This window comes from Paenibacillus oryziterrae (genome assembly GCF_042610485.1).
Taxonomy (GTDB): Bacteria; Bacillota; Bacilli; order Paenibacillales; family Paenibacillaceae; genus Paenibacillus_AQ.
The window spans coordinates 1-57671 of record NZ_JBGJZO010000023.1 but is presented as its reverse complement, the minus strand read 5'-3'; the positions used below and the strand labels follow the sequence as shown (position 1 = coordinate 57671).

Here is a 57671-nt window from a genome sequence, read left to right as displayed (position 1 = left end):
CATTGGTTGGCCTATCCGGCTGTGTTACATGGGCTTTGGCTGGCAGGCTTCTTCAACGGCAGTTCGCTAAGCATTATCGCATGATGAATACCGCTATGGCTGCGGTTTTACTATGGAGTGCTTTTCACCTTCTATGGTGAGGGAATACCTGTGGTCAGCATGAGGATAACGTTCGGGAAAAGAACAAAGAAGAGCGAATCTCAGGAGGTTCCTGAAATTCGCTTGGGTTCAGTGGTACACTTTTCAAATTTTATCCGGTTCCTAAACTATGGGCGCTTACTGCCTCTTCCTCCTCCCCCTCCTTGTCGAGACTGGGTGATTTCAGTGATTTTTTCACCATTGACTGTAACATCGCCACCATGTAGTTGAGCTGTACCATCCGCGTCAAAGGCTGAAGATGCTTCTACGTTAATGGTTCCACCATTAATATAGATATCACCGTTGGCATCAAATGCATCCGTATCACCACTACCCATACTTACATCAATTGTACCGCCATCAATATAGATATTCCCAAGAGCAGCATCCTCCTCGTTCTCGCTATGCAGGGCATCCTTATCTGTATCGATCGTAATCGTTCCATCGTTGATAAGAATGGCATCATTGGCCTCTATCGCATCCCCTGAGGAATGAATGGTATATACGCCACCGGTTATTTTGAGATCATCCTTGGATATCCGCTGCTTTCACATAAATAGCAGGTGCATCTTCGTTGATAATACTTACGCCATCAAGGACGATTTGCACTTTGGTATCCTCGCCAGCATCAACCACTACCGTTACATTGTCCACCTCACCGCTTAAGACATATTCTAATGCCCATACCTTTACCCAACCTGAACCAATCTTTATTGGGGACAAAAAAAGATGACTCCTATTTAATATAGGAATCATCTTACTGCTTCAAGATTCTTCAGATCTTCCTCAGAGATCATCTGGTAAGCCCCGTCTTGCTGAGGAAAAGCCACGCTTGCGACTATGTCCGCTTTAAACCTCGAATCCATGTCTCCGTTTCCAGTCTTTTCTGACAGAGGTGAAATTTTGACCATAACCAGTCCTGTCGGATATCCCTCCTGCTCCCGAACGATGTTAATCCAAGAGGTTCCGATTTCAGTAAGATGCTTAGCAGAATCTCCGAAGAAGGGATTCCAGTAAAATCGCTCCCCAGCCTTCACTGTGGTTTCCGCCTCGCTTATGCTTTCAAGTCTTCCCTGTTTCTCCATACATAAGTAATGGGTATCACTAGATATTTCGTAGGTCACTTCTTCGCTACCCTGCAGTTCGAACGGAATACCGGGGGTAACGCTTACGGCTACCGACCATCCTTCATTCCAGGGTATTTGAATCATCTCATTCGCAGGCACATTTACAGCCACTGGTTTCAAACCCTCTTTCGATTTAAGAGTACAACCAGTGCCAAGCAAAATAAATAAAAGGCCTGCACAGATGAACCATCGACTTGGTCTGCCAACTTTGGTTTTGAGATTCAATCCGGCACCCCCTCCCAGCCTACGAACCAAGCATCCCCAACATAGTCATTCCAATCAAGAATCAGACCTTTTGCCTGTACCTTCCATTCACAGAATGTGTTATCTGAGCCGAATATTTCGTACAAATAACCGTCATTTTGTTTATAGCGATCAAATTTGAGAATCTCTAGTTCCTTAAAGTCAGTACTTTCAATGTGCCTTAAATTCTTATCTTCTAGGAAAAGAGTTGCTTCACTGGAAATTGGATGTACGAAAATCAAACTGCATTTATCAGTATTCTTAGCCACCTCGTAAGGGTTGAGTGGATGACCTGCTAATATGTTTATGGATTCTATTTCTACAACAATTTGATTTTCCATCACTTGAATTTTCTCTACTACCGCATCATGAAAATCCAAGAGATCAAAGTATTCATCAGTCGTTGAGTATTTCCATATTTTCAACATTGATTCACCACCATGGTTTTTTATTCGCACAAATCAACATCAGAATCCAACGACTTCTTCAATTCGGCTGCGACTACATTCATCAACAAATATCATGTCACTTCCCCAAAAGTACTTACCACCTAAAAACTCACCAGTTTGATGATTTTTTCTAGCGAGCGTCTGAATGTTTTTATATGTAAAAAAAGAAGCAACCCATCTCGAGCCATCTTCAAATGTGACTATTGCATCAGTATTGTCATCATGTATGTTCCATTCTCCTTCAGCCCACTGCTCCGCCTCTATCCAAATGGTATATGGACTACCTTTCAACTGAATCCCTCCTCTTTTCATTGTAAAACCATTCTACCATATGTTGGATAATCATTTCGTGTCGGTCAATTTCACTTTGATTGTTGAGGAGATATGCACTCCCCCCTATTGCCAAGAGAATCATAGGTAAACCATCCCCTATAATCCAATCGTATCCTCCGCCCGCCTCCTTATGAGGACAAAAAAACACCCTCTCACTTAAGAGAGGGCAAACCCGCATTAACTTTTATTCGCTATTTTCTGTTCTGTTCAGAGTGAATAAACTCCTGCCAAAAAACAGCCCTCAAACCCGCATTCCACCGTTGCCCGAATAAATAAACTCTTGCTACAAAACCGTGCTTTTCTCAATTTCTCACTCAACTTTTTCTATCACGACTTTATTGAAATTCGCAGGGCCCGCCTCCTCCCGTTCCAATCGCCCTAACCCCGCGTCCAGCAAGGCATCTCAGCCTTCTCTCGCATTTATCTTTTCAACGTCAAATAGCTAACAATCCGTCGTCAGAGCAGGAGAAAACATAGGTGAAGTGCCGGGTTTAGAAAGAAATTAATCAGAGTCAGCGATCGATTAAAAAAACCGAGGAAACATATGAGAAAGTCTTAAAAACTGTATGCTTTCAATATAGCTCCGTTCTGGCAAATAGCTATGCACAAATTATCCTGTATCCATCTTCATCCAGAGTAGGGAGTGGGGGCAGGCTCTCTTTGCTCTCTTTGCTCTCTTTGCTCTCTTTGCTCTTCTCAAACTACTTCCATAAATGTACACAACATTTGAAACGGAGTGCCAAATTTTCTGCGGCACTCCGTTTTGGTGTACTTAGTTATTAATCAATTTTGATTCCACCAACAGATTTTTTATTGCCTGTGCTGCTTCCGCATAGGTCAAATTTGATTTTGGCGAAATGGTCATTGCCGTAGTTCCATTAAACACGTGTGCTGCCAATACGTCTTTTACATAGATTGCTGCCCAGCCACTTACCTTTGTAAAATCCATGTAAGTCATATATCTCTCTTTGTCTGTACCAGTAAGTTTCGTGATTTTCATTGCTCTCTGATACATCACCATGGCTTCTTCTCTTGTAATCTGGTTATCTCCTCTAAATGTACCATCCACATATCCAGAAACAATTCCATATTCATTTGCTATCAGTATAGCTAAGTTTCTTGCCCCTGTAACACTTACATCCTTGAAATTATTCTCATGAGTTGATCCCTCTCTATAAAGCCCCAAAGCTCTTACAATATACTCTGCAAAGTCTGCTCTTGTTATCGTCTTGTTTGGCTCAAATGTTTCTGCATTTAAGATTACTAGTCTTGATGCCATGTCATTTACTGCATCCTTAGCCCAATGATTTTCAACTGACTTAACTGTGACTGGATTCCAGACTACTGAGTAGTTTGAGTTTGTCAAGGAGTTTAAGCTTGCATACCACTTTCCATCTTTTTGATTTAATGATGTCGGTACATGGCTATAGGTTCCATCTGGGTTAAAAACGATACCCGTTGTAATCTTGCTTGGATCTACACCTGCCGGTATTTCCATGACTCTTTCTACATAGTTTAAGAACTTACTTATTTTTACATCATCAGTTTTTCCTGTTGCATTTGTTGTCTTTGCGACCACTTCAAATGCTGTTGGTGGGAATACTAGCTGTACTCCATTTGCTTTTGCTACTTCGTTGTATTTTGCTACAACTAAATCATCTAGTTTGGTTATCTGAACTTCAACTTTGATGTCTTTTAGTGAGGTTTCAGCTACTCCAAGTTCTTTTGCTACATTTGATATAGTTAATTCTTTTGCAGGAATAATGTACTCTACTGCGCCACGCTTTACTGATACATCAAAGGTATTAGTTTCTAGCTGTTTTACTATGTCACCTGTAAGTTCAACTTTTACCATGTCTGACTTTGTATCCGTAATAGGAATCTGAATAACATTTTGCTGTCCTGTTGAGTTGTTTTTTACTGCCTCATCGATCTTGCTTTCGATTACCTTGTTGTTTACTGCTACAGTTACTGTTGATTTACCATTTTCTGTTGAATTTGTTTCTGTTCCTGCGTTTTCAGTTTTGCCGTTTACTACTACATTTACTGCTCCAGTTTGAATTGTCGGAGTAGTTATGATACCGCCGTCACTGCTACCGCTAGATGTAGTGGTTACCGTAACGTTTACTCTATAATAGTTTACCGTTGTTGTATCTTGAGCGATTACCTTAATAATAAAGAAATCCCCACTGCTAATTATCCCATTTGCATAAGCTGTATCCGTAGCAAAGTTTGCTGTGGATGTACCTGAAGCATACTTCACAACTTTTACGGTTGCGTTGGCATTGTTCTTGTCAAAAATCGTGATGAAACTGCCTGCATTACTACTGTTAGATGCCTCCGCTGCTGTAATAGTCACATTTCCTGCTGTTTCATTGCTTAATATTGCATTTGGGGTTCCAATGTTTGTCACTGTTTGCCCTTTAACCGAAGGGGATGCTTTTAGCGTTGCATCATTGCTTGGTGCTACCACTGAAACCACTACTTCTACGGTTGCCGTGTGGCTTCCTGCATTTGCATATCCTACTGGTATGGCTCCCAGTGTAGCGGTGAAGGTATAGCTTCCTGCTACTGCTGGATTGTAAGTATCTGTATCTACCCATGTGGTTACAGGCACTGTTACTGCACTTGTATTTGCTGTTGCACTAGCTGGCAATGCTGCAATTACCGCTGCTGCATTAGCATAGGTTGCACTTCCTGCCGTTCCTGCACTTATGTTTGATATGGCATCAAATCCTGTGATTTCTACATCTGCCGGTGCTGAAACCACTACTTCTACGGTTGCCGTGTGGCTTCCTGCATTTACATATCCTACTGGTATGGCTCCCAGTGTAGCGGTGAAGGTATAGCTTCCTGCTACTGCTGGATTGTAAGTATCTGTATCTACCCATGTGGTTACAGGCACTGTTACTGCACTTGTATTTGCTGTTGCACTAGCTGGCAATGCTGCAATTACCGCTGCTGCATTAGCATAGGTTGCACTTCCTGCCGTTCCTGCACTTATGTTTGATATGGCATCAAATCCTGTGATTTCTACATCTGCCGGTGCTGAAACCACTACTTCTACGGTTGCCGTGTGGCTTCCTGCATTTGCATATCCTACTGGTATGGCTCCCAGTGTAGCGGTGAAGGTATAGCTTCCTGCTACTGCTGGATTGTAAGTATCTGTATCTACCCATGTGGTTACAGGCACTGTTACTGCACTTGTATTTGCTGTTGCACTGGCTGGCAATGCTGCGATTACCGCTGCTGCATTAGCATAGGTTGCACTTCCTGCCGTTCCTGCACTTATGTTTGATATGGCATCAAATCCTGTGATCTCTACATCTGCCGGTGCTGAAACCACTACTTCTACGGTTGCCGTGTGGCTTCCTGCATTTGCATATCCTACTGGTATGGCTCCCAGTGTAGCGGTGAAGGTATAGCTTCCTGCTACTGCTGGATTGTAAGTATCTGTATCTACCCATGTGGTTACAGGCACTGTTACTGCACTTGTATTTGCTGTTGCACTGGCTGGCAATGCTGCGATTACCGCTGCTGCATTAGCATAGGTTGCACTTCCTGCCGTTCCTGCACTTATGTTTGATATGGCATCAAATCCTGTGATTTCTACATCAATAGAAGGTGGAATTGCTGCCTCGAAATTCAAATCATCTATTGCCAGAATTAGGTCTACACCTGTGAAACGAACTTCATCAATATATTGCCATTCTGTGCCTGTAAAAGTAATAGTCCCCCCATACCCTGGGTTCGATCTCAAGTAATGTATAGAACCATAATTTCCACTGTTGGTGGCATTAATCGTATTCACCCCAGTGGTTACTTTTACTCCATTTCGATAACCTTCAATGGTTACTGTGGTTGAATTTGCACCATCAAAAACCCCTAAATCTAACTCCATTGATGCAATCTTGAACTCCGAGCCATTTGTGGAGCTCATACGAAAATCCATAGTACCTTGAACAGAAATATTATTCGAAAAATTATATAGAAGACCTAGATCACCACTAGGAGTAATTATAAAATTGGTGTCAGGATAGTTAACAGACATCTCTGCATTACTAGGACTTATTATACTATAAGTAATCCCATTAAGTAAAAATGGGTCTGTGAGCGCATTTCCACCATAACTTTCTAAGTTACTGCTATCAAACGTTTCATCAGCTAGAGCCGCAGCTACTGCAATAGGTGTATGAACAAATACCAACTGTACAATCAAAGAAATTATTAACATATAGCGAAAAAAATTTCGACTAGTATTCATACGTAAATTTAACATTTGTTTATCACTCCTTTTTTTTTGATAATTACGACTTAAAAATTAACAATTCATAAAAATTAACAACCCCCTTCAGAGGTCCCATAAACATTTAACACTTGAGAATCACCCTATCATTTGTATTCATCTCAACCTAGTTATTACATTACCATATTACATATTTTAAATAATCAAAAAGTCATACAATATCGGTTAAAATAGGTAAGTCTAATTAAATTGATACTATCTCAGTTTCACTGTTTGAAGCTTTCCTTGCTATAGGCATTTCCATTAATTTCTGACAGATTCTATTTTGCTTCTTAGGCTAATACTCCAGCATATTTTTTGTTATACTTCCAACCTAATTAATTAAGTACTTTTGTAATCTTTGATGCTCCATATATTTGATGTGAGTCATAGTAAGGTTCAATTATTTTCTTTTTATTTTTACATTTTTTAGTTGCCATTTTGAAGTTTTTCTGTTTCACGAACTGTAGTATCCTGATTTTGAAACGCCTATAAGTTTGAGCACACTGTTAACGGATATTTTGTGCACTTCTGCCTTTTGGGCAAATAATGTATAAATAACATTCGTTAATCATTCAGTATGCTCAAAGCTTTTTTAGAATTTATAAAGCATCTTTTACATCTTTCAATTCCTAACGTAAACGTACATTTTCTTTGTCTGCATCACTACTTAATTACCAGACCCGCAGTGTTCAACGATGCCGTCATTATCTTTTGCAACGGAATCCAGGCACTTAATGTTGATTTGCTTATTTACAATTCCTTTGCTCCTTCTTTTCCAGTTTATCCAGATGTGTCGTAGTAATTTACAGCGTCCTGATTATACTCTTTACTGTATTGCTTTTGATTTTTTGCTCCCCATTAAATTGGTCTCTTTTTTTTCATTTGTTTTATTATACCTTTGACTGACGTAAGACTCAATTTAACTTGTCCTAATTTTATACTATGAATAAGTTGCTTAACCAATACTATTTAATAGTCGCTCTACTATCATCTGTCTGATACCTCCTCATAACCAATGTATGGTTGATTTTTTCTGATTTTCAATTTAAACTGCTATGTCATCTATATTTCCGCCCTTTTTCCGGGGTCAAAAACGTCATTTTTTCGCTGTTTTTCTGCCCCGAAATCGACTCCAAAACCACTATATGTTGTGGTCGAACTCTACTTTTTATCGCCCGAACCACTTGTTCAAAATGAATAAACTCCTGCTAAAAAACCAGCTAATACTTGTCAAGGGTTTTGTATTGGTGATTCGTGTTCTTCTTGGTATACTACTTTTAAAGCATGACAAAAGAACCCTAATTAGCGTGAAGGTTCTGGATAAATATGGTTTTTGTTGTAGCTGGTAGGGCTGGTTCTTGCTAAGGATGGCGTATACGTGATGGAGAAGCTTGTTGGCGCAGGCGATCACGACCATCTTATAGGGCTTGCCCTCTTTTCTTTTTTTGTCGTAATATTCCCGTATGTTGGAATTTGTTCCTCCGCGAATACCACACTGTACAGCTAAATATAAAGCACGACGCAGCCTCTTGGAGCCGCGCTTCGTAATTCTTGAACTACTTGCCGTGAATTTCCCTGAACTGAATATTCCAGGATCTAAACCCGCAAATGCAACAAGTTGTTTGCTTCTTTAAACTGCCGAATGTCTCCGATTTCGGCGACAATCGCCGCTGCAAGCTTATCCCCGACACCCGGTACACTTCTCACCAATTCGACCTCTGGAAGTTTCGTTGCCATTTCATTAATTTTCCTCTCTAGTTCGCTCAGTTGCTCGGAGAACGCAAGCAGTAAGTCAACCATCCCGCGTAAAATGGTGGTTTGCGAACGACTCCTTGGCTGTTCGCTCCAGTGAGACAGTGCTTCCTCGAGCTGTTACACCTTGGCTCCTACCCACTTCCGGGAATGAGATCTCCCTACGCTTCTTTGAATGATCTCACTTAGATCCTCAGTTTGACCTTCCAGGCATTGAGCCAGTACTCTCAGTGCCGTAACAGAGTACATATCCCGAAATACCTTCTCATATGCCGGAAAAACTTGATCCAGCAAGGCCCTCATGTTTAACTTTGCTTGCACATACATCCCTGTCACAAACTCATGCTGCCTGGTGACATGTTGAAGCTCCGCAAACCCCTCATCCCACGTACGATGCGGTGTAACATCTCCCCGGTAAATACATATCGGCTAAGTGCCAGGCATCTGCAGCATCTGTCTTCACCTTGCGTAATTGTGTGCCTTTCGCTCGCTTTGCTTGTAACGGATTAACAATGAAATACGTCCATCCACTGCGCTCTAAATAGCCGACAAGTCCACGATGGTAGTGGCCCGTAGCTTCAAGAATAACGATTGGTGGATGCATTGTTTTTGTCTGTAGTTCCGCTAGAATCTCCCCTAATTGCTCAAAGCCCTCTTTCTCATGAGAAATCCTTAACGCTTTACTATACGGTTCATTCCGCTTTGAAAATACTTGTACCACACTGAATCTCTTGGCTACATCGACTCCCACTACAGGTTCCATAACAACCTCCTAAATCGTATTTGCCGGCAAACCTACGATGGTTCCAATCCCATAGCTTCGCTTGTGATGCGGGGTCTATTGCCCCTACCAGCTCAAACATGGTCATTGGGGATAGTAGGAGAACAGTTTTTTTGACGGGGTACTTCCCCAAAAGAGCCCACGTTCTCCCGGCTACCGCCATCTTAAGACACCTACAAAATTAGGCCAACCAGAAGTTTCTGGCTGACCTAAATAATACGAAAGAGCCCTCAAACCCGCATTCCACCGTTGCCCGAATAAATAAACTCTTGCTACAAAACACTCATTTCTTCAATTTCTCACTCAACTTTTTCTATCACGACTTTATTATTATCTGAATAAAGTCATGCTACACACACAGAGAAAGGCTTGAAACTCGCAGGGCCCGCCTTCCCCCGTTCCAATCGCCCAACCCCCACTTCCAGCAAGGTATCTCAGCCTTCTCTCGCCTTTTCTTCTCTATTTCAAATAGCTAACCATCTGCCGTCAGAGCAAGAGAAAACATAGGTGAAGTGCCGGATTTAGGAAGAAATTAATCAGAGGAAATGAACGATTAAAAAAGCCGAAGAAACACATGAGAAAGGCTTAAAAGCTGGAGGAAAAGAGTCGAGAAAAATATGGGGAATGCAGGGGTGGCAAGGGATTCCAGAGGTTATGGAAATAAAAAGGGAGCGAGAAAAAAGGTATGAGATGGGTGAATAGGCGAGGGGGGGCTGAGTAAAAGAAAGAGAAAAAAACCGAGCGAAATGCAGGAGGAAATCCCGAAAATCGGTCGGCTCTGCGGAATAACATGGATCTGGGTTTACCCCGTGCTCCATTTAGCGATTTTATGGTTTTATCACGACTTCATTCGATTTTTAGCACGTCTTTATTTGTAATATCAGGGGTTTATTTGTTGGCTACATCACTCTTCACCAACAAAGCCACCGACTCCACATGCACCGTATGCGGGAACATATCCACTGGAGTCACCTCCACGGTGGTATACCCGCCATCCTCCAGCACCCGCAAATCCCGTGCCAGCGTGGAAGGATTACACGACACATACACAACCCGCTCCGGCTTCATCTGCAAAATAGTCTCTAATAGCCGCGGATCGCAGCCTTTACGCGGCGGGTCCACGACGATTACGTCTGCCGTGATCCCTTGCTCTTTCCAGTTAGGAATCACATCTTCCGATGCTCCTACCTCGAATACTACATTCTTCATACCATTCAGTTCGGCATTCGCGCGGGCATCCTCAATCGCCTCAGGGACAATCTCCACCCCGTACACCTTATCGGCATGCTGTGCCAGGAACAGGGAGATCGTTCCGATGCCGCAATAGGCATCTATTACTGTCTCGTTACCCGTAAGCCCAGCATACTCCACTGTCTTACCGTATAGCACTTCTGTCTGAGCCGGATTCACTTGGTAAAAGGAACGAGCCGAGATGGCGAATTGTACGTCTCCGATATAGTCATAAATGACATCTCTGCCCCATAGGACGCGGGTCTCATCGCCAAAGATCACATTAGTCTGCTTCGTATTCACGTTCTGGCAGATGCTTGCCACTTGCGGGAGCTGTTCGCGGATGCTGCCTAGCCAAGCGTCCAAATGCGGAATATCCCGTCCGTTCGTTACCAGCACCAGCATCATTTCTCCGGTGCGGAAGGCTTTCTTGACGACAACATGGCGCAGCAGTCCGCGGCCGGTTTCCTCATTGTAGGCCGAGATGCCGAGGTGGCTGCCGATGCTCTTCACAGCAGCTACAACTGCATCGTTATGCTCATGCTGGATGAGACAGGTCTCCATGTCGATGATCCGGTGGCTGCCGCGTGCGTAGAAGCCGCCTACGAGACCGCCTTCGGCAACGCCAATGGGCACCTGCGCTTTGTTACGGTAGCGCCAAGGCTCGGCCATCCCCATGGTGGGGCGAACCAGAATCCCTTCAGTGGCTCCGCGTTCATCAACAACCTCTCCAGAAGCCACCTTCAGCTTCCCTATTCGCTCCAGGTTGTCCACCACCAGCTGGCGTTTCCACGCCAACTGTGCAGTGTAATCCATATGCTGCAGCTGGCAGCCGCCGCATTGGTCATAGATCTCGCATGGCGGGCCGATGCGGTCGCTGCTGGCTTCCACGATCTTCAGCAGCTTGGCATAGCCGTACTGCTTCTTGGTCTTGAGCACCTTGGCCTGGACCTTCTCGCCCGGAAGAGCGCCCTGCACAAAAAGGGTAAAGCCCTCGACGCGGCCTACCCCTTCGCCTTCATGGGTCATGCCGATGATATCGAGCATAACCTCGTCGTTCTTATTAACGGGCAGTCCGGCAACAGGCGCTGTGCTTTCCCGGCGGCCTGCATTGCGTCTACTGCGGTGTTTACTCATGTGTATATACTCACTTCTTTCATTAGCTTTGCTGTTAGTGTTGATCATATTCCTAGCATTGGGTACCCGAGAAACTCCAAGCATATATAAGATGAACTTGAGAATGATTTGAAAGAGCTGACAAGTCCCATAACTCTGGGAACAGCCGTTCCAAATGAGCATTCTCAAGTTCACGTTCTACCGTTTGCCACTGGCCGGAGTAGTTCACATGTAGTAAACTACTCCAGCCAGCTTCCCGATCACGTATTCTGGGCAAAAATCCGCAGATGCTGCGGCAGGATGCGGAATTGGCCCGGCAAGGTGCCGCCCAGCTCACCGTCCAGATTCAGCTGGACATGGCCCGGAGAGGTTACTTCCATCGCATCCGTACGGAAATACACGACCTTCTTATTCTTCAAATGCTCACCCTTGATGGCGAGTCGGACAAGCCGCACGAACTCTGCCAGATTGCATTTCTTCAGCGCAATGACATCGAATAAGCCGTCGTCGATACGCGCGTCTGGTGCCAGCTTCTCGAAACCGCCTACCGAATTCGTGTTGGCGATCAGGAACAACATGAACTCGTCATGAATCAGCTCCTGCCCGTTCGCCCGGATGACAAGCTCGGTTGGAGACAGGCTGGCCATTTTCTCAATACCCTTCAGGTAGTAAGCAAGCTGGCCCATCATGGTCTTCAGTTTGCTTGGCACTTCATATGTCAACTCGGTCAGGCTTCCGCCACCGGCGATGTTAATGAAATATCGGTCATTGGCTTTGCCGAGGTCTATTAGGCGTGATTCCTGACGCAGGATCAGGTCACAGGATTCTTCCCAGTTCTTCGGGATTCCCATTGCTCTTGCAAAATCATTAGTAGTTCCGAGAGGCAATACGCCAAGTGGAGGCATATTCGGTTTCTCCGCCATCCCGTTAATAACCTCATTCAGCGTGCCATCGCCGCCGGCAGCAATGATGAGGTCGTATCCCCCGCGTTCTACCGCATCTGCCGCAGCAGCCGTAGCATCGCCTTCCCCGTTTGTTGCATGGCAGGAGGCTTCAATGCCGCCCTGGTCCAGCCGGTCCAAAATATCGGCGAGCCGCTTCTTCATTTCTTCCCGTCCAGAAGTGGGATTATAAATCAATCTCGCAGTTTTCATTACCGGAACGCCACCTGTTTTTTATATAATAGATAACCTAACTGATTATACCCAATTCAGTACCCCACAAGCAATGTTAGCGGAACAAGAATGGATAATTTCGGCGGCAACAAGGTGTCTCGGCTGATTTCTGCCCCAAATGCTGTAGTTACCGCATACCTTATATAAGATATTCACCATTCATATAAAATCTCCCCGGAATCCGTAGTCCGCAAAAATAATCCAGCCTAACGGTTACCTGGATCTATTTCCACTTCCCGCCGCACCTTCTCAAGCAGTAGCCCGGCCTGAGTCTCCACCCAATGCCGCAGCAGCGGATGAGGTAACAGCGTCTCGCCGGAATACCGATAGTCCAATCCTTGCAGCTTCTTCGGGATCACGACCTTGGTGAAATAACCCTCACTCAAAAATAGCGGCGCAAGCAGTACGGTATACCCTTGTCCGCCCCAGTACTCGACCTTACTCCTAAGACTATCCGGATTCAGCAGGGCATAATCCGCGAGCGCAACACCTTCCGCCTTGATTACTTCACCTGCCGGTTCTCCCGCAATCCCCTCATTAGAACTCCTTGTTCCGCTCACTTCACGCACGCGTGCCGCAAGCGAGGAGATTCCCGCCTGCCAGCGCTGGCGGAAGCCGTCGTGGACACTGCCGTGGCCGACAAGCAGGAGCACCTCCCGGGAGGGTTCCGTGGAACATCCACGGATTTTATCCCAGAGCATAAGGGCAATATCCGGGTCGTCATCGACCGGATAACCATAGTGGACTCGCGCTTTTACATTGAAAAGCTCCAAGTCCGTCTCCCGTTCGGGTTCCGGTTTGGCACCCAGTGCATATTCTATCTCATCGACATGCGTACTGCCGGAAGAAACAAACAAGGGGATCACCAGAATATCTGTGACCCCTGCATGTTCCAGCATATCAATTCCATCTTGAATCAAACGGCCTTCGACCAGCTCTAAGAAAGAGACAGCCACAGGCACTTCTTCCCGCAGCGATAAGCCGCTCACGGCTTCTTCTACATTCCGTACCCATGCATCGTCACGGGAGCCGTGGCTAATAATGAGTATTCCGGGCTTCATCTTATCGACCCAGGCGTTCAAGCGTCATTTTATATCCATCGTTGCCGTAATTCAGACAGCGTTTCACGCGCGAAATCGTCGCCGTGCTTGCGCCGGTCTCAGCTTCAATCTGGTTATATGTAGAACCCTTACCCAGCATGCGTGCAACCTCAAGCCGTTGCGACAGAGATTGAATCTCGTTCACGGTGCACAGGTCGTCAAAAAACACATAACATTCTTCCATATTTTTTAAAGTTAAAATGGCCTCGAATAATTGATCAACACTTTTATCGTTTAGCTTCTTAAGCTGCATTTGATATCATCCTCCAAAAGTTGTGCTTCGTTAGCATAATTTAAGTTTCTCCCGCAAGAGCTACTATGAACATCTTCGTATAAAACTAACTAATATTTCAAAATTTATAGTGGCTTTCTGCCTCTACTATATTGTACTGGAGCACTTTTTTCAAGCATTAACGATTTCACGCAGTAAAGTCCGAAAATCAAGGACAAGTGTCCACTCCATGCGTACACGTTTAAAGACTGATTTTTTAGAACCTTCCTCCCCGTGTCAACATTTGCCGCCTATCCTATAGTACTACAAAAGCTTGTAAAATCAAGCGTAGTCACGGTTTCTTCACTTTCGTAAGCAGACATAGGCTTCCGCCCTTTTCCGCGAATACCCGGTAAAACCGGGCGATCGTCTATACGTTATGTTCGCCCATGACATACAGTATAGTAATCCAACAATAAAGGAATGTGATATTATGGGTGATCATTACTATAATCATTCCCGCCGCAGCCAGCGCGCACTGGCTGAAACATACAGTCTATCTCCTTACCCCGGCATCCAGCCTTATGTTCAGGTACCGCCTCCCGGAGCCAGCGGTTTGTTCTCTTCTCCGGGTGCCGCCGGGGCCCCGTTCGCTGCCGGAGCAGCCGAGACGGCACTCGCGGTTCCCGCAGCTGCAGAAGCCGCTAAAGGCGGCGGACTGCTAGGTGGCCTAGGAAATCTGGGGAATCTGGCCAATATGGATCAGATTAAAGGCTTGATCGACAGAATGGGCGGTATCGACGGTATCGTGAGTTCCATGGGCAAGGTGCAGAAGGTCATGAACGGATTTCAGCAGATGGCACCTATGTTCAAACTGGTCATGAGCAACTTCGGCAAAGGCAAGGGAGGGAAGAACGGGGCACTGGCGGCAGAAGAAGATGCTGCCCTCTATACCCCCAAACGGCGTAAAAAAAGACGCCCCTCGCAGCGCCCTAAATCTCCATCTTCGAAACGCCGGCGCAATGCACCCGCCACCAGCAAAAGACGCCGCAAATAAGCGGCGTCTTTCTCTATTTGAACCACCCTCTGCTCCGAAACCATAGAATCATCCCGCTACCAAGCCCAAGCATCAGCAGCAGTACTCCGAAATACCCGTACCTCCATCCCAGCTCCGGAAGAAACTGAAAGTTCATACCGTAGATCCCGGCTATTAGTGTAAGCGGCATAAATACAGTGGTGATTACCGTTAGCGTCTTCATAATCGTGTTCATCCGGTTGGAGTTAAGCGAGATATAGCTGTCACGCAGATCAGCCGTCATCTCACGGTCCACCTCGATCATATCGGTCAGCTTCAGCAAATGATCATAAATATCGCCAAAATAATTCCGTTCTTCCCCGTTGCTCTGCACATGCTGCGAGTTCACAATCCGGTACATCAAATCACGCATTGGCACAATCGTCCGCCGCAGCTTCAACAGCCGGCCGCGCACATCAAAAACCTGGCGCATCAGCTCCTCCACGGACTCGCTGCTCCCCCGGCTCTCCAGATCTGCCAGTTCATCCTCTATCGAATACAGGCTGGGAAAATACTTATCGACCAGCTTGTCCATCACGGTGTAAGCCGCCGCCATCGGACCCCCTGACCAGCCTTTACGGTTATGAATTTCCCGTTGCACCTGCTCCCAGGCTTCATCCATTTCGGACTTCTCCTGATGATGATAGGACACGAGAAACTGCTTATGTAAGAATAAGTCCACCTCTTCGGCCGCAAGCGTCTGGTCATTCAAGGCATGCAACACGAGAAACTGCACATCCTCGTAATAATCAAGCTTCGGGCGCTGCAGCAGATGCATACAGTCCTCGATAGCCAACGGATGAAAGTGAAAATAAGTATCCAGCAGTTGTGTCTCCTCATGGGTAGGCATGGCGAAATCCGCCCAGACCCAGGCATACTCTTTCAATTGAATCTCCTGAAGCGGCAGTCCGGTCAGCACCTCGCCCTCATGTGTTACCGCAAGCGTACGTATCATATGATTGCTCCTCCGTTATCTCTTCCCATTACTAAATACTCCAAATGGTTATTGGCAACTACGTTGAGTTTTGGACTTTCGGTCGCTGTTGTCTCCAGATTTTTTTGATTATACCGCTATTCGCGGATAAAATCCGGAGACTGCATATGCTTCCGATGCGAGTTTTCCTACGGAAAACTTTCGGGCGAACGCTGACGCTCCTACAGTTCCAAACCTCCCCTTCGTTGCCCTCACCCTTTTTAGTAGATTTATACTTCCTTCGTATCCCATACCGTTCATTGTACCGCATTTTTCGGCAAAAAAATAACCGCCAGCCCGCTGTCAGCGGCTCCGGAGGTTCGTTTTACTCGCATCTAATGTTGTCTCGTTGTCTCGTTGTCTCGCCGTCTCATTGTCCCGCTGTCCCGTTGTCTCATTCTACCTGCCCGGACTCAGAAGCTTCACCCTCTATCGGGCCAAGCCCTCCTGCAGCTCTAGATACAGCACCTGAAGGAACTTCTTGATGTTCACCTTCACCTTGCCGGTCTCCTTGCCCTGCTCGATTTCTTTCATCTTCAAGCGCACTTCCTCGAAATCGAAGTATAGCGGAGCGTAATGCTCGAACTTGGGATTGCCGTAATCCGTCAGGCCAACGGAAGCCAGATTGGACAGTCCTGCCGCAATCGCACGGCGCAGACGTTGCTCAATAGCTTTGCTCTCTTTGGCGATGTCCTCGGGGCTTTGCTTAGTGGTGGCTGCAAGTTTTTCGTACAGCTCCTTCAGCGGAGGCAGATTGCCGGCATCATCACGATCCGATACAAGCTCCATCATGGCGATGAGATCACGGCTGCCGCTCTCGCCGATCATACCCATGTTCATGAGAATTGGCTGAAGAATCTCGCGGACGGTACGTTTGGCCGCGGGCATCAGCGGAGCACCGATCTGCAGCCCCTCCAGCTTCTCCAGGCTCGACTTAATCTCATCCAGATAACGGTTAATAGCATAACGCTCATGCACTTTGCGCAGCACGGCTTCGACCTCAATCCGGTTAATGGGCTTGCGGATGAAGAATTCGATTCCGCTCCGGTAGGCCCGGCTGACCATGTCACCATTCTCAATCTGTGAGATCATGACGAACTTCGACTTGCAACCCTGCTCCTGCAGCGAACGGATGGTCTCAATCCCATCCTGGTCAGGCATCAGGAGATCCATCAGCACGATGTCCGGAGATTCGCTGAGGATCAGGGTTACCCCGTCCCCGCCGCCTTCGGCCATGCCTCCGACCTCACCGAGACCGCTGTCTTCGATAATATATTGCAGCATTCGTCTGGCGCCTGCGTCATCATCCACGATACAAAAAGTAAACGGCATGCCTACTCCTCCTTCTTCAGCCGTGCTGTAGGAATTTCAATCTGAAACATGGCCCCGCCAGTATGCGGAGCGGTACGAACTTTAATCTCCCCTTCAAAGGAAGTTACGATATCGCGAACGTGAGAAAGCCCGATGCCCGTAGCCGCAACACCTTTTTCATCGAACTTCGTTGTGAAGCCAGGCTCAAAGAGCAGCTCACGGTCCCTTTCCTTCACACCGCTGCCGCTGTCAGTAACAGAGAACAGGGTCATTTCACCTTTTTCAAATACATCCAAGGTAACGGTTCCATGATTCTTAATGGCTTCTACGGCATTTGCGGTCAGGTTGTTCAGCAGCGTCAGCAGGGGTATGTAATCGGTAGTGGTATAGTCGGAGGTAATATGATGATTAAACACAATGGTTTTACCAAGCATTTCAGCGTATTTCTCGTTGCTCTTCACGGTAAACAGCAGAATGCCGGAAAGCGGCATATCACCAGTAACCTCGCGGTCCACCAGCTTCACTAGCCCCGCCAGAATCCGTTGCGAATCCTTCTTCACCTCATGGATCTGCTGGGTAATATCCAGTACCTTACGGCTCTGGACCTGTAACCCCTCATCTTTAAGATCGTTGTACAGCTCATAGCTGTTTAAGGTTACATTCTCCAGTGTGCCAATGGATTTCTCCAGATAAAACACTTCACCGTACAGGCCTGAGCCGAATCCGAGCATTTGCTCAATACGCCGTTTCTGTTCATTCTGGACAATCCGCATCTGGCTAACGGAAATACTACTGTAGATCCCTGTAGTAAAATACGTCCGCAGCATAGCGATCATCATCAGAAATGTCCATTCATTGAGGCGGAAGGTTGTTGTCCCGAGCACAATGAGGCGGGTCAAAAGCTCCATTTCATTCGACACCAGATCAATGACTGCAGCGAGGCCTCCCAGCACAAGCGGGTGAAAGGCATCCAGCCTGCGTTTGATTAGTGCCATTCCCAGTGCAAAAACAATATAGTAGACCATCGCCGAGAAATGGCCCCGCACGATCTGCTCCACAGGGATTCCTGTCCCTGCTGCAAGATCCATTCCGGTACGGAACAACAGTACCACAACTCCGGTAGCCACACCTGTTCTGATATAGGGAAGATGCCTCATTAAAAGCAAAAACAGCAGAAAAGCACTGCTGCCAAGGCCGATTCTGAAGATGTCGCCGCTGAACGGATTAATTTTGAATTCTCCGGCCACAGCCGTTCCCGCCGACACGATCAGAATCTGTATAGTTTTATGTTTGATCAGGGATTGTCCCATTCTCCACTGCTCCTGCCTAGAGATGTTGACAATTATAGTACCATACTCCCGGTTAATTTCAAACGAATTCACACACTTTGCGGGCTAGTGGGTCTTGGTCTCCAGACGTCTCGAAACCATCGACAGCATGAAATTCACAGTGAAATAGATGACTGCGACAAGCAGAAGGGTTGGAATGGTATACGTGTAACCGTGCCCGATGACGATTTGAGCATTATGCATCAGCTCCGGCAAGGAAATTACCACCGCAAGCGAGGTATCCTTCAGCAGGGAGATAAATTGGCTGACAAGTGGCGGAACCATGCGCCGCAAGCCTTGCGGAAGCACAATATGCCAGAGGGTCTGGAAGCTGCTAAGCCCGGAGGACCGTGACGCTTCAATTTGTCCTTTATCGATGGAGGTTAGGCCGCCCCGGACAATCTCGGCAATCATCGCCGCTTCAAATATCGTCAGACCGGCAATAGCCGCAGTAACGAGCCCCATGCGAATCCCGATCTCAGGAAGAGCGAAGCGGATAAAGAATATAATCAAGAGGAGCGGCAGATTACGGATGAGCTCCACAAGCACGAACATAATAGGTGACAATACGGGTACTTTAGCATATCGTATGACTCCGATCACGCATCCAAGCACAAAGCTCAGTGCAATCGCGGCAAAAGCCACAACCAGCGTAATCCATAACCCTTCCATCAGAAACTTCAAGTTCTCAGCAGAGTAAGCACCGGCAAAATCCATAGGATCCCTCCTTTCTAATATTTACGTTCCAGTCTGCGTTCCCACACTCGGATACCATAGCTGAGCGGCAGCGTCAGTACCAGATAGAACAGCGCGACGAAGATATAAGTGTCGAATGTACGGTAGGTTTCAACTGAAATCGTATCTGCGAAATACATAAGGTCAAGACCTGAGAATAGCGTCAGCACGGACGAGTTCTTAATCAAATTAATGAACTGGTTGCCGAGTGGAGGAATGACGAGCTTGATCGCCTGAGGCAAAATGATATGTACCATCGTCTGAACATAGTTCAGGCCGGATGAACGTGCCGCCTCTGTCTGACCGTTCGGAACCGCTATAATTCCTGCACGGATGGCTTCCGCGATGAAAGCCGAAGTATATACTGCAAGACCTATGGTTCCGGCAACGAATCCTTCGTTCACGATAATTCCTTCGAACGAAAACCCTAATGCTGAAGACCCATAGTAGAAAATGAATACTACCAGCAGCAGCGGAATGTTGCGTATAAATTCAACATATCCCGTCCCGAACCAGCGCAGCCCTCTCACGGAAGAGATGCGGAATACGGCGATAAGCGCCCCTATCAGGAAGCTGCCGACCAAGGCGATCACACTGCACAGTAATGTATTAAAAAATCCTTCTACATATGAGCCGAAATACCCGGTCAATATCGAAAAATCCATTCTTTTCACCTGCCCCTTGATAAGTCTACATACAAACACGAAAGGATGGCCGGCGGGTTCACCCGTTCCATCCTTTCGCGTCTACCTGATGTGATGAATTGCCTTTATGACTGTTATGATTTATTTCGCCGGAGCTTTTCCAATCCATTTTTCATAGATCGCATCATATTCGCCGTTTGCTTTCAGTTCAGCAAGCGTGTCATTCACAGCCTTAACCACATCGGTGTTGCCTTTTTGCATTGCGATGCCGTATGGCTCATCAGTAAACGGTTCACCTACTACTTCATAGCCTGGGTCTTGAGCAGCCATGCCGTAGAGAATTGCATCGTCAGTGGTAAGCGCATCGCCTTTGCCGGCTTTGAGCGCACTGAATGCATCCTGGTAGTTATCGAATTCAAGTACAGTTACGCCTTCTACTTTTTCTTTAATATTCTTGATCGAAGTTGCACCTTTGGAACCAAGAATCGTTGAGTCTTTAGTTACATCCTGAATACCTGTAATCGGGCTGCCCTTCTTCACCAGCAGCGATTGTCCAGCCTGGAAGTATACGTCCGAGAAATCAACTTCCTTCTTGCGTTCTTCCGTAATGGTCATTGTAGCCACTACCATATCAATTTCGCCATTATTCAGCATCGGAATACGTGTCTTGGAGGTCACTTCTTTCAGTTCAATCGCATTCTCGTCACCGAGGATGTGCTTAGCAATGGCTTTGGAAATGTCGATGTCGAAGCCTTCTACATTACCAGTGCCAGGGTCCTTAAGTCCGAACAGTTTCGTATCGTACTTCACACCTACAACCAGCTTGCCGTGCTCTTTAATCTTATCGATGCCGGATTTACCTGCAGCGTTATTATTGTTACCACAACCAGCGAGTGCGAACATTGCAATTACCAGCATGACACTTAACAGCTTACCCAGTTTGGACATTTTCATATTTTTCTTCCTCCCCTGATTCTATATATTTTCTTTAATGGCTTAACACGCGGCTGAGAAAAGTACGGGTACGTTCTTCACGCGGACTGGCAAAGAATTGCTCCGGCTCCGCTTCCTCTACGATTTGCCCCTGATCCATGAAGATTACGCGGTCGGCTACTTCCTTGGCGAACCCCATCTCGTGGGTAACAACTACCATCGTCATTCCTTCACGGGCCAGTGTGCGCATAACATCCAACACTTCTCCGACCATTTCTGGATCGAGTGCCGATGTCGGTTCATCGAACAGCATGATCTTCGGTTTCATTGCAAGCCCACGGGCGATTGCTACCCGCTGCTGTTGTCCACCGGACAGCTGGGATGGATAGGACTGAGCTTTTTCAGCGATTCCTACCTTCTCCAAATAATACATCGCCGTCTTTTCAGCTTCCGCCTTAGAAAGGCCAAGCACCTTAATCGGTGCGAGTGTAATATTGTCGATTACTCTTTTGTGCGGGTACAGATTAAAGTGCTGGAATACCATTCCGATATCCTTACGCAATTTATTAATATCAGTCTTGCGGTCATTAACAGTTACATTGTTAACCGTTAATCCTCCGCTAGTAATCGTCTCCAGGCGGTTAATACAGCGCAGCATTGTACTCTTGCCGGAGCCGGACGGACCCACTACTACGACCACTTCCCCCTCCTGCACGTGAAGATCAATGCTTTTGAGTACGTGGAAATGTCCATAATGCTTTTCTACCTGATGAAAGTCGATCAACGCCAAGGCCTCCTTCACAACTAAAATAATTAAGCTACCGCTAATGACTTTCTCTCCGTCAACTATGGTAACACTTAAAACACACCTTACTGTAGAGACTACGAAAACCTACACAATCCTATTAAAAGTTTAAATTATTGATGTCATTTTCTTTTCTGAATGTGAGGTATTTCATTTTCTTTTCTGAGTGATTAACGTTTTTTATCACTTTCTTGTGATATTTTGTGACATAAATCTCTTTTTAGACATCAAAAAAAGCAGCTCCCCGTCTCCCGGAGACCTGCCTTATATGGGTACTTATCTATTCTTAGAAAATAATTTTGAAGATTAATCCCGCCAGCACGGCGCTGATTGGAATGGTAATAAACCAGGTAACAACAATCCGTCCAGCTACGCCCCACTTCACAGCCGAGAAACGTTTAGCAGAACCTACACCCAGAATTGCCGAAGTAATGGCATGGGTTGTACTTACCGGAAGTTTGAGCAGTGTCGCTGAGAAAATAACGGAAGCCGCTGAAATATCAGCCGCAAAGCCGTTGATCGGCTCGATTTTGAATATCTTCGTGCCCATCGTCTTGATAATCTTCCAGCCGCCGATGGATGTACCCAGCGCCATGGCTGTAGCTGCGGAAATTTTAACCCACAGCGGAACCTCCATAGTATCCAGCTTGCCTGAAGTTACCAGAGCAAAGGTGATGATACCCATGGCCTTTTGTGCATCATTGGTACCGTGGGTGAAGGATTGGAAGGCAGCCGTAAGAACCTGCATACTCCGGAAACCCTTGTTAACGGTATGTGGACTACGCCGTGCAAAGATCCATTTCAGAATCGTCATCACGACATAACCGATGGCAAAAGCGATGATCGGAGAAAGAATTAGTCCCAGCACGATATCCTTGAAACCGGCCCACTTAATGTGATCAGAGCCCGCTCCCACAAACACTGCTCCAGCTAAAGACCCGATCAGCGCATGAGATGAGGAGGAAGGGATACCGAACCACCAGGTAACCAGATTCCAGATAATCGCGGCAATTAAGGTGGCGATAACAATATCTACCCCATTATCCAGCAGAGCCGGATCCGTGATACTGCCGCCAATCTTCTTCGCTACGCCCGTGAACATCAGCGCTCCGATAAAGTTCATGGAAGCTGCCATGACGATAGCTGTCCGCGGCTTTAATGCCCGTGTGGACACCGATGTAGCAATCGCATTGGCTGTATCGTGGAAACCGTTGATAAAGTCAAAAGCCAGGGCAAGAAATATAACTAAAGCTAGTACGATAAATGATGTATCCATATTCCGGGCCCCTTAAGAATTGCGCATAATGATTGATTCCAGCATATTGGCTACGTCTTCACATTTATCGGTGGTCGTTTCAAGACGTTCGTAAAGCTCCTTGCGTTTGATCAGCTCGATCGGATCTTTCACTTGCTCGAACAGCAACTTGGTGCAGATACGCAGCACTTCATCACCTTGGTTCTCCAGATCATTCAGGCGGATCGTATACTCACGAATGGCCAGAAGTTTCTTCTGGGACAGCAGGTGAATCGCCTTTTGGATCTCATACGCGCTTTGACGCAGAATTTCCGCGAACTGCACGATGTATTCATCCGCATGTGTCAAGTTGTACATATAGAAACGGGATGCCGATGCTTCCAAACCGTCAATGACATCATCCATGCTTGTAGTCAGGTCCATAATGTCGTCGCGTTCCAGCGGCGTAATAAACGTTTTGTTCAATTCCTTTATGATTGTGTGTGTGAACGAATCGCACTGGGACTCGTACTTCTTCATCACTCCAGCGAACTCCTCAACATTACCATCCAGTGTGGTAATATTCTGAGCAAAGTAATCCGCAGCCTGAACAATGGTATCCGCCATGTTTTCAAGCGTTTCGAAGAAAATATCCTTTTTTCTCAACTTCATCGTTATACCCCTTTACGTAAAATTACCAATAAAAAACGGGTCAGCCTCATGGTAACCCATGAAAAGGATGACAACCCTTGTTATCTTAACATATCCGGTTCTTGGATAGAAGCAAAAGAAACGAACTTTTTTACACTGAATGAACAAATTTCTACATCCGCGAAAATAATCCGCATACAAAGGAGTAGCTGGAACTTAATGGATTAATTTATTCGCTGTTATTTATTGTACTCTCTTGTCCGTACGCTTATTCTAAACGGTTCTTTTATTGCTGCACATACGTCACATGGCTTTCAAAGGTTGGGGAGTTCGGCACAATCAGAAAGTGGGTCGTTCCCGGATACAATAAGACTTCTTCTCCGTCCTTCACAAAACGGATCACATCATCCGGCTCGCGCATCCACCGGCCCTTAATCATCTGCCCGCGCTGAAAGAGCAGCGCATCTCCTCCGAGTTCTACATCTACCGATAGTCTCCCCACATCATCCAGCACTTTATGATCAGCACCCATGACAATGACATTGGCAGCCTCCACCGGATTATTATTGTTCAGGTCTAAATGCGGTTTATCATTTACCCATCGCTGGTATGTACGGCGCTCCTTATCGTACTTATATTCAACCTTATAGCTTTGAAGCATGAAATGAACGCTGAACTCAGAGACAGGTTCTCCCCCAAGCGGCATATAATCGGGATTATTGAACAAGTAATTAGGAACCCCGGGATTATCGCTATAGCCCAGCTTGTCTGCCCCTTCCCATAACTTCGCAGCATTGCTGTACAGATTATGCGGGGCTTTCCGCGTCTTGTCACGCCAGAAATAAGACCCGGCATTGCCGATTTCGTCCATATCCTCTTTCTTTTGCTGCTGCAAAATGGCATACGCTGCCTGACTTCCGCCCGCATGAACGGTTACTGCGCCATAGCTCTCCCCGAGATCGATCAGATAAGGCCTTATACTGCGAATCGGTCCAATCTTGACGACACCGGTGTGACTTTGAAAAATACCAATCAGCCGCGTAATTCCGCCCTCAGCAAGCACTTCATATAAAATATCAGCTTCGCTAACCCCCGACTGAGGCCGGGCGGCTGGAGCATTATTGATCATGACGGCAAGCGGCCTCGGAAGCATAGACTCGGTAACCGGGAGGCCCGTCAGTCCGGATAGAGCCGAAGTAACCGAAGGTGCTGTCGTTGCTGACGGCAACGGGGAGTTGACCGACGTCGGAACCGCCGAAGGTTCTGCAGTCGGAGCAGTATGGTTCTCAGCTTCCTGCGGCCCGCACGCAGATAGTAGCAGCACCGAGCCAAGAATACAGGAAATAAGCCTGGTAGAATAGCGGTTCACTGTCATAATCGGTTAGTTCCTCCTTGAGGGGTGTTTTGAATATATGCACCTTATTCCATTTAATCATAGCCTGCCCCATTTGTCTCGGACAGGACTCATATCCCCGCCCTCTGCATAAAAAAAGGTACAGCCGATGACGGCTATACCTTTGTGTCTTATGAATTAATCAAACATCCAGCAGTTCAAGCTGAGCGTTCCGTACTGGTACGCCTGAATCATCCGTTGGGCCCGCCTTCCTTCATCTGCCGTTCCCATTGCATAAAATAGCGGAACGAAATGCTCGCTTCCGTATGATGGCACCGCCTCCCGGACATGCGGGGCTTTCTTGTCGTAGGCGAACAGCAAAGGTAAGTTCCATGATTGAAGCGCATCAGCTACCCAGGCATCAAACCCTAGCGCCCACTCCTCCGGCTGATCATTTTCCTTGAGCAACCTTAAATTGTGGACTAATCCGCCACTGCCGATAAAGAGAATCCCTTCATCTCTCAGGGGAGACAACATTCGCCCGATCTCATACTGCTCCAGGGGAGAACGGAGTGAATCTACAGAAAGGGCTACAACCGGAATATCTGCATCCGGGAACAATTTGCTCAGGATCACCCAGACCCCATGATCCAATCCCCGTCCCAGAATTGGCTGATGGGCCAGATTGCCCGCTTTGAACAATTCACAAATCCTGCGGCTGAGAAGAGGATCACCTGGTGCAGGATAGCTAAGTTCATACATTTCTTCAGGAAATCCGTAGAAATCATGCTGTGCCTCGTGCTGCCCATCCACCGTCAGCAACTGTTCGGGACTGTCCCAGTGAGCCGAGAATACAACAATTCCTTTTGGTTTCGGAAGATCCTGCCCCAGCCTTGTCAGAAAGCGGGTATATTCATTATCCTCGATGGCAAGCAGTGGAGAACCGTGTGCAATAAAAAAAGCAGGTAATTTCATAAGGTGCCTCCTTCCATAACCCAGTTTATGGACTGCACCTATATTTTAACCCTTCTTATTGCTGAATGCGAGTGGAGGACAAGCTATTAAATCATCCAATTCTGCCATTCCTGCTGCTGATGCTCCTGCTGGTTCATCCAATCCCTTGTCCGTTCAAGCAGTTGACGCTGTGCCGCACCCGTAGAGAAGGTATGATCTGCCTGAAAAATAATCTCTTTGTCGCAGCGGCCCTCCGGACGGGTCCAGAACAGCTTCTGGTACAAAAAGGCATAATCCACTGGAATCACATCATCGGAGGTGCCATGGATGACAAGCACATCGCCGCTGAATTTACCAGCTTCCTGAAAGGGCTGAAAGGCAGCCAGAGAGTTGAAGTATACCGGCGTGAAATCATACCCGGCATGATCTGCCGACCCGCTCTTAACCGCTCTGTCATAGGATTCACGGCCAACAATCTTCACAATATCATTAAAGGGGTAACCGACAGCCGACCATAATACCAGATTCTTCACCCGGCGGTCGCGCACGCCAGTCAGCAGGGCAATAGCGCCTCCAAGACTGTGGCCGATCAGCGTGATACGCGTAGGGTCTACATCCCCTGCACTTATACCGTAATCCAGGACAGCCCGTGTCTGGGCAATCATGGACTCCATATTCTCGCTGCCGTAGCTGCCAGTGCTTTCTCCGCAGCCCGCATAATCAAAGCGGATGACCATGTAACCGTCCTGCGCCAGCTCCCGGGCGGCTTTGACAAAGAGCCGGTCCACACCAATCCGACTGCCGACGAATCCATGGCAAATGATAGCCAGTGGTACGCGATCCTTGCAGCGCCCGGAAGTCCCTTTTTCTTTTACCGGATAATGAATGCTTGCCGCCAGCTCTTCGCCTTCATGCCGAATGATGATTGACCGTTCCATGCCAATTCCTCCTTATAAAAATCTATTGTTTGAATACCGCAACTACGTTGAGTTTTGGACTTTCGGCCGCTGTTGTCCCCAGATTTCTTGATTTATACCGCTATACGCGGATGAAATCCGGGGACAGCATATGCTTCCGATGCGAGCTTTCCTACGGAAAGCTTTCGGGCGGTCGCTGCCGCTCCTACAGTTCCAAACCTCCCCTTCGTTACTCCTCAACAATATCTATTTATTTTCAAATCATTTCAATTTGTTATTATTCCGATTAAATTAGTAAGGATTATATTCTTATCTTATATGCTGGTCAGTCGAATTGTCAACATGAAAAGACCCCTTTGTCCGCTGGGAACGAAAGAGGTCCTGGCTTGGTACGGATACATTATTTACTCGTAGCTGTTGTGGAACATGTCATGCGTTTCCTGCCTGCCTTCCCAATCCTTCAGCCACTCCTCTGGGCTTCCGGCACAGCATTCCCATAAATTCGAACCCTGGGTTTCTGTATCCGGAGCCTCGCCATTTACCGCTTGATCGGCAGACTCAGGGACGAACCCGTCTCCTGCAAATATATTTCGGTCCACTCGTTCATCATGCTGCATGATTCATCCCTCCTTTCCCGCTAAGCACGGGTGTTAACTGTAATCCTAATTTCAGTGTTCACTTATCCGTGAGGATTATGCATTCATGGCAAGGTGCTTGTCCTTGCACTTATCTGTCTGGCAACCGTATACTCTTCTGTAAAGGCTGATACAGTCACCCACTATATTGGAGGTCTATTCTTACGCTATGAAAGTAAAAGAAATGATTAAAGAAAATAATATGTTACGGGAACAAATGACTCCCTTTAACCGTTCTTATATGGAGGATATGATTATCGCCATGAGAGCCAGCCGGGTAGAAGCCCAGCGCGCTGAAGAGCTCCTGCTCCAGGCTGCCAAGGACCTGCTTCAGGCACAGAAAAAAGGTAGAAATGCAAAACAAGTTTTTGGCGAGCATCCCGAAGACCATTTCAAAGAGATCATGGACAGTGCCCCTCCACGGGCCGGCCGCAGCAGGCTGAATTTTATCCTTATGATCCCTTGGGCAGCTTTGACCTGCCTATTCGGTGCACTGGCGATTGCAGGGTTAATCTCCCAGTGGACCACAGGTTCTCCAGGTATCTTCGGCCAGATTAGCCTGTTCACACTGCTGGTGATTGCGCTCGGTTCGATTATCGTCATTGAGGTTATTATGAAATGGCTTGGTTCTCTTTCGGATACGGATAATCCTGCCATTGGCAAATTCGAGTTCAGAGCTTTAGGTGTGTACATCGGAATTGCCGTAGTCATCGTATTTGCCGGAAGATACCTGGGTGAGCTATTTCCACTCATCCCTCTCTCCCCGTGGGTCAGCTTAGGCATTTTCATCTGCGGACTGATCGGACTCAAATTCTTTTTTATGAAGAAATAATCACTTGTTTTTATTCCGCAATCATAGGGAGGAACTCATTGTGAATAAGAAGCTTATGGTTCTGGCCTCTGCTGTACTGTCAGCCGCGCTTACTCTTCAGGCAGGCACAGCGGGGGCCGCTTCACAGCCGTCTTCTGAAAGATCAGCCTCCTCCTCGTCCGCTGCTAATGCAAGCAATCATGCAGAGGCTGTATACCTGGCATCTCTCCCCCTGCTTAAATCGTCTTCCAAGCTTCCTGCCGCTATTTCTTACCTGAACAACAACATTTATGCCGTCACTCCCTACCGGGCCACACTTATGATCTTAAAGCTGGAGAATATTCAGAAAGCGGCACTGAGCTCCTGGGAGGATAAATTCTCCGGCAGCAGTATACAACGCAAGCTGAAAGAAATATACACACCAGGCGCAGGTATGGACAAATTGGCTGACTCAGCGGGATACCCCGCGATAAGAACGCTGCTCAAGTCTGCGGGAGATAGCGGTTATAAGCTGGAAAGCGCCGAGGGCAACATATTTCCGGTGATTGATTATATCAAATACCGCAAATATAAAATGTATGTTACTCCTGATATTCGGGACTACATCTCGATCATGGCTACAGAATCTGATCTGCCGTCAGCCAAGGATGATGGCCTAATTATCGCTTGGTCCGACGTGGCTTCCCGCACGTTGTCCCTTGAATGCTTCATCACTGCTTATCCGCGTTCCAACCGTATAACGGCAGCGAAAACCTTGTATGCCAGGTATCTGAGCTCCACCTTCTACGGGTTGAACAATACACCCCTTTTTCATTACGATAATCTGGAGATGGATCTCGAAGCTCAAAAGGCCTACACCGCCCTACTGGCTAAACACGCGGATGCTACACCTTTCCTGGAGAAATTGAAAGGTTTCATGGAGCTGCTGAAGGATAACGGATATAAATTGGATGATGCCGCCAAGCTGTACCTGAGTAAGGAAATTCCACAGAAATAACAAAAGGCGGTCCCCAGCCATTTCCATGGCTTTGGGGACCGCCTTTTGCTACTAGCAAATAATTAACCGTCAGACTATATAAGCATATTAAACAAGTTCAGATCTTTGTTGATTTCCAGATAACTGAATCCCTTTTGCTCCATCCGTTCAATCAGAGGTGTATAGGCATCTGTTGACAGCAGTTCGATTCCCACAAGTGCGGGACCGTTATCCTTGTCATTTTTCTTCGTATATTCAAATCGGGTAATATCATCATCAGGACCAAGTACTTCGGAGAGGAATTCGCGCAAAGCGCCTGCCCGCTGAGGGAAATTAACCATGAAGTAATGCTTCAAGCCTTCATAGATCAGCGAACGCTCCTTAATCTCCTGCATCCGGTCAATATCGTTATTGCCGCCGCTGACGATACAAACCACCGTCTTGCCAGCAATCTGATCACGGTACATATCAAGTGCCGCGATTGGCAATGATCCTGCAGGTTCCACAACAATGGCATTTTCCGTGTACAGCTCAAGAATGGTTGTGCAGGCTTTGCCTTCCGGCACCTTCACCACATCATCCAGCAGACGCGAACAAATATCATAGGTCAAGCCGCCTACTCGCTTAACCGCAGCGCCATCGACGAATTTATTGATTTCATTCAAGGTAACCACTTCGCCCCGCTTCAGCGCCTCACTCATGGATGCAGCACCTGAAGGCTCTACGCCAATCACTTGAGTCGACGGATGAACGGTCTTCACATAAGTCGCTACCCCTGCCGCTAGTCCGCCTCCCCCGATAGTAACGAATACGTAATCAGCCGGCTGCTCCATGCTCTCCATGATCTCCATAGCAATTGTACCATTACCGGCAATGATCTTAGGTTCGTCAAACGGATGGATCAGGGTCATCCCATAGTCAATGCAGGCTTGAAGCGCCTCATCATAAGCATCATCAAAGGTGTCTCCCTTCAGGATTACCTCGACATATTCACCGCCAAATTTACGGACCTGCTTCACTTTTTGATTGGGAGTTGTTGTCGGCATATACACTTTGCCTCGAATTCCAAGCGCTTTGCAGGAATAGGCCACGCCTTGTGCGTGATTGCCCGCGCTAGCACAGACAATGCCTTTTTTGCTCTCCTCAGCGGACAAGCTGCGGATCATATGGTAAGCGCCGCGGATTTTGAAAGAACGGACGATCTGCAGATCTTCCCGCTTTAAAAAGACATTGCAATTATATTTGGCAGACAACACCGCGTCACGCTGCAGTGGCGTCCGAACAATCACTTCCCGGAGCATATGGTGCGCACGCACGATATCTTCCATTCCTACGATCCGGTCTTCGCCTTCTCTCATGAACACTTCGCCTCACTGTGATTATTTTTGCTTATTGTAACATACTCTTCCGGGAGATTTTTTTCAAGGTTATAACTATCATATATTCGGCACAAAACCGGCCTTGGCAGCTTAATCTACCAAGGTCGGCGTATTTCGTTGCAATATTTATCAAAGTATCTATTACTAGTCTACGCTTTGAACCGCGATACCGTCTCCAGCAGTTTGGCTGTGCTGTGTTTGATTCCCTCCATCTCGGAGACGATGCCTCCGGATTGATTAATGATATGTTCTGCCTTGACGGCAATAGTGCCGGCTCCCTCTGCGCCTTCGCTTGTAGCGACAGTAGTCTCGCCAATGGCATTCAGCATATTCTGGATAGAAGCCAGCAGTTCCTCAGAGGTCGCACTGAAATCCGTGACCAGATCCTCCACATATTTGGCATCCTCGCTGTATTGTCGTCCAGTCTCCTGCATGGAATCATAATCCTTCAGCACCTGGCGGTCCACAAATGCAAGGACGCTTTCAGCACCCTCTACCAGATTGGCCACTGCTCCAATTACCGAATTGGTCACTCCCTGTATTTCAGCTACCGTATCACGCGAGGTCTCTGCCAGCTTGCGGATTTCATCGGCTACTACAGCAAATCCTCTGCCAGCATCTCCGGCCCGCGCCGCTTCAATCGAAGCATTCAGCGACAAAAGGTTCGTTTGGGAGGCTATGTCGAGAATCGCACTGGATAACGCACTGATTTGATTTATGGACTTCGACTGTTCAATTGCGGTGCGAAGCTTCTCTTCACTTTGTCCATACAGCTCATCAGCATGACGACGTGATTGAATCGCACTCTCCTTCAACTGCTCCGCACGTTCATTGATCGCCTTGGCCGATTGGGCCCCGTCTTGGGCTTTCCGGGCAATGCTGCTGATCGCATTTTCAATCTCAATCGTGCTGGCGTTCATCTCCTGCATGGAGGCTGCGGTCTGCTCCATCCCTGCCGACAGCTCTTCGGTGGTCGCAGACACATCACTGATACTCTCATCGAGCGAAGATACATTTATCTCCGTATTCTCTACTGCACCTGAAATGCTCTGGGAGCTCTTCATAATCTCACGGATGAGGTTCTGCTGGGACGCGATCATATCATTGAAACCTTCTGCGAGCACGCCAATTTCCCCTTTGGCCGTAACTTTAGCCCGGATGGACAAATCACCGGACATCGCCTTTTGAAAAGCTGCTGTAAGTACCGGAATTTGTTTCAGGATGCTACTGGATACAAAGTATAGAATTACGCCCATTATGATGATAGAGGCTAAGATAGACAATACGAATATCGTCTGGAAGAGACGGAGTGCACTTTCCGCATCCTTAGCAGGAACAATGAGCGCGACCGCCCATTGGCTATCAACAGCAGGCGCGTAGGATATATAGCTGGTAACACCGTCTAGATTCTGCTTAACGACATCATTACCCCACTGCACCATTTTTTCGCCGACTGTCTTCCAGTCCCCGCCCAGATCACCCATCTTCTTCAGCAGCACATAATCACTGTTCGGATGATAGATAAAGGTTCCCGTCTTGTCGATCAGTGTGGCAAAGCCGCTACCCTTATAGTTAAAAGCACCCAGTACCTCTGTAATCTGCTCTGTCGAAATATCAGCACTTGCGACACCTATAATCTTGCCGCTGTCATCAACAATCGGTGCGCTGAGGCTGACAACCATTTTGCCCGAACCGGCATCAATGTAAGGGTCTGTAACCGTAAGCTTCTTACTCTGGACTGTATTTGTATACCAGCTTCGCTCTTTCATGTTGTAGTCTGCCGGCGGTTCGAATTCATCCTGGGTAATAACCTGGTTTATAGAATCAATTCCTATGTATACGTTAAGCAGACTGCTGTTATTGTCTTTGATCAGATTCAGCGTGCGTATAAGCTCAGTGTAGCCGGGTGTCTCTTTGAACGTCTCCTTCGTGCTTACAGCGGTGATATAATCACGGACATAAGCATTGGCGTTAATCAGCTTTACACTGTCCTCAGCAGGCTGCAGCAGCTGATCCACCTTCACACTGATCTGTTCTTTTTCGTAATTCAAAGAGCTGTTCAGATCCTCAACAATAATCTTTTTGGCGTTGCCGTAGATTACAACTGAAACCACAACAAAAATGAGCACGACGGACAAGATTACAGATGCAAACAGTTTACCCCGCATGCCCATGTTGGATATGGAGTTGACCACTTGCTGAGGCTTTAGTTTTCTCAGGGATTGAACAGATTGCACGGCTCCCTTGCGTGTGGATGCTACACCTGCTTTAAGCTTTTTCCCGTCTATCTTTCGCTTTACCATAGGAGTCCCCGCCTTCTTTATAAATATGGTTTAAAATGCTACACATTTGAAATTTTTCACGTATTTTCGACTTATTTCTGCAAAAAGCGCCTTTATCCCTTTAACGTTTTACTGGGACATGTGAATTAACTGTGTCCATGTCAGGTTATTTATAAAAAAAGCGCTGGAAAACGACCTTTTCATTAAAAAAAGGACCTCTATACTCTTTTATATCGGATAAAAAGTGGGGGTATTAAAGTGCATGTCAGGTTTTGTGCCAGAGATTGAGTGAATTAATAAACAAGGAGATAAAAAAAGAAACCCACTGAACGTGGGCTTAGCGGGGACAACGAAGGTTATAGTAATGTCTCTAGGCTTTATTAGTGGTTTGGTGTCGGTATTATCTAGTGTTACTACGCAGAGAGCTGCTTTTCGGTTGACTATAATAGATCCGGTTGTATTGGTTGATAAGCTCGTCTAGAAGCATAGACTGCTGGAGTACACTGGGGTCTCCGATCCCCTTTTGCAGGACCCGAACATTAAGCTCTTCTCTGGCTTGTTCCATTGCGTTCTGAAGATACCCCTTATCCATCATGTCTACACCTCCTGTTATACTTATTTTAGGAGGTTATGCCTAATTCCTTACAAAAGTTTTTTGGAAAAAAATTTTTTTATACAGAAAAGACCAGCGGTTAACTGGCCTTAAATATTTTCGCCCTTTACACCGCATATGCTATCACGAAGCATTTTCTCGTAAGAAATACCCTAGCTCTATGACAGCGTAAAATCTACCGTTGTACTGTTTCCTATTCACGTATACTAAAAAACCAGCCCATAGAGCTGGTTGGGGTTGCCCTTCCTTAACCTCCGTGATAATCAGAGAGTGTGGTGAATACATCGGGAGACTGAGGTTGAATTGGCCCTGCTACTGTAAACAAGAAGCTAAATACCACTAACATTGACGCCAATTTTCTTTTCATTTTCTTCCTCCTCTTTTAAAAGAGCCTGATAATTTTGTTGCATTTGCTCGGTTGAAAAAACCCTATACCGTTCGAACAATCTCACGCACTTAAGGATATAGGTTTCATTATTCATTATAACAGATTTTCCCAAAGCATTTAACAAATTATTGAATCCCGTATGGTATACCTTCTTTCGCAAATGATAATGAGCTAACTCATATAGAAAACGTATACTCCTCTCAGATATCACTAGCTTAGCGTACAAACCCATCGCCTTCGATTGTTTTTGATCCGTTAAAACATTAATCTCGGATTCAAAATGCTCCAGAATATCATCTACATCAAGATTATACTGATTAGCTGCCTTCATGATATTTAATAGACCTGTAAGCACTTCATCTTTATTCTTTCCAATAAATTCAACATACTCCGGAAGGACACTTTGATCACCAGATAAGAGCTTGGATACAAAAATATTGGCATGTGCCCATTCCTTAAAAAGATTCACCCAACGCAGTGACTCCTCGTCCGACTCCTCTACCCAGTTTAAATCTGCATAAGCGTAGTTATACCTGAGGGCCTGTTCATAATCCCCACGCGAATCACATACACTGGCACGAAATAAATACGACAATGCAAGATAAACGAACAGCGGCTGTTTCGTCTTCTTATCCGTTTCTTGCCTTTTTCGCAGAGGCTGACGAGCAAATAGCAATTGAGCACTCGCTTTCTCTTCCATTTCGTTGGCTATACTTTCTACCCTATCCCACCTGCGCATGGAACGATATGTATTGGCCAAATCCCTCAAAGCATCAAGCTGGTCTATTTCATCCAAACGATCGATGAAAGGCTCGAACTGGAGGGCTGCCTGAAGATTACGTTCCTGATCCTCACTTAGCCGAAGGGTGAATAGCCGGTATTGGCAAAAGGCGAGTCTTTCGGAGTGCTGGCGCCGTTCACTTACTGCGACACTCTCATACAACAGTGCCGCTGCCTCATGTCTGGCCTCTATGAAGAAATCCTCCGCAACTTCAAAGAGCAGTGGTGAATAAGTTAAATTATCCATTAATAGTTGAACAATATGTTTAATGCATTCCAGCTTGTTAAGTTCCGCGCATCGGTATAGGAAAGGCTTAATTCTACGCCAGTTAGGTACGGCTTCCACCATACACTCTTGAATATATTGCTCATAGAAATGGCCCGGAGGCAAAGACAGCACCGCTGTCATCCGATCCAGTTGATCCATTGCCATTACACGGTTCCCTTTAAGGATTAGACTTACCGTTCCAGCATTCAGGCCCGCTTTCCTACCTAATTGGCTATAGGTTAACCCTTCACGTTGTATAAATACTTCCAGTTCATTGCGAATTGTGGTTGTATTGTTCAGATAAACCACTCCTTAAGGTTACATTGACCAAGATGACTCGTGTTGCATACCTATCAACATACGGCAGCATTTAGTAGTATATTACAAATATAGACAAGTTTTATACGCAGGTCAATTTATTTCAAGATGTTTGTTAACTGTTTGTAAAATGTCTCTGAAATCTAAAACAACACAACCGAATAAGGGTTGTGTTGTTCAGAAAATCCGAGTGAAAATCTATTGTTTAAGCATCCACTTGAGCAACTCTGGCAAACTTGCCCAGAGACGCGAATGCATGATCACATATTCAACAGCTTCGTTGGTGTCGCCCATACCGATGAAATCCGGAAGATTATGCGGCAGTCTTTTACCGCCCAGAAGATAGTCTGGCACATGCTTGTTCACATTCCGCGCGATCCGGTACAGCATTTTAAGTTGGGAGGTAATTCCGTTCAGCTTGAACTCCAGTACGATCCGGTCATACGCAATTGCTGCCGCCTTATCGTCCTTGCCATATGTCTTGAGCAGACGGTCAGCGTCAAACAGACGGTTGGTGTACAGATACACGGCGATCAGCAGGTAACGCGCACCTGTATTATCATTAGGGTTAAGCTCAATAATATGCTCCAGCGTCTTGGCCGCTTCCTCGCCATTACCGCCAAACCAGCAGGATTCCGCGTAGCTTTGGCAAATGCGGATATATGGACGGGTCTCCATTAGCCCCCAGAAATGCCCTTTGTTCTTCTCAAAAAAGTCTTCCCCAAGTTCACGCTTCCCAGCTTCCATTCCTGCCTTCAGATAAGCCCGGGCCTCATGCTCATTCTCGGCTTCCTCCGCAAGAACCATGTATGCATCGGTACTGTCCGCATAAATCTCTAGCGCAGATTGGGCAAGCTGCACACGCTTTTTAGGCGTATTGGCTTCCTGTGCTTTGGATACGAGGTACTCTGCTTTCTCCCTGGGGCTCCCGGAGCCGGAAGTCACAGCGATCCACTCGCCCGCTTCGCCGCCCATTCCATGTTCCTCCACGTAAGCAACAAGTTCCTTATAGTTACGTGATACGGTAGCCGTGGTTACTTCATACTTTTGAGACAATTCTGTCTGTGTAATCAGGAATCCATATTCCTCGGATAATAAATACTCAATAGCCGCACAATAAGAGCCCATTTTCTTCACTGATGGTTTAGCATGCCGGGAATATCCGTTCCAAAGGAGCAACGCTTCGGAAATAATTTCCTTCTCGTAACCATCTTTCATACTCTCTATAAGATGAAGCGCCAGTTGTTCATGTACCGGGCTGTCCCATTTCATATCCTTAGATACCATTTTCCGAAGCTTAACCAATGTGAGTTTGCCTTCAGAGCGCTGTACGGAGACAGACTCCGCTTCAACGGCTTCGAGCAAAACGGCTTCCTGTGCAGCAGCATCTTCTGCGGTTACGAGCCGAAGCAAAGATTCCATAACTGCGGATTCTTTGTCGATGCAGCATTTTTTATATTTTTTGCCGCTTCCGCATGGACATAGTTCATTTCTTCCAACCTTCATCAAACCTTATTCCCCCTTAAATCTGTAGGCAGCCATGCACCAGCAGGCCATCACTATCACCACAACTAGAATATCCCTCTGCGTAAAGTTTGTGTAGCCTTGGCTTATCCAATACCTACCCGGGAATACCTTTGTCGATTATGCTTTCATACCGTTTAAAAAAGGCCCTTCCGCAATCGGAAAGACCTTTTATCTGTATATATCCGGACATTTTCCCCCGTACGTTTTGTAGTATACCACTTCTTATACTACTTGTCAGTCCCTTTTTAGGACTAAATGCGCAAAAAATTTCATGAATCGGTCCTTTTTCTCATATCAATGCTTTCATGGCAATGTCGCTTCTGTTCTGCTTGCCCTCAAAGGATATTCCGGACGCTGCTAGGTAAGCTGCAGATCTTGCCTCAGCAATATTGCTGCCAATTCCGACAATACCTAGCACCCTTCCACCGTTGGTAACGATCTCGCCGTTCTCCCCAAATGCAGTACCGGCATGAAAGACAAGACTCCCCTGATCGCCAAGACCGGATATCGGCTGTCCCTTAGGATAAGTTCCGGGATACCCCCCAGACGCCAGCACCACGCATACAGCCGCTTCATCGCTCCACTGGATGTCGATATCTGCCAGATTTCCTTCGGTAACCGCAATGAAGATGTCTAGCAGATCGCTTTTCAGCCGGGGCAGAACAACCTGCGTCTCCGGATCGCCAAAGCGGGCATTGAACTCGATCGTCTTTGGCTTACCATCCGGGGATATCATCAGCCCTGCGAACAATACTCCGCGGAATGGCCGGCCTTCCGCCACCATTGCCTTCGCGGTGGGAATAATAATGGTCTCAATCGCTTCGCGGATAATGTTATCATCGATATGCGGCAGCGGGGAATATGTGCCCATACCCCCAGTATTAGGACCTTTATCACCGTCAAATACAGGTTTATGATCCTGTGCGGCTGGCATTGCCCGTACCGTCTCTCCATCGACAAAAGCGAGAATCGACATTTCCTGACCAGCCAGAAATTCTTCAATGACCACATGGGCTCCGGCTTCCCCGAACACCTTGGACACCATAATATCATGCAGTGCCTGCTCGGCTTCCTCCAGCGTATAGGCCACAGTAACTCCTTTGCCCGCTGCCAATCCGTCCGCTTTGATGACGATAGGCAAAGGCTGCTTACGCAGATATGACAAAGCCTCCTGATATTCTCCGAACTTCTCGTAGGCTGCCGTTGGAATACCGTATTTATGCAGCAAATCCTTCATAAAGGTCTTACTGCCCTCGATCTCAGCTGCGTTCTTTCGTGGCCCAAATACGGGAATTCCTTTAGCTTCGAATGCATCTACTATGCCCGCTGCCAGTGGATCATCGGGTCCGATTACCACCAGATCAATCTTGTGCTCTTTAGCGAAATCCGTGAGCCGGTCGAACTCGAATACCCCGATCGGCACACATTCTGCTAGCTGCGCAATTCCGGCATTGCCGGGTGCGCAATAGATTTTCCCTGCTTTGGGGCTTTGGGATAAACTCCAGATAATCGCATGCTCCCGGCCGCCGCCGCCCACCACTAAAATATCCATATGAGCCTCCCCAGCGCTTTAGTGTTTAGTGTTTGAAATGACGGATACCGGTGAAGACCATGGCAATGCCGTACTCATTGGCAACCTTGATTGATTCCTCATCTTTGATTGATCCGCCCGGTTGAATTACTGCTGTGATTCCTGCCTTAGCCGCCATTTCAAGCGTATCTCCCATCGGGAAAAAGGCATCAGAGGCCAGAACTGCACCCTTTGCTTTATCACCAGCCTGTTCAATGGCGATCTTAGCGGCACCGACGCGGTTCATCTGCCCGGCTCCAACCCCTACTGTCATATCATCCGCTGCAAGCACGATGGCATTGGACTTCACATGCTTAACAACTCTCCAGCCGAACAGCAGTTGCTTCAGTTCTTCCTCTGTTGGCTTGCGGTCGGTAACTACCTGAAGCTCTTCAGCTTTTACAGTATGAACGTCACTCTCCTGAATAACCATACCGCCTTCAATCGAAGTGACTACAAAACTGCTCTTCCGAGCATCCGCAGTACTTAAGCCCCCAATTTCAAGCAGGCGGATATTTTTCTTCTTCGTCAGAATTTCCAGCGCTTCTTCCGTAAAGCCCGGAGCCAATACGATTTCAAGGAAAATATCCTTCAGGAGATTGGCCGTATCGGCATCAACAATCCGGTTCGCCGCCACAATTCCACCGAAGATAGACGTCGGATCAGCATTGTATGCTTTTTGGTAAGCCTCATAGATGCTTTCGCCCACACCCACACCGCAAGGATTCATATGCTTAACGGCCACTACAGCAGGCTCTGCGAATTCCTTGACGATTTGCAGCGCCGCGTTGGCATCATTAATGTTGTTATAGGAGAGTTCCTTGCCATGGAGCTGCTTCGCTGCTGTAAGCGTATCCTGATCAGCCAGAGGCTTGCGATAGAACGCTGCCTTCTGATGTGGATTCTCGCCATAGCGCAGATCCTGGATTTTCTCGTAAGTAACCGTATAGCGCTCCGGCAATGGTTCACCGGTCACATTAGCTAAATAATCGGAGATCAGGGCATCATAAGCCGCCGTATGACGGAATACTTTTGCCGCAAGCCGTTTGCGTGTATCCAGAGTAGTATCTCCCCCTGCACGCACTTCCTCAAGCACCGTATCATAATCCGCAGCATCCACAACCACGCTCACAAACGCATGATTCTTCGCTGCCGAACGCAGCATCGTTGGTCCGCCAATATCGATATTCTCGATGGCTTCCTCATACGATACATCCGGTTTGGCAATGGTAGCTGCGAACGGGTACAAATTCACCACGACGAGGTCGATGTAATCCAGACCCAGCTCCGTCATTTGACGCGTATGCTCCTCGTTGTCACGTACTGCCAAGAGGCCACTGTGAACTGCAGGATGTAACGTTTTAACCCGCCCGTCCATAATTTCAGGAAATCCGGTAACATCGGAAATACCGATGACGGGTACGCCTTCTTTTGCCAGAAGTGTGCTAGTTCCGCCTGTGGAGATAATTTCTACGCCCAATGCCGACAGCTCGCGGCAAAAATCCACGATGCCCTGTTTATCCGATACGCTGACCAGCGCTCTTTTAATACTCACTTTGAATAGTCCTCCTCCGGTTAGGTGCGGTTTATAGTTGGTGAATTTTTACATGTGACAGCAAATATACTTTGTGCAATATTTCCCGAGAAATATCGAATTTGTATTCCTGTCCACGAGGTGTTTCGATGATATTCGCAATTACAATGGGTAATGTCGTTTCATGCCCGCTAACAGAATAGTTACAGGCTACGGATAACCGTCTTTCTCCCTATCAATTCCACCCTGCCTGAGGCAAATGCAGCAACTACCTCTGGATACAGTTCGTATTCTACTTGATGAATCCGCTCCGCTAGTGTACCCGCCGTGTCGTTGTCTTCGACAATAACGCTGCGCTGGGCAATAAGCGGTCCGGTATCCATACCTCCATCCACAAAATGCACACTGACGCCTGTCAGCTTCACGCCATATTCCAGCGCTTGTCCAATCGCATCTTTACCGGCAAAAGCGGGCAGCAGCGAGGGATGGATATTGATGATCCGTCCCGTATACGGCGTCAGAAGCACCGGTGTAATGAGCCTCATGTACCCCGCCAGCACAATCAGACCGATTTCCCGGCGCTGAAGCTCTTCCACGATGGCCGCTTCATACAGTTCACGGCTTGCGAAGTCTTTAGGCCGCAGCAGAAGAGCGGGAATGCCCGCTTCATCAGCACGCTGTGCCACCGGTGCTTCCAGCTTGTCGGAAACTAGCAGTTCAATACTTCCGCCGCCGAGATTTCCTTCTTTCTCAGCCTTCGCCAGCGCCGCAAAGTTGCTGCCCTGCCCGGAGGCAAATACAGCAATCTTCTTGTATGACATCACACTTCAGCTCCCGTAAAGGTAACGATCCGTTCCCCTTCCGTCACTGTGCCGATAATGTAAGCTTCTTCTCCGTTGGCATTCAAGAACTGGAGTGCCTGCTCACCGTCAGCCGCATTCACGACAAGCACCAAACCGATGCCCATGTTGAACGTAGTAAACATATCCCGGTTGCTTACGCCGCCCTTAGCTTGCATCAGTCCGAAAATCGGCAGAATCGGCCAAGATCCGTAGTTAATATCTACATTTACACCATCCGGAAGTACCCGGGGAATATTCTCAATAAAGCCGCCACCGGTAATATGGGCCATTCCCTTCACCGGGAGCTGTTCCAGCAGCGCCAGCAGTGGCTTCACATAAATCTTTGTCGGAGCTAGCAGCACATCAACCAGCGGCGCGCCAAGCTCAGGTAGTACATCGTTTAGTTCATAACCGTCTTCTTCCAGCAAAAGCTTACGCACCAGCGAGAACCCATTGCTATGCACCCCGCTGGATGCGAGACCAATGACGACGTCTCCCGGAGCAATATCTGCACCAGTAACCAGCTTGGCTTTGTCGGCAACACCTACGGTAAACCCGGCAATATCATATTCGCCTGCCGCATACATGCCCGGCATCTCAGCGGTCTCGCCGCCGATCAGCGCGCAGCCTGCCTGATGGCAGCCCTCGGCGATTCCGGCAACAATAGCTTCGATTTTCTCCGGCACTACTTTGTCACAAGCCAGATAATCCAGGAAGAATAGCGGCTCCGCGCCTTGAACTACAATGTCATTAACACACATAGCCACCGCGTCAATACCAATCGTGTCGTGGCGGTCTGCAGCAAAAGCGATTTTGAGCTTCGTGCCCACGCCATCGGTTCCAGATACCAGCACCGGCTCTTCGTATTTATCTTTATTGAGGCCGAACAGCGCCCCAAATCCACCCAGCTCCGTCATAACCTCCGGACGATACGTACGCTTCACATGTTTCTTCATTCGTTCTACCGCTTCATTGCCAGCCGCGATATCAACACCGGCCTTTTTGTAAGCTTCTGACACTGGAACACCTCATTTAAATTAGTTTGATGGCGCTTTTGCGGGGCAACAGGTTTTTGGGTGGTTAAGGGAGAGAGGGGCATTACGATGAATATTTGGACTTCCGATCGCTGTTATGGTTGGATTTCCGGATTTAAACCGCTGTTCGCGGTAGAAATCCAACCATAAAGGCGAACGCTGACGCTTCTCCAGTTCCAAAATCCCTCTCCATGCCCCTCTCTCTTTCTAACCACCGGATAGCTGCCGCAAGCGCAGTTCGCGCCTTGCGGGGCAGCAGGGCTTCGGCGCTTTGGCCAGGCCAAGCGCCTCCGTAGGGACAAGCGAAAGACTGCAAGCAAGAACAACAAGAACGTACTAGAGCTTAGCTCTCTGAGCGTACTGACGCCGGCTTCACGCCTGCGTGTCTTACTAACTAAATCTCAAGAGCGATGACAAGGACTAGTGCTTAGCTCTATGAGCGTTCTAACGCTGGCTTCCGGCCCGCGTCTTACTAACTAATATCAAGAGCGATGACAAGGACTAGTGCTTAGCTCTATGAGCGTTGTGACGCCGCCTTCTCGCCTGCGTCTTACTAACTAATCCAAAAAAGCAATGACAAGGGCTTAGCTCTTCAAGCGTGAACGCTGGTGGCTTCACCAGCTATCAAATCAACAGCCGCAGCCGTCCTTTTCCGCGCCGCCGAAATCCACTTCTGTCGGATAGTCGTTATCGAAGCAGGACAGGCACAGGCCGCCTTTATAATCATCGGCGTTATATCCGCCGATGGATTGAATCAAGCCTTCGGGGGAGAGGAATGCCAGGGAATCGGCGTTAATCTCCTCGCACATCTCTTGAATCGACTTGTAGGAAGCGATCAGCTCGCGGCGGTCCGGAGTGTCGATGCCATAAAAGCAAGGATTCTTGAACGGCGGCGAGGTGATGCGGACATGCACCTCGACAGCTCCGGCTTCGCGCAGAAGGTTGACGATCCGGCGTGAGGTTGTACCCCGAACGATGGAGTCATCGATCATGACTACGCGCTGGCCCTCGACGACGCGGCGCACGGCGCTCAGCTTCATCTTCACACCCTGCTCGCGCAGCTCCTGGCTCGGCTGGATAAAGGTCCGGCCGGTGTACTTGTTCTTAATGAGTCCGAGCTCGTAAGGAATTCCCGTCTGCTCGGCATAGCCGATTGCCGCGGAAATACTGGAATCCGGGACGCCGGTTACGATGTCGGCATCGACGAAAGCTTCCAGAGCCATCCGGCTGCCCATCCGCTTGCGTGCGGAGTGCAGGTTGGAACCGTTCAGGTCACTGTCAGGGCGGGCGAAATAGATGTATTCCATCGCGCACAGTGCCTTGCGCTGCGGCTCGGTGAACCGGTCTTCGAGAAGGCCGTTCTTATCCAGCACCAGCAGTTCACCCGGTTCAATGTCGCGGACGAGTGTAGCACCGATGACCTCAAGCGCACAGGACTCGGAAGCGAAGACATAAGCTTCACCTACGCGGCCCATGACCAGCGGACGCAGACCGTTCGGATCAGAAGCAACCAACAGTTTGTCATTGGTCATCAGCAGAAAAGCAAAGCCTCCTACCAGTTGACGCAGCGCATCTTTGGCGGCTTCAACGAAATCCTTCGGCGAACGTGCAATTAGATGCGCGAGCACTTCAGTGTCACTTGTAGTCTGAAAGATCGAACCGCTTTGTTCCAGTTGCTTACGAATGAGAGGTTCGTTCACAATATTCCCGTTCGTGGCAATCGCCAGATCACCGTCACGATATTTAAAGACCAGCGGCTGGGCATTGGTCAGTCGGCTGTCGCCGCTGGTTGAGTAACGCACATGTCCGATGGACATATCCCCGACCAACGAAGCGATTTTGTCCTTGTCAAAGACTTCCTTGACCAGGCCCATCCCGCGGTGGTAATTGAAATTGCGTCCGTCGGCCACGCAGATTCCTGCGCTTTCCTCCCCGCGGTGCTGCAGGGCATGGAGGCCGTAATAGGACATGGATGAAGCTTCCCGGTGTCCGAAGACTCCGAATACGCCGCATTCTTCTTTTAACGTGTCAAAAATATCTCCCGAGCCCGTTCCTTCATTGTAAAAGTCGCCGGTCCACAGGATAGGGGCCGCCTGCTCTTTCCCGGTCTTTATTTCATAAGACATGGAATGGCATCCTCCCAAATGGTTTTCAAATCTGCTACTTGCTCTTCCAGAACGGATACTCCGTCCAGGGAAACACACAGCGATCCTTCACTGCTTACCGTACCGATCACTTCAACCGGTACACCGGCAGCAGCAATATATGTCTTCAACTGGTCGGCCTTGTCCGCTGCTGCGGTAAGCAGAATGCGGGACTGACTTTCGCTGAACAGGGCAACGTCCGGACGAAGTCCGTTAGCCGACAATTCAACATTAGCTCCAAATCCACCGCTAATGCAGCTCTCCGCGAGCGCCGCTGCAAGTCCACCTTCGGACAAGTCATGCGCCGAACGTACCAGACCATCGCGAATCGAACCAAGCACAGCATCCAGCAGTTTTTTCTCTGTATCCAAATCCAGAGCCGGAGGACGACCTTCAGTTACACCGTGAACTGTATATTGGAATTCACTGCCGCCCAGTTCTGCCTTCGTAGCCCCCAAGAGCAGGATCTTGTCCCCCGCTTGCTTGAAGCCTTGAGTCGTAATGTGATCTGTATCTTCCACGAGACCAACCATACCAACAACCGGTGTCGGGTAGATCGCGCCGGAGGCATTCTCGTTATACAAGCTGACGTTACCGCCGATAACCGGTGTCTCCAGGACATGACAGGCTTCCGCCATGCCTTCCACCGCACGTTCCATCTGCCAGAAAATTTCCGGTTTCTCCGGGCTGCCGAAATTCAGGTTATCCGTGATTGCCAGTGGACGGGCGCCAGAGCAGACAATGTTGCGCGCCGCTTCGCTGACCGCAATTTTGCCGCCGACTTCAGGATCAAGATAGACATAACGGCCGTTACAGTCCGTGGTCATCGCCAGACCTTTGCGTGTTCCATGAATCGTAATTACCGCTGCGTCCGAACCCGGACGAACCGCAGTGCTTGTGCGCACCATGTAATCGTATTGATTGTATACCCAAGCCTTGCTGGCTACAGTTGGTGATCCGAGCACTTTGCGCAGGGCGCCGCCCAGATCCTTCACTTCTTCGTAACGCAGCGTATCGACAGAGGCATTTTCCGTATAATAAGCAGGTACTTCAGACGGTTTGTTATATACCGGGCACTCGTCCACCAAAGCTGTCACCGGCATGTCGCCGACGACTTCGCCGTGATGGAACAGCTTCAGGCGGCCGTCATCCGTAACTTTACCGACTTTGCAGCAAATAACGCCCCAGCGGTCAAAAATCTCCTGCGCCTGTGCCTCATCCTTCGGTTCTACTACGAACAACATCCGCTCCTGGGATTCCGAAAGCATCATTTCGTAAGGTGTCATGCCTTCTTCACGTTGTGGCACCTGATCCAAATACAGCTCAAGCCCATTGCCCGCTTTGCTGGCCATCTCGGAGCTAGAACAGGTCAGACCCGCTGCCCCCATATCCTGAATCCCGATAACAATGCCGCTGTCGATCAGCTCCAAACAGGACTCCATAACAAGCTTCTCCATAAACGGATCGCCAACTTGAACAGCCGTCTTCTTAGCTTCCGATTCCTCACTCAGCTCCACCGAAGCAAAAGTCGCCCCGTGAATACCGTCGCGTCCAGTTGGAGGGCCCACATAGAATACCGGGTTGCCTACACCTTTTGCGACACCACGCTGGATTTTATCGTGATCGATTAGTCCCACGCACATCGCGTTCACGAGCGGGTTGCCATCATAGCTGTCATCGAACATGATTTCGCCGCCAACCGTCGGAATTCCGATACAGTTCCCGTAGCCGGCAATACCGGATACGACATGCTCGAACAAATATTTTACCCGGTCACTTTCCAGTTTCCCGAAACGAAGCGAGTTCAAGAGAGCCACAGGTCTTGCACCCATGGAGAAAATATCACGGATAATCCCACCGACACCTGTCGCAGCCCCTTGATACGGCTCTACCGCTGAAGGATGGTTATGGCTTTCGATTTTGAATACCGCAGCCTGGTTGTCTCCAATATCTACAATCCCCGCGCCTTCGCCGGGTCCCATTAGGACATGAGGTCCGGTGACAGGGAACTTTCTCAGCAGCGGCTTCGAATTCTTGTACGCACAGTGCTCAGACCACATTACACTGAATACACCGATTTCGGTATAGTTCGGCTTGCGGCCCATAAAGGATGTAATCAGCTCATATTCGCTGTCCGATACACCGAATTGGCTGTAGATTTTCTGCTCCGCGATCTGCTCGGCGGTCGGTTCCTTAACGGATACTTGCTGTGTCATGACGATCCCTCCAAGTCTTCAGAACTGATGTGAACATTCGCTTGCCGTCCTCGGAACCCAACAGAGTGCTTACTGCACGCTCAGGGTGAGGCATCATGCCGACTACATTACCGGAAATGTTGCAGATGCCGGCAATATCGGCCACGGAACCGTTGGGATTGTCACTGTATGTGAATACGATCTGGTTATTAGCCTGCAGTGCCGCCAATGTGTCTTCATCACAGTAGTAGTTGCCTTCACCGTGAGCGATAGGGATAACGATCTCCTCATCCTTGGCATAATCGGTTGTAAACGGAGTTTCATTATTAACAACCTTAAGCACTGTATCATGACAGCGGAACTTCATCGACATGTTACGGCGCAGCGCACCCGGCAGCAGCCCGGCTTCGGTCAGAATCTGGAACCCGTTGCAGATGCCGAGCACAAATTTACCCTGCTCCACGGCTTTAGCCACCTCGGCCATCACCGGAGCGAACCGGGAAATCGCGCCGCAGCGCAGGTAATCCCCATAAGAAAAACCTCCCGGAACGATGATGCAGTCATATGCCGACAGATCCGTCGCCGTATGCCACACATAATCCACCGGTTCACCCAGCGTATCCTCTACCGCCTTGTAGCAATCAATATCACAATTGGAGCCCGGAAAGACAAGTACTGCAAATTTCATGACGTTTAGTCCTCCAATTCGTAGCGGTAATCCTCGATCACCGTGTTGGCCAGCAGCTTCTCGCACATTTCCTTGAGACGTCCTTCCGCTTCAGCGCGGTTATCGGTGTCGAGCGTCAGCTCCATGTACTTGCCGATGCGAAGGGATTCAACTTCCTGGAAACCTACCGAATGAAGTGCTCCTTGAACGGCAACCCCTTGTGGGTCGAGCACGCTTTTCTTGATGGTGACGTACACTGTCGCTTTTAACATACGCTTGTAGTTCCTCCTAATTAAATTGAATTATAAAAACATGCCTGTAAGGCGATGATAAATATCCAGATAACGGCGGGTCGTTTCCTCTACAACTTCAAGCGGCAGCGGGTCCGGTGTACTGTTCTTGTCCCAAGTGGATGATGCCAGATAGGTACGTACAGGCTCCTTGTCCATACTGTCGATTTCTATATCAAGTGCGAAGTTCTCTTTAGCCCAGAAGCGTGAAGCATCCGGTGTAAAAATCTCGTCAATCAGGATCACCTTGCCGTCCAGCACTCCGAACTCGAACTTGCAGTCCGCAAGGATGATGCCGCGCTCCGCACAGTATTCTCTGGCAAAAGCGAACAGCTTCAGGCTCTTCTCCTTCAGCTCCAGCGCGAGTTCCGCACCGATCAGCTCCTGCATTTGTTCAAAAGGGATGTCCTCATCGTGACCCACATCGTTTTTGGCTGCCGGGGTGAAGATCGGCTCCGACAACAGCGCATTCTTGCGCAGGCCGGTTGGAAGCTCAATGCCATTCACCTTACCTGTCTCCTGATACTGCCTCCAGCCGCCGCCGGTAATGCAGCCGCGCACCACGCATTCGATATCGATGCGCTCCGCCTTGCGTACAACCATAATGCGGTTCTTAAGTGCTTCAGCATCCTTAGCGATGTCTCCAAGTTGCTCCACATCGATGTGCACGACATGGTTCTCGATCAGATCCTTCGTCTTGCCGAACCAGAACGCGCTAAGCCGGTTAAGCACATTGCCTTTCTCCGGCACGGCCGGGTCCAGCACGTAATCGAATGCGGAAATTCTGTCCGTGACGACAACCAGCATGTGTTCCCCCAAATCGTACAGTTCACGAACCTTTCCCTTGTAGAGCAGCGGCGCATTTACGAGTTCCACGGCTGTGGATATGGCCGGCGATGTCATGACCTTTCCTCCCTTGAACTAATGATCTTTCTTATTTGCTTGAGCTAAAAGCAATCGGAGGGGTTCTTCCGCTTTGCTTGGAAGAATTGAAAATCGGGCTGCGGTTAATGGGGCACTGCGATAAATGTTTGGGCTTTCGATCGCTGTTATGGTTGGATTTCCTGATTTGAACCGCTCTCCGCGGTAGAAATCCAACCATAAAGGCGACCACTTCGTTTCTACAGCTCCAAAAATTTCTCTTCGTTCCACATTAAACCCGCTACTGAATTTCAACACTTCCGAGGCTCTCGCTTCTCGGAAAAACCTAACCCCTTGCTTCCCGCTCGTAATATATCGAGCTCCTCAGTTCACCACTAACCTACCTTTTTAGTATTGATTAGATAAGCTCCAGCTTGCGGAAGATGGTGTCCACATGCTTCAGGTGCCAGGAAGGGTTGAAGGCATCCTCGATCTCTTCCGGGCTGAGTACGCTGGTGATTTCAGGTGTGCCTTCGACGATTTCACGGAATTGAACTTGAGTCTCCCAAGCCTTCATTGCCCGAGGCTGCACGGTATCGTACGCCTGCTCACGGCTCATGCCTTTGTCGATCAGCTTGGTCAGGATACGTCCGGAGAACGGAACACCATAGGTGGCGTTCATGTTGCGTTTCATATTTTCCGGGAATACGGTCAGGTTCTTCACGATGTTGCCGAAGCGATTCAGCATGTAGTTCAGCAGCATGGTCGCATCCGGCAGGATGATCCGTTCTACCGAGGAGTGCGAGATATCGCGCTCATGCCATAGCGGTACGTTCTCGTAGGCAGTCATCATGTGGCCGCGAATGACGCGGGACAGGCCGGAAATGTTCTCGCAGCCGATCGGGTTGCGTTTATGCGGCATCGCCGATGACCCCTTTTGACCCTTGGCAAAAGCTTCTTCCACCTCGCGGATCTCACTCTTTTGCAAAGCGCGGATTTCGGTGGCGAATTTGTCGAGGGAAGTGGCAACCAGCGCCAGTGTAGCCATATATTCAGCGTGACGGTCACGTTGCAACGTCTGTGTGGAGATTGGGGCTGGGCTTGTACCCAGCTTGCGGCAGACGAATTCTTCTACAGACGGGTCGATGTTGGCATAGGTGCCAACCGCCCCGGAGATTTTACCGAACTGCACGCCGTTTGCGGCATGGCGGAAACGCTCCAGGTTGCGCTTCATTTCCTCGTACCATAGCGCCATTTTGAGACCAAAGGTTGTCGGCTCGGCGTGTACGCCATGGGTGCGCCCCATCATCGGTGTATCTTTATAGGCAACAGCCTTGTCTTTAAGAATCTCAATGAAATTAATAATGTCGCGCTCCAGAATCTCATTCGCCTGACGCAGCAGGTATCCGAGTGCCGTATCCACTACATCCGTGGAGGTTAGTCCGTAATGCACCCATTTGCGCTCCGCTCCCAGGCTTTCGGATACGGCGCGGGTAAAGGCGATTACATCATGGCGTGTTTCCTGTTCTATCTCATAAATGCGGTCAATATCAAATTTGGCGTCCTTGCGCAACTTGGCTGCATCTTCGTGGGGAATTACACCCAGCTCCGCCCATGCCTCACAAGCACAGATTTCAACTTCCAGCCAAGCATTAAATTTATTTTCTTCGGTCCAAATGGCCCGCATCTCAGGTCTGCTGTAACGTTCAATCATGGTTTGTCAGTTCCTCCAAAGGTTAGTTTGCTCCACCCAGGACAGTCCGTCTCCGGTATCCTTGCAGAGCAGGTTGATGTGGCCCATTTTGCGGCCGGTTTTACTTTCAGTCTTGCCATATATATGAAGCTTAGGCGCGATGCCCAGCCGGTTTGCTGCTTCGTCGGGACAGGTAATAGCGTTAACTGCCCCCTCCAGGTGTTGTCCGAGGACATTCACCATGACTACCGGTGTCAACAGCGTGGTCTCCCCAAGCGGCAGATTGCAGATCGCCCGCACATGCTGCTCGAACTGGGAGGTTACGCAGGCATCCATCGTATAATGCCCGGAGTTATGCGGCCGGGGCGCGAGCTCGTTGACGAACAGTTCACCATTTTCCGTGACGAACATCTCTACCGCCAGCAGGCCGACTGCATCCAGACCTTCAATTAAGGTCTCCGCCAATTGGCAGGCCCGCCGCTGAATGTCTTCCGTTACCCTCGCAGGCACAATGGACAGATGCAGGATATTGTTCACATGAATGTTCTCCGCAGGCGGGAAGCTCTTCACTTCACCGGATGCGCTGCGCGCAGCCACCACCGAAATTTCACATTGAAAGGTGATGAATTTCTCAAGTACCAGCTCAGGCCGAGCGGCTTCGGTATCCAAGGCCGCTGATCCCGGTGAATCATCAGAGGCTTGGGTGTCCCCGCCTCCTGGTGCCACCTGACGGAAGGCTGCTTCCAGCTCTTCCGCATGCCGGATGACGGCTTGTCCCTTGCCGTCATATCCCCCTGTGGCGGTCTTCAGCACACAGGGTAGGCCCAGCTCAGCAGCCGCCTGCTTCAATTCAGGCAGGCTGCCGACCTTGCGGTACGGAGCGACCGGCACGCCGGCAGCTTCGATTGCCGCTTTCTCCCGCAAGCGGTGCTGCGTCGTATACAGCAGCGCGCTGCCCTGGGGCACGTACGATTCTTCTGTCAGCAGCGCGGCTACGCCTGCGTCAACATTCTCGAACTCGTACGTGATCACGTCCGCGCGGCGGGCCAGCTCCCGCGCCGCGTCCCGGTCATTGTACGCCGCAGTAATCTGCGGCGACACCTGCCCGCAGGGCGCATCCGGCGCTGGGTCCAGCGCCACGAAGCGGTACCCCATGGCGCTTCCGGCCAGCGCCATCATCCGGCCGAGCTGGCCGCCGCCCAGCACGCCGATCGTTGCCCCGGGGCGAAGCGTCCGGGGCGTATTGGTTTCACCGCTGTGTCCACTCCACAGCTTCTCCTGGTTCGGTTCTCTCTCTACTCTATCCTGCTGCTCTCTCTGTTTCATAAGCTGTCGCTGCCTTCCAATACCTCATCCCGAACCGCATCCCGCCGCTGCTGCACACGCTGCTGCACCTGTGGGTCAAAGGCTCCGATGATTTGCGCTGCGAGCAGCCCGGCATTCACTGCACCTGCACGTCCGATCGCGACGGTCGCCACCGGAATTCCACCCGGCATCTGTACAATGGACAGCAGTGAGTCCAGTCCATTCAGTGCTTTGGATTGCACCGGCACTCCGATCACGGGTAGTACTGTCTTTGCAGCAACCATACCCGGCAGGTGAGCCGCTCCCCCAGCCCCGGCGATAATGACACGTATCCCGCGGCCCGCAGCCTCCTCTGCATAACGGAACATTAAATCCGGTGTCCGGTGTGCTGAAATCACCTTCTTTTCGTAGGCCACCCCCAGCTCCTCCAGAACTATGCAAGCTTGCTCCATCGTATCCCAGTCCGATTTGCTGCCCATAATGACAGCTACCTGTACAGACATATTCGACCTACCTTCCGTCCACGAATTTATATCTTCATAATGCCCACTCTTTCCCGGCTTCCTCATGAAATACGCAAAACTCGAAAAAAAAAGCCCGATGTCCTTACGCATGGTGCTGCGGAGGATCGGACTACTGCAGGAATCAGGAGAGAAGCAAGCGAAAAACACAGGGCAAGACATCCCGTTGTCCGGGGCGCCATTGCCCGCCTGTTTATCATCCTATTTCCTCGTAGTCCGGAAATTTACGGTTGCCGGGTAGAAACTTCCGGGCCATATCCCCGGTTTTATACGAGCTATTCATAACTTCAGTTTAACAATGCCCTACACCCTGTGTCAACTTAAACACGAACATTGTCGAAATCCTTCACTAAATCGTTCGTTTTTGGGATGATTTCAAGACTCCTTCAAAACAAATTATCGTTCTAATTAATTTTTTCTCCGAAATACTCTCGCTAGCGCAGGATGATTCTACACTTTCTGATAAAAAAAGGGAGCACCGGCAGTGCCCCTCTTTCCCATGCTCTATTTTATTTAACCACTAGTACCGGAATACGCGCACTCTGCACGACGTTATGACTAACGCTGCCCAGAACAAATTCACGAATCCCGCCAAGTCCACGGCTGCCAATGATAATAACATCCACATTCTGTTCTTTGGCATATTTCAATATCACTTCGGCCGGCGATCCCTGCAGAAGCTCAACCACCGTATTCAGCCCTTCGGCTTCCAGGCGGCTCTTCACTTCTTCCGTCGTCTGCACCGCAAGATCATAATATTCTTTATTGACTGAAGCCGGCAGAGGCGCGAGCGCTTCCCCGATAAAAAACCGCGGGAACTCAAAGGCATGCACGACATGAATGGCAGAACCCGGCGTCACCTTCGCCAGCTCAATCGCACGTTCCAATGCTTTATTGGACGCTTTCGAACCGTCATAGGCAAGTAAAATTTTTGAGAATAACATATACGCCACCTCTTTCTGTTTGTCTAGCCATAATTCATAAAGATATTATCTTAAAAAATAGCTGTACAGCAGGATGTTCAAGAGCAGCAACAGCGGAATGCCGATCCGGAAGGATAAATGTTTGGTCTTGTGGCGTTTGCGGTACATCGCGGTCAGCACACCCAGTGCCCCGCCCATAGCGGCGAGCAGAAAAAGTGTCTTCTCCGGCACACGCTGCCGCCTTTTCCGGGCTTTGGCTTTATCCTCCGACATCACCACGTACCCGATCAGATTAATAACCACAAACCATATCATTAACGCCTGGATCATGATTTCCGGCCCCTCCCCCTCGCAACCTGTCTACTTATATTATATTCCCTTTGCGGCAAAAAACCAATAAACCTTACAAACCCGGTCAGCCGGATACTCGCTTCTCCTGGCCTATAGAAGTTTTATCCTTCATCCACACCCATGATAGAACAGCAGCCAGCACAGCCGCGAATCCTCCCAGCCAGAAGCCGCCCGTCAGCCCATAGAGTGAACTCATCCAGCCTGCCACAAAAGGTCCTGCCGACATCCCCACCGCATATACCGCCTGATAAAATCCCATTGCCGTAGCCCGCTTAAACGGAGCGATACCTGAAACCGATTTACCCAGCAGCAGCGGAAAAATAAGTCCTTGCATAAACCCGTTCCCCACCTGCGTCGCACAAAGTGCTCCGAGTGTCGGCATCGCCGGAATGAGCAGCGTGAACAAAGCACTCCCCGCAAAACCCAGTATGAGCGTCCCTCTATCTCCCAGCAGCCTGCCGAACGAACGTGATCCATACAGCGTAGCAACCGCATGCGGTACCATAAAAGCCAGCGTCAGCCAGCCCAGGCTCTCTTTGCTTGCACCAATATCAAGCGCCTGATTTGGCGTATAACCAAACATTGTAATGAACAGGACGCAGTGCGCCAATACGGATAGCAGAGAAACTCTTACCAGCAGAGGTTCTTTTATTACAACAGCTAAATCTTTGATTTGAACAGCGTTGCCCTGTTTCTCCGGACGCTGCTCCGGCAGACGAAAGACAAGGAATAATGCGGCAGCAGCAACAATTCCCCCGATTAGAAAAGGGGCGTTCCAGCCCCAGTGCTCAACAATATATCCACTGATCATCATACTCGTCAACTGGGCGATCACTGTCGTGAACTGCAGCATACCCATCGCTTTTCCAGCTTCCTCTTTCGGAAAATATCCGGCGAACATGACCGAATATACCACCCACGCCGAAGCTGCGATACCCGATACAGCACGAGCCGCCAGTGCCCAGCCCGGCTCCGCCCCCAACATAAATATGAAGCAGCTGACTCCACTGGCGATCAGTCCGAGAAAAATAAACGGCCGCCGCCGGTTGATATAATCCGAACCAATCCCGATCGGCAGGCGGAATAAGATCTGCATCAGTCCATAGACACCCAATACCATCCCCACCATCACATAGGATGCTCCCAGATGCTCCACATAGGGTGACAGCACAGGAACATATATATATGAAGAGAACCAGAACATAAACACAATCATCAAAAAATAAAACCGGCTTCCGCCCTTACGCTCACGGGTTTCTATTATTCCTTCTTCTGTCTGCCGCTGCTTCGCTGCCATGAACCCCACCCGCTTTTTATTTATTTCCGTTCCTGATTTACTCATTTACTCTTACTACTTTACTTGTCTACTTCTTTTACTTCTTGTACTACTCTTTCTCATTGAGAGCGCACCTGTATCTCTTGTACACCGCTTATTCAGTTAGTACCATCCTCAGTGACTTATTTTTCCACCTAAGATTTCTTTAACTTATATTTTTCGTTCTGTCGTCTTCTTTTTTCACCTTTTATTTACAATTATTTTATCCCTTATTTCTATCTCTTCTATCTCTTTTCAATCTTAGACTTCCCTATTTATCCTTCTTCCCCTCAAGCGCGGCCTTCAGCAGTTCCCCAAGATTCGAACCTATGCTCTCCGGTTTGCTGTACTGCTGCACCAGCTTCTGCTGTTCCCGCTTGTTGACATGTTTGTGGTCCTTGTCCAACGTTTCAGTGATACCGCACGCCAAGCAGCGGACGAACATTCCGGCTTTACCTTCCTTCAGTTCCATCTTCTTATGACACTGCGGACAGCGACGGTTGGATAACTTCTTCTCACCGGCACGGGTATATCCGCAATCATCAGCCGGACATATGAGAAACTTTCCGCGTTTGCTCTTCTTCTCCAGCAGTCTTGTACCGCATTCCGGGCAGTGGCTGTTCGAGACATTATGCGGCTTATACTCCGCTTCACTGGACTTGACCCCGGATACCAGCTCATGGGCCATACTGCGGATTCCTTGCAAAAAAGGTTCCGGACGGCCCTGTCCCTTGGCAATCTTCTCCAGCTCCGACTCCCAGCGTGCAGTTAAATCCGGTGTTCTCAGCTGAGGGGACACAAGACCGATTAATTGCTTACCTTTACCGGTCGGGTGAAGTAAATTGCCTTGCCGCTCAATCGTATCGGAGCTGACCAGCTTCTCAATAATATCAGCGCGTGTTGCCGGTGTGCCTAGGCCATACTTCTCCATCTGGGTCAGCAGGGAGGCTTCGTTGTAACGTTTAGGCGGTTGTGTTCTTCCTGTACGCACAATACAGCGTCCTAGGGTTACAGTGGATCCTTCATGGAGTTCTGGTAGCCTGATGGTAGTACCTGGTGAATCTTCCGCTTCACCATCCTCCTCATCTTCGTTAACCATTTCACCGCCGTACACCTCGCGCCACCCGGCATCTTTTACAGTAGTGCCTTTAACGTGGAAGCTTTCACCTTCAACACTGACTACTACAGCGACTGCATCATAACGGGCAGGGGGATAAAAAAGACTGATAAACCTCCGCACGATCAAATCATACAGTTTGCGCTCCTCTGCACTTAGTCCGTTCAGCAGCACCGTCTGCTCTGTAGGGATAATTGCATGGTGGTCGCTTACCTTACTGTCATCCACGATTCGTTTAGTTATAGGCAATGGCTTGCGCAGAAGCGGTCGCGCCAGGCTCGCATACTGACCTACTGCAATACTCTCCAAACGTTCTTTCAAAGTGCCCGTCATATCCGAAGTCAGATAACGGCTATCCGTTCGGGGATAAGTAACCAGCTTGTGCTGTTCATACAGGCGCTGAAGCACACTTGAAGTCTGTTTTGCCGAGAAACCGAACTTCCGGTTTGCGTCCCGCTGAAGTTCAGTCAGATCATACGCCAACGGATGGGGCTCGCTTTTCTCACTCTTATGTACCTTCGTTATTTTTCCACTACGGCCCGTGAGCTTTTCCTTTAGGCTAGCCGTTTTTTCCTTATCAAAAATCCGGCCGTCTCCGGTATCCATTCGCCAACCGGCCTGAAAGTTCCCGAAATCACCAGTCAAAGTCTCAAACTCCTGAGAACGAAAAGAAGTAATCTCACTTTCACGGTCCATGATCATCCCCAAAGTTGGAGTCTGAACACGACCAGCCGACAGTGGAGTACTAAATTTGCAGGTTAAGGCCCGTGTAACATTCAGTCCGATCATCCAGTCCGCTTCCGCCCGGCAGCGCGCCGATTCATAGAGCCGGTCGAAATCCTTACCGGGTCTTAGTGCAGCAAAACCTTCCCGGATGGCTTTATCCGTCTGCGATGAAATCCACAGCCGCCGGAACGGCTTGTTCCAACCCGCCATATTCATAATCCAGCGTGCCAGCAGTTCACCTTCCCTCGCAGCATCCGTTGCCACGATCAGTTCACTGATATCCTGTCTTTTCATAAGATGCTGCACTGCTTTGTACTGCTGGTTTGTCTCCCTCAGCACCTTCAGCTTCGTCCGCTCCGGAAGAATCGGCAGATCCTCAAGCGCCCATGTCGCAAATTTATGATCATAGTCCTCCGGCTCAGCTAGGCCGACTAAATGGCCAAGTGCCCAGGTAACTACATATTGAGGACCCTCTATATAACTTTTTTGCTTATCCTTACAACCCATCACCCGCGCTATTTCGCGAGCAACGGATGGTTTCTCGGCCAACACCAGTACCTTCATAATAATCTCCTTTCCATTTCCGAATTTATTATAGCATTAATTACAACTATGCAAGAATCGCCTGGTTGAAAGGCAATACTTAGTATTCATATATACAAGCACAAAAACGGCATCTCTCATTTTGATCATGAGGAAATGCCGCTTATACTCCACTAACACACGTAATCGGATTATGAGACTAGACAATCAAACAAGCTTCAAAATATATCGTATCACCGTTCTGTCCGCGCACATATATTTCTTCACTAGTTATCTCAGAACGGTAAATAGTGAGGGTCTCCCCAACCTTAACCTCTTGGAGATAGGTAATCCGGAACCTTTTAAGCTCCTTCCCCTCCCACTCGCTAAGTGTTAGCGCATCACAGCAAAGATCACCATACTTGGCATTGTTAAGGTGACCATTATTATCGAGTCCACTGTATCTCACCTGATACTGGTATATCTTTTCCATGGCAGACTCTACTGGTATAGATACTTTACTAGGAATTTCTCCAACAGAATCCCCCTGGTAAGCCTCCACTTGGATTGGGAGAGCTGTTGGGCGGAGAATTTTACGTTTATCCATATCTACCAGTGCCCAGATTGACCGTGCTGAAACAATTTCTGCGTTCTCACCATCAAAAACACGATAGTCCCTCTGCCATAACGGTCCTTTCGTCCCTTTGCTCCACGTTCGGACCGCCAACAGATCATTTTGTTTTGGCGTGCGCTGAATTTCAAGATCCAGAGTAATCATCATCCAGCCCATTCTAGCTTCCATCATCTTCTCTAAACTTAATCCTAGTGCATTAACCGCCGAATCAGCAGCACGTTGTAAGATGTCCAAAATATAGGACAGCTTTGCTTTGGATCGATAATCGGTGTCACTGGCATAAACCGACTGCTGCTCTGTCCAGACGAGAAATTTGTTGTTATCCACTGCTTGTCCCCCTAAACTTAGTAATTCTACCCGTGTTCCTTTATGTATCCACATAAATCTGTGTTGTATCCACAATAATTGGGGAATACTTTTTCAAAGCAATTTCTTATACACATGTGAATAAGTTCTTTTCACATTATAGTTTATCCACAAACTTTCTTACATCTTTATAATGTAGGCACAAAAAAACCACTGCTGAGTAATCAACAGTGGTTCTTCGTTGCTTGGCGGCGTCCTACTCTCCCAGGACCCTTCGGTCCAAGTACCATCGGCGCTGGAGGTCTTAA

At 48.4% G+C, this 57671-nt stretch carries 50 protein-coding genes, 1 pseudogene and 1 riboswitch (1 of these 52 running past the window's edge); of the genes and pseudogenes, 4 read left to right on the top strand and 47 right to left on the bottom strand.

Translation table 11 applies throughout. The features are described 5' to 3' along the window. Positions 1 to 140: the end of a LysE family transporter gene (locus ACAN55_RS19560; protein ID WP_379136720.1), read on the top strand. The gene continues 439 nt to the left of window position 1, outside the view; only the last 140 of its 579 coding nucleotides appear in the window; its start codon lies beyond the left edge, outside the window; it ends in the stop codon at positions 138 to 140. A 126-nt stretch (positions 141 to 266) separates the two neighbouring features. On the opposite strand, the gene ACAN55_RS19555 is transcribed toward ACAN55_RS19560, so the two are convergent. The 11 genes and pseudogenes from ACAN55_RS19555 to ACAN55_RS19500 all read right to left on the bottom strand — a co-directional run bounded on the left by ACAN55_RS19555 (position 267) and on the right by ACAN55_RS19500 (position 13985). Further along, a complete protein-coding gene (locus tag ACAN55_RS19555) occupies positions 267 to 614 on the bottom strand; it encodes a carbohydrate-binding domain-containing protein (RefSeq protein WP_379136749.1) in 348 nt (115 codons plus the stop codon). Between the two features lie 49 nt (positions 615 to 663). Further along, positions 664 to 861: a carbohydrate-binding domain-containing protein gene (locus ACAN55_RS19550; protein ID WP_379136718.1), complete on the bottom strand. Its 198-nt coding sequence runs from the start codon at positions 859 to 861 to the stop codon at positions 664 to 666. Between the two features lie 29 nt (positions 862 to 890). Then, a complete protein-coding gene (locus tag ACAN55_RS19545; protein WP_379136715.1) occupies positions 891 to 1490 on the bottom strand; it encodes a hypothetical protein in 600 nt (199 codons plus the stop codon). Next, entirely contained in the window at positions 1487 to 1936 is a 450-nt protein-coding gene (locus tag ACAN55_RS19540) for a hypothetical protein (RefSeq protein ID WP_379136712.1), read from the bottom strand. The genes ACAN55_RS19545 and ACAN55_RS19540 overlap by 4 nt, the downstream gene beginning before the upstream one ends. A 39-nt stretch (positions 1937 to 1975) precedes the next feature. Then, positions 1976 to 2248: a hypothetical protein gene (locus ACAN55_RS19535; protein WP_379136709.1), complete on the bottom strand. Its 273-nt coding sequence runs from the start codon at positions 2246 to 2248 to the stop codon at positions 1976 to 1978. Positions 2249 to 3062: 814 nt separating this feature from the next. Beyond that, positions 3063 to 6554, bottom strand: a complete 3492-nt coding sequence (locus ACAN55_RS19530) for an S-layer homology domain-containing protein (protein ID WP_379136706.1) — start codon at positions 6552 to 6554, stop codon at positions 3063 to 3065. 1366 nt (positions 6555 to 7920) lie between these two features. Then, positions 7921 to 9093, bottom strand: a pseudogene (locus ACAN55_RS24260) (IS110 family RNA-guided transposase); the annotation flags it as partial. Between the two features lie 906 nt (positions 9094 to 9999). Then, entirely contained in the window at positions 10000 to 11478 is a 1479-nt protein-coding gene (gene rlmD / locus ACAN55_RS19515) for a 23S rRNA (uracil(1939)-C(5))-methyltransferase RlmD (protein WP_379136700.1), read from the bottom strand. Positions 11479 to 11717: 239 nt separating this feature from the next. Further along, a complete protein-coding gene (locus ACAN55_RS19510) occupies positions 11718 to 12611 on the bottom strand; it encodes a diacylglycerol kinase (protein WP_379136697.1) in 894 nt (297 codons plus the stop codon). A 227-nt stretch (positions 12612 to 12838) separates the two neighbouring features. Next, positions 12839 to 13693 (bottom strand): sirohydrochlorin chelatase, encoded by an 855-nt coding sequence (locus ACAN55_RS19505; protein WP_379136695.1) that lies wholly within the window; start codon positions 13691 to 13693, stop codon positions 12839 to 12841. A 1-nt stretch (position 13694) separates the two neighbouring features. Further along, positions 13695 to 13985, bottom strand: a complete 291-nt coding sequence (locus ACAN55_RS19500; protein WP_150274809.1) for a YerC/YecD family TrpR-related protein — start codon at positions 13983 to 13985, stop codon at positions 13695 to 13697. Between the two features lie 451 nt (positions 13986 to 14436). Here ACAN55_RS19500 and ACAN55_RS19495 point away from each other — a divergent pair, with 451 nt between their 5' ends. Further along, positions 14437 to 15000 carry a tyrosine protein kinase gene (locus ACAN55_RS19495; RefSeq protein ID WP_379136692.1) on the top strand — a complete coding sequence of 188 codons (564 nt, stop codon included), beginning with the start codon at positions 14437 to 14439 and terminating at the stop codon, positions 14998 to 15000. A 13-nt stretch (positions 15001 to 15013) separates the two neighbouring features. Here the strand turns inward: ACAN55_RS19495 and corA are convergent, their stop codons facing one another. From corA to ACAN55_RS19430, 13 genes are all read right to left on the bottom strand, one after another. Next, on the bottom strand, positions 15014 to 15973 hold the full coding sequence (corA, locus tag ACAN55_RS19490) for a magnesium/cobalt transporter CorA (RefSeq protein ID WP_379136689.1): 960 nt from the start codon (positions 15971 to 15973) through the stop codon (positions 15014 to 15016). A gap of 447 nt (positions 15974 to 16420) precedes the next feature. After that, the gene (locus ACAN55_RS19485; protein WP_379136686.1) at positions 16421 to 17323 is read right to left on the bottom strand and encodes a response regulator; all 903 of its coding nucleotides are present in this window, start codon (positions 17321 to 17323) and stop codon (positions 16421 to 16423) included. A 2-nt stretch (positions 17324 to 17325) separates the two neighbouring features. Further along, positions 17326 to 18684, bottom strand: coding sequence for an ATP-binding protein (locus ACAN55_RS19480; RefSeq protein ID WP_379136683.1), 1359 nt, complete (start codon positions 18682 to 18684; stop codon positions 17326 to 17328). A 12-nt stretch (positions 18685 to 18696) separates the two neighbouring features. After that, complete coding sequence (locus tag ACAN55_RS19475) at positions 18697 to 19347, bottom strand: amino acid ABC transporter permease (RefSeq protein WP_379136679.1); 651 nt, start codon at positions 19345 to 19347, stop codon at positions 18697 to 18699. 14 nt (positions 19348 to 19361) lie between these two features. After that, entirely contained in the window at positions 19362 to 20030 is a 669-nt protein-coding gene (locus ACAN55_RS19470) for an amino acid ABC transporter permease (RefSeq protein WP_379136676.1), read from the bottom strand. 120 nt (positions 20031 to 20150) lie between these two features. Then, positions 20151 to 20957, bottom strand: coding sequence for a glutamate ABC transporter substrate-binding protein (locus tag ACAN55_RS19465; protein ID WP_379136746.1), 807 nt, complete (start codon positions 20955 to 20957; stop codon positions 20151 to 20153). Between the two features lie 40 nt (positions 20958 to 20997). Further along, on the bottom strand, positions 20998 to 21726 hold the full coding sequence (locus tag ACAN55_RS19460; RefSeq protein WP_379136673.1) for an amino acid ABC transporter ATP-binding protein: 729 nt from the start codon (positions 21724 to 21726) through the stop codon (positions 20998 to 21000). A gap of 307 nt (positions 21727 to 22033) precedes the next feature. Then, the gene (locus tag ACAN55_RS19455; protein ID WP_379136671.1) at positions 22034 to 23023 is read right to left on the bottom strand and encodes an inorganic phosphate transporter; all 990 of its coding nucleotides are present in this window, start codon (positions 23021 to 23023) and stop codon (positions 22034 to 22036) included. A gap of 12 nt (positions 23024 to 23035) precedes the next feature. Continuing rightward, on the bottom strand, positions 23036 to 23653 hold the full coding sequence (locus ACAN55_RS19450) for a DUF47 domain-containing protein (protein WP_379136668.1): 618 nt from the start codon (positions 23651 to 23653) through the stop codon (positions 23036 to 23038). A 265-nt stretch (positions 23654 to 23918) separates the two neighbouring features. Further along, entirely contained in the window at positions 23919 to 25007 is a 1089-nt protein-coding gene (locus ACAN55_RS19445; protein WP_379136665.1) for a DUF3048 domain-containing protein, read from the bottom strand. Positions 25008 to 25163: 156 nt separating this feature from the next. Continuing rightward, positions 25164 to 25940, bottom strand: coding sequence for a DODA-type extradiol aromatic ring-opening family dioxygenase (locus tag ACAN55_RS19440; RefSeq protein ID WP_379136662.1), 777 nt, complete (start codon positions 25938 to 25940; stop codon positions 25164 to 25166). A gap of 86 nt (positions 25941 to 26026) precedes the next feature. Further along, a complete protein-coding gene (locus tag ACAN55_RS19435) occupies positions 26027 to 26857 on the bottom strand; it encodes an alpha/beta hydrolase family protein (protein WP_379136660.1) in 831 nt (276 codons plus the stop codon). Positions 26858 to 27240: 383 nt separating this feature from the next. Then, positions 27241 to 27453, bottom strand: coding sequence for a hypothetical protein (locus tag ACAN55_RS19430; RefSeq protein WP_379136657.1), 213 nt, complete (start codon positions 27451 to 27453; stop codon positions 27241 to 27243). A 202-nt stretch (positions 27454 to 27655) separates the two neighbouring features. On the opposite strand from ACAN55_RS19430, the gene ACAN55_RS19425 reads away from it, so the two are divergent. Together ACAN55_RS19425 and ACAN55_RS19420 are read left to right on the top strand one after the other, a co-directional pair. Further along, positions 27656 to 28303 (top strand): DUF1129 family protein, encoded by a 648-nt coding sequence (locus ACAN55_RS19425; RefSeq protein ID WP_379136654.1) that lies wholly within the window; start codon positions 27656 to 27658, stop codon positions 28301 to 28303. Between the two features lie 40 nt (positions 28304 to 28343). Then, positions 28344 to 29279, top strand: a complete 936-nt coding sequence (locus tag ACAN55_RS19420) for a hypothetical protein (RefSeq protein WP_379136650.1) — start codon at positions 28344 to 28346, stop codon at positions 29277 to 29279. A 74-nt stretch (positions 29280 to 29353) separates the two neighbouring features. On the opposite strand, the gene ilvA is transcribed toward ACAN55_RS19420, so the two are convergent. From ilvA to ACAN55_RS19305, 23 genes are all read right to left on the bottom strand, one after another. Next, on the bottom strand, positions 29354 to 30616 hold the full coding sequence (gene ilvA, locus ACAN55_RS19415; protein ID WP_379136648.1) for a threonine ammonia-lyase IlvA: 1263 nt from the start codon (positions 30614 to 30616) through the stop codon (positions 29354 to 29356). A gap of 170 nt (positions 30617 to 30786) precedes the next feature. Next, entirely contained in the window at positions 30787 to 32940 is a 2154-nt protein-coding gene (locus ACAN55_RS19410) for a methyl-accepting chemotaxis protein (protein WP_379136645.1), read from the bottom strand. A gap of 379 nt (positions 32941 to 33319) precedes the next feature. Continuing rightward, positions 33320 to 33514 carry an aspartyl-phosphate phosphatase Spo0E family protein gene (locus ACAN55_RS19405; RefSeq protein WP_379136642.1) on the bottom strand — a complete coding sequence of 65 codons (195 nt, stop codon included), beginning with the start codon at positions 33512 to 33514 and terminating at the stop codon, positions 33320 to 33322. Positions 33515 to 33861: 347 nt separating this feature from the next. After that, positions 33862 to 35133 carry a transcriptional regulator gene (locus tag ACAN55_RS19400; RefSeq protein ID WP_379136639.1) on the bottom strand — a complete coding sequence of 424 codons (1272 nt, stop codon included), beginning with the start codon at positions 35131 to 35133 and terminating at the stop codon, positions 33862 to 33864. Positions 35134 to 35484: 351 nt separating this feature from the next. Continuing rightward, positions 35485 to 36792, bottom strand: coding sequence for an SEC-C metal-binding domain-containing protein (locus ACAN55_RS19395; RefSeq protein WP_379136636.1), 1308 nt, complete (start codon positions 36790 to 36792; stop codon positions 35485 to 35487). A 310-nt stretch (positions 36793 to 37102) separates the two neighbouring features. After that, positions 37103 to 38365, bottom strand: coding sequence for a phosphoribosylamine--glycine ligase (purD, locus tag ACAN55_RS19390; protein ID WP_379136633.1), 1263 nt, complete (start codon positions 38363 to 38365; stop codon positions 37103 to 37105). Positions 38366 to 38390: 25 nt separating this feature from the next. Next, positions 38391 to 39938, bottom strand: coding sequence for a bifunctional phosphoribosylaminoimidazolecarboxamide formyltransferase/IMP cyclohydrolase (gene purH / locus ACAN55_RS19385; RefSeq protein ID WP_379136630.1), 1548 nt, complete (start codon positions 39936 to 39938; stop codon positions 38391 to 38393). A 182-nt stretch (positions 39939 to 40120) separates the two neighbouring features. Continuing rightward, on the bottom strand, positions 40121 to 40738 hold the full coding sequence (gene purN / locus ACAN55_RS19380; protein ID WP_379136628.1) for a phosphoribosylglycinamide formyltransferase: 618 nt from the start codon (positions 40736 to 40738) through the stop codon (positions 40121 to 40123). After that, a complete protein-coding gene (gene purM / locus ACAN55_RS19375) occupies positions 40738 to 41778 on the bottom strand; it encodes a phosphoribosylformylglycinamidine cyclo-ligase (protein WP_379136625.1) in 1041 nt (346 codons plus the stop codon). The genes purN and purM overlap by 1 nt, the downstream gene beginning before the upstream one ends. Before the next feature lie 130 nt (positions 41779 to 41908). Further along, entirely contained in the window at positions 41909 to 42109 is a 201-nt protein-coding gene (locus tag ACAN55_RS19370) for a hypothetical protein (RefSeq protein WP_379136623.1), read from the bottom strand. Positions 42110 to 42422: 313 nt separating this feature from the next. Continuing rightward, the gene (gene purF / locus ACAN55_RS19365) at positions 42423 to 43919 is read right to left on the bottom strand and encodes an amidophosphoribosyltransferase (protein WP_379136619.1); all 1497 of its coding nucleotides are present in this window, start codon (positions 43917 to 43919) and stop codon (positions 42423 to 42425) included. Next, positions 43904 to 46153 (bottom strand): phosphoribosylformylglycinamidine synthase subunit PurL, encoded by a 2250-nt coding sequence (purL, locus tag ACAN55_RS19360; RefSeq protein ID WP_379136617.1) that lies wholly within the window; start codon positions 46151 to 46153, stop codon positions 43904 to 43906. Before purL ends, purF begins: the two co-directional genes overlap by 16 nt. Then, on the bottom strand, positions 46131 to 46820 hold the full coding sequence (gene purQ, locus ACAN55_RS19355) for a phosphoribosylformylglycinamidine synthase subunit PurQ (RefSeq protein WP_379136615.1): 690 nt from the start codon (positions 46818 to 46820) through the stop codon (positions 46131 to 46133). The genes purL and purQ overlap by 23 nt, the downstream gene beginning before the upstream one ends. Positions 46821 to 46825: 5 nt before the next feature. After that, on the bottom strand, positions 46826 to 47071 hold the full coding sequence (purS, locus tag ACAN55_RS19350; protein WP_019913657.1) for a phosphoribosylformylglycinamidine synthase subunit PurS: 246 nt from the start codon (positions 47069 to 47071) through the stop codon (positions 46826 to 46828). A gap of 30 nt (positions 47072 to 47101) precedes the next feature. After that, positions 47102 to 47992 carry a phosphoribosylaminoimidazolesuccinocarboxamide synthase gene (locus tag ACAN55_RS19345; protein WP_379136610.1) on the bottom strand — a complete coding sequence of 297 codons (891 nt, stop codon included), beginning with the start codon at positions 47990 to 47992 and terminating at the stop codon, positions 47102 to 47104. Between the two features lie 376 nt (positions 47993 to 48368). Further along, complete coding sequence (purB, locus tag ACAN55_RS19340) at positions 48369 to 49664, bottom strand: adenylosuccinate lyase (RefSeq protein WP_379136607.1); 1296 nt, start codon at positions 49662 to 49664, stop codon at positions 48369 to 48371. Between the two features lie 6 nt (positions 49665 to 49670). After that, on the bottom strand, positions 49671 to 50822 hold the full coding sequence (gene purK, locus ACAN55_RS19335) for a 5-(carboxyamino)imidazole ribonucleotide synthase (RefSeq protein ID WP_379136743.1): 1152 nt from the start codon (positions 50820 to 50822) through the stop codon (positions 49671 to 49673). A gap of 143 nt (positions 50823 to 50965) precedes the next feature. Then, on the bottom strand, positions 50966 to 51451 hold the full coding sequence (gene purE / locus ACAN55_RS19330; RefSeq protein WP_379136604.1) for a 5-(carboxyamino)imidazole ribonucleotide mutase: 486 nt from the start codon (positions 51449 to 51451) through the stop codon (positions 50966 to 50968). A gap of 210 nt (positions 51452 to 51661) precedes the next feature. Beyond that, a riboswitch (purine riboswitch) is annotated at positions 51662 to 51763 on the bottom strand. Positions 51764 to 51978: 215 nt separating this feature from the next. Next, positions 51979 to 52413 carry a universal stress protein gene (locus ACAN55_RS19325; RefSeq protein WP_379136601.1) on the bottom strand — a complete coding sequence of 145 codons (435 nt, stop codon included), beginning with the start codon at positions 52411 to 52413 and terminating at the stop codon, positions 51979 to 51981. A 45-nt stretch (positions 52414 to 52458) separates the two neighbouring features. Beyond that, complete coding sequence (locus ACAN55_RS19320; RefSeq protein ID WP_379136598.1) at positions 52459 to 52722, bottom strand: DUF1294 domain-containing protein; 264 nt, start codon at positions 52720 to 52722, stop codon at positions 52459 to 52461. Between the two features lie 85 nt (positions 52723 to 52807). Next, positions 52808 to 54040, bottom strand: a complete 1233-nt coding sequence (locus ACAN55_RS19315) for an MFS transporter (RefSeq protein ID WP_379136595.1) — start codon at positions 54038 to 54040, stop codon at positions 52808 to 52810. A gap of 289 nt (positions 54041 to 54329) precedes the next feature. After that, positions 54330 to 56465, bottom strand: coding sequence for a DNA topoisomerase III (locus ACAN55_RS19310; protein ID WP_379136592.1), 2136 nt, complete (start codon positions 56463 to 56465; stop codon positions 54330 to 54332). A gap of 178 nt (positions 56466 to 56643) precedes the next feature. After that, entirely contained in the window at positions 56644 to 57384 is a 741-nt protein-coding gene (locus ACAN55_RS19305; RefSeq protein ID WP_379136589.1) for an acyl-[acyl-carrier-protein] thioesterase, read from the bottom strand. Positions 57385 to 57671 lie beyond the last annotated feature (287 nt).

Excerpts from the sequence above, each read along its gene's own strand:
- ACAN55_RS19540 (WP_379136712.1), bottom strand. The coding sequence starts at position 1,936 with ATGTTGAAAATATGGAAATACTCAACGACTGATGAATACTTTGATCTC.
- ACAN55_RS19530 (WP_379136706.1), bottom strand. The coding sequence starts at position 6,554 with ATGAATACTAGTCGAAATTTTTTTCGCTATATGTTAATAATTTCTTTG.
- rlmD (WP_379136700.1), bottom strand. The coding sequence starts at position 11,478 with ATGAGTAAACACCGCAGTAGACGCAATGCAGGCCGCCGGGAAAGCACA.
- ACAN55_RS19510 (WP_379136697.1), bottom strand. The coding sequence starts at position 12,611 with ATGAAAACTGCGAGATTGATTTATAATCCCACTTCTGGACGGGAAGAA.
- ACAN55_RS19505 (WP_379136695.1), bottom strand. The coding sequence starts at position 13,693 with ATGAAGCCCGGAATACTCATTATTAGCCACGGCTCCCGTGACGATGCA.
- ACAN55_RS19500 (WP_150274809.1), bottom strand. The coding sequence starts at position 13,985 with ATGCAGCTTAAGAAGCTAAACGATAAAAGTGTTGATCAATTATTCGAG.
- ACAN55_RS19495 (WP_379136692.1), top strand. The coding sequence starts at position 14,437 with ATGGGTGATCATTACTATAATCATTCCCGCCGCAGCCAGCGCGCACTG.
- corA (WP_379136689.1), bottom strand. The coding sequence starts at position 15,973 with ATGATACGTACGCTTGCGGTAACACATGAGGGCGAGGTGCTGACCGGA.
- ACAN55_RS19485 (WP_379136686.1), bottom strand. The coding sequence starts at position 17,323 with ATGCCGTTTACTTTTTGTATCGTGGATGATGACGCAGGCGCCAGACGA.
- ACAN55_RS19475 (WP_379136679.1), bottom strand. The coding sequence starts at position 19,347 with ATGGATTTTGCCGGTGCTTACTCTGCTGAGAACTTGAAGTTTCTGATG.
- ACAN55_RS19470 (WP_379136676.1), bottom strand. The coding sequence starts at position 20,030 with ATGGATTTTTCGATATTGACCGGGTATTTCGGCTCATATGTAGAAGGA.
- ACAN55_RS19465 (WP_379136746.1), bottom strand. The coding sequence starts at position 20,957 with ATGTCCAAACTGGGTAAGCTGTTAAGTGTCATGCTGGTAATTGCAATG.
- ACAN55_RS19455 (WP_379136671.1), bottom strand. The coding sequence starts at position 23,023 with ATGGATACATCATTTATCGTACTAGCTTTAGTTATATTTCTTGCCCTG.
- ACAN55_RS19450 (WP_379136668.1), bottom strand. The coding sequence starts at position 23,653 with ATGAAGTTGAGAAAAAAGGATATTTTCTTCGAAACGCTTGAAAACATG.
- ACAN55_RS19445 (WP_379136665.1), bottom strand. The coding sequence starts at position 25,007 with ATGACAGTGAACCGCTATTCTACCAGGCTTATTTCCTGTATTCTTGGC.
- ACAN55_RS19440 (WP_379136662.1), bottom strand. The coding sequence starts at position 25,940 with ATGAAATTACCTGCTTTTTTTATTGCACACGGTTCTCCACTGCTTGCC.
- ACAN55_RS19435 (WP_379136660.1), bottom strand. The coding sequence starts at position 26,857 with ATGGAACGGTCAATCATCATTCGGCATGAAGGCGAAGAGCTGGCGGCA.
- ACAN55_RS19430 (WP_379136657.1), bottom strand. The coding sequence starts at position 27,453 with ATGCAGCATGATGAACGAGTGGACCGAAATATATTTGCAGGAGACGGG.
- ACAN55_RS19425 (WP_379136654.1), top strand. The coding sequence starts at position 27,656 with ATGATTAAAGAAAATAATATGTTACGGGAACAAATGACTCCCTTTAAC.
- ilvA (WP_379136648.1), bottom strand. The coding sequence starts at position 30,616 with ATGAGAGAAGGCGAAGACCGGATCGTAGGAATGGAAGATATCGTGCGT.
- ACAN55_RS19410 (WP_379136645.1), bottom strand. The coding sequence starts at position 32,940 with ATGGTAAAGCGAAAGATAGACGGGAAAAAGCTTAAAGCAGGTGTAGCA.
- ACAN55_RS19405 (WP_379136642.1), bottom strand. The coding sequence starts at position 33,514 with ATGATGGATAAGGGGTATCTTCAGAACGCAATGGAACAAGCCAGAGAA.
- ACAN55_RS19400 (WP_379136639.1), bottom strand. The coding sequence starts at position 35,133 with ATGGCAATGGATCAACTGGATCGGATGACAGCGGTGCTGTCTTTGCCT.
- ACAN55_RS19395 (WP_379136636.1), bottom strand. The coding sequence starts at position 36,792 with ATGAAGGTTGGAAGAAATGAACTATGTCCATGCGGAAGCGGCAAAAAA.
- purD (WP_379136633.1), bottom strand. The coding sequence starts at position 38,365 with ATGGATATTTTAGTGGTGGGCGGCGGCGGCCGGGAGCATGCGATTATC.
- purN (WP_379136628.1), bottom strand. The coding sequence starts at position 40,738 with ATGTCATACAAGAAGATTGCTGTATTTGCCTCCGGGCAGGGCAGCAAC.
- purF (WP_379136619.1), bottom strand. The coding sequence starts at position 43,919 with ATGTCTTATGAAATAAAGACCGGGAAAGAGCAGGCGGCCCCTATCCTG.
- purL (WP_379136617.1), bottom strand. The coding sequence starts at position 46,153 with ATGACACAGCAAGTATCCGTTAAGGAACCGACCGCCGAGCAGATCGCG.
- purQ (WP_379136615.1), bottom strand. The coding sequence starts at position 46,820 with ATGAAATTTGCAGTACTTGTCTTTCCGGGCTCCAATTGTGATATTGAT.
- purS (WP_019913657.1), bottom strand. The coding sequence starts at position 47,071 with ATGTTAAAAGCGACAGTGTACGTCACCATCAAGAAAAGCGTGCTCGAC.
- ACAN55_RS19345 (WP_379136610.1), bottom strand. The coding sequence starts at position 47,992 with ATGACATCGCCGGCCATATCCACAGCCGTGGAACTCGTAAATGCGCCG.
- purB (WP_379136607.1), bottom strand. The coding sequence starts at position 49,664 with ATGATTGAACGTTACAGCAGACCTGAGATGCGGGCCATTTGGACCGAA.
- purK (WP_379136743.1), bottom strand. The coding sequence starts at position 50,822 with ATGATGGCGCTGGCCGGAAGCGCCATGGGGTACCGCTTCGTGGCGCTG.
- purE (WP_379136604.1), bottom strand. The coding sequence starts at position 51,451 with ATGTCTGTACAGGTAGCTGTCATTATGGGCAGCAAATCGGACTGGGAT.
- ACAN55_RS19325 (WP_379136601.1), bottom strand. The coding sequence starts at position 52,413 with ATGTTATTCTCAAAAATTTTACTTGCCTATGACGGTTCGAAAGCGTCC.
- ACAN55_RS19320 (WP_379136598.1), bottom strand. The coding sequence starts at position 52,722 with ATGATCCAGGCGTTAATGATATGGTTTGTGGTTATTAATCTGATCGGG.
- ACAN55_RS19315 (WP_379136595.1), bottom strand. The coding sequence starts at position 54,040 with ATGGCAGCGAAGCAGCGGCAGACAGAAGAAGGAATAATAGAAACCCGT.
- ACAN55_RS19310 (WP_379136592.1), bottom strand. The coding sequence starts at position 56,465 with ATGAAGGTACTGGTGTTGGCCGAGAAACCATCCGTTGCTCGCGAAATA.